Below are 56,416 nucleotides of genomic sequence, written 5' to 3' on the forward strand. Positions count from 1 at the left end.
TTCACGGGACAGGGCGTCCAGGGACTCGCCGCGCAGCAGGCGCAGCACGACGTCCTTCTTGCGGTTGGCCGACCACCGGATGACTGCGGCGGGCGCTGCGCCCGGCGCGCCTCCAGTCGCGCTACGCGCTCCTTCCGGCGCACCGGGCGCGGGTGGCGTGAACCTCTCGATGGGCATGCGGCTCTCCTCTCCTTGGACCATGAGATTTACCTCACTTTTGTGTCCAAGAAAACTGGGGGCGAGTCAAACTTTCCAGAGCGGGGACAAAACCCCGCTTCTTTCTTGCATCCCATGTCCTGGGCGGGGCGGGAATCGAACAACCCGGACACTGCCTGACTGTGAATTTTGAACATCCCATCATGCCAATGAAAAAAAGAGCTCTTGTGTGTGGAATCATGCACAAGGCCTGAATTTTGCTTGATAAGCTTCGCTCAACCGTAATGACCACATCAACTGTTGCCCGCCTTGCCTGATTCCCGGGCAGGGCGGCTCAATCAAGCCGGAGGAGAAATCCATGATCTGCGCAGGCATCGTATCCAGGGTCCGTCGGGTTGTGCCGCTGCTCCTGCTGATGGCCAGCCTGCAACCGGCCCTGGCCCAGGTCAGCGCCGGCGGCACACCGCCCAGTTTTCGTCACGCGCTGGCCGCTGTCGTGCCCACCGTCTCCCTGCCGGCGCCCGATGTGGGGCGTTTCCTGGCGGAAGACGAGGCGGCCGACAAGACGACCACCCCCTGGCGCTTCGGCGCCCCCATTCCCGTGGAATTGGATCTGCAGAACGCTGGGGTCTGGGCCGCCTTGCCCGACGGCGGCCGCGTCTGGCGCCTGCGCCTGGCCAGCCCTGGGGCCTACAGCCTCAACATCCAATACGATCGCTTCCACCTGCCTCCCGGAGCCGAGTTCTTCCTCAGCAGCGACGACCAAAGTCAGGTCATCGGCGCCTTCACCGAGTACAACAGCTCCTGTTCGGTGGACGGCAGCTTCGCCACCCAGCCCCTGCCCGGCGATGCCGTGGTCCTTGAGTACTACGAGCCGGCCTGGGCCGCCTTCACGGGGGAGATCCGCCTCTCCAGCGTCGTCCACGCCTACCGCAATGTGTTCGGGCGGGTGGAGGCGGACCGTGGATATGGCGATTCCGGCAGCTGCAACAACAACGTCAATTGTCCGGAGGGCGCCCCCTGGCAGACGGAGAAGCGCGCCGTGGTGATGATCCTCACCTCGGGCGGTTCCGCCCTCTGTTCGGGCTCGCTCGTCAACAACACGGCCCAGGATCTGCGCCAATACTTCCTGACCGCCAACCACTGCGGTGTGGGCACGGGCAGCAACATCTTCGTCTTCAACTACGAAAGCCCCGGTTGCGCCAACCAGAACGTGACCTACACCTCGGTCACAGGCTGCACCCTGCGGGCCACCAACACGGCCTCTGACTTCACGCTGGTCGAGTTGAACGAGAACATCCCCGCCAGCTACAACGCCCATTTCGCCGGCTGGTCCGCCATTGATACTCCCTCCACCAGCAACGTGGGCATACACCACCCATCGGGCGACATCAAGAAGATCTCCTTTGACTCACAGGCCGCCATCAGCGACCGCTATCTGGGAACTCAGGGAATCGCCAACAGCCATTGGAAGGTCGGGCAGTGGGAGGACGGCACGACCGAGGGCGGCAGCTCCGGCAGCCCCCTCTTCGACCAGAACCATCGCATCATCGGACAGCTGCACGGCGGCTACGCCAGTTGCTCCAGCATCACGTCGGACTGGTACGGCAAGTTCAGCATGAGCTGGAACTACGGCGGCAGCGCCTCCAGCCGCCTGATGGAGTGGCTGGACCCGCTCGGCCTCAATCCTGGCGTCCTGGACGGCGTCGACGACGCCCCGCCCACCGTGCCGCTGCTGGCCCTGGCCGGCGTCAGCGTGGTGGATGGCAACGACGGCGCCCTCGATCCGGGCGAGTCGCCGGTCATCATCATCACCCTGGCCAACAGCGGCGCCGCGGCCAGCGGGATCACGGCCGTGCTCAGCGAGAGCAGCCCCTATGTCACCGTCACGGACGCCAACGGCGCCTGGCCCGACATCCCCTTTGGCGGCAGCGCCGCCTCCACCAATTCCTTCTCCGTCCAGGTGGACCCCGCCACCCCGGTGGGTCACGTGGTTTCCTTCAGTCTGGCGGTGAGCGCCAACGGCGGTTATGCCACCACCCTCGCGTTCAACCTGGCGAGCGGCCTCACCGCCGAGTCCTTCGAGACGGGGGACTTCAGCGCCTGGAACTGGACCCAGGGCGGCAATCTGCCCTGGACCGTGGTGAGCGACGTGACCTATCAGGGCACGCGGGCCGCCCGCAGCGGCGCCATCACGCACAACCAGACCTCCTCCATGACCCTCGCCCTGCAGGTGGCCTCGGCCAGCACCATCTCCTTCGCCTACCGGGTTTCCTCCGAAGCCAACTACGATTACTTGCGCTTCTACATCGACGGGGTGCAGCAGGCGCAGTGGTCCGGATCGCTGGATTGGACTGTCGCCAGCTACCCGGTCGCGGCCGGGGCACGCACCTTCACCTGGACCTACTCCAAGGACGGCTCGGTGAACACCGGCAGCGACTGTGCCTGGGTGGACGAGATCATTCTGCCTGCCCTGGGCCAGCCCCTCTATCCCGACATCGCCGTCACGCCGACCAGCATCACAAAGCAGTTGGCTCCCGGCCAGACTGGCTCGGAGACCGTGAGCATCGCCAACACGGGCCAGGCGGAATTGTCATGGTCGGCCGCCATCACGACCAGCAGCCTTCAGAGTGGGATCCCCACCCTGAAGCTGGCCAAAGGCGAGGAGGATCCGCGCGTTGGCACCTTCGACCGCGCCGCCGGCGGCCCGGACGCTTATGGTTACCGCTGGAAGGACAGCAACGAGGCGGGCGGTCCGGCCTATGCCTGGGTGGACATCAGCGGCACCGGCGTCAACGCCGGAACAGGCGACGATGCCATGCTGGGCCCCTTCGGCCTGGGCTTCGACTTCGACTACTATGGCACGACCTACACTGCGGTGAGGATCTGCACCAACGGCTTCCTCAGTTTCACCAGCACCAGCACAGCCTACACCAATCAGGGCATCCCGCTCGCCGATGAACCCAACAACCTGATCGCCCCCTTCTGGGACGATATCAACGTGACCACGGCGGGCATGCTCAAGTACCGGGCCGATGCCGCCAACCAGCGCTTCATCGTCTCCTGGCTAGCCGCCCCGCGCTACAACACCAGCGAGTACCAGACCTTCCAGGTCATCCTCCACGCCGACGGCCGCATTGTCTACCAGTACCAGAGCATGAACGGCACCTTGAACAGCGCCACGGTGGGCATCGAGAACGCGGCTGGAACGGATGGCCTGCAGGTCGTCTTCAATGCGCCCTACGTCACCAATGGATTGGCAGTGGAGTTGGCGGTCGAAGAGACTTGGCTGGGGGTGACCCCGCTCTCCGGCACAGTGGTGCCGGGCGGCAGCGGCAACCTGACTCTTTCCTTCGATGCCAGTGCGCTGGAGGCGGGCACCTACGCCGGTCAGCTTTCCATCGCGAGCAACGACCCGGACGAGAATCCGGTCCTTGTGCCCGTGACCCTGATCGTGGGCGCGCCCGACAACGAGGCGCCGCACATCGTCCTGGACTGCCTGGAGGATACCTGGAGCGAAGAGCCGCGCCTCGTGACGGCGCTGATCACCGACGCCAGCGGCGTGGCGACGGCTAACATGAGGTTCACCGTCAACGGCGGCGGCGAGCAAAGCGTGTCCCTCTCCCCCGCCGGACCCGATCACTGGAGCGGACAGCTGCCCGGAGTGGCGGCACCGGGAGTCGTCAGCTATCGGGTGAGCGCGGTGGATGCCAGTCCCAACGCCAACAGCGCCGAGACAGCAACATGCAGCTATCTCGTCCATGCCCTGGACGTGCCGCAACTCGTCATCTCCACCATGGCTGGGGGCCAGATCCAGCTTGACTGGTCCGCTGTGGACGGGGCCGCCTCCTACCACGTCTATGTCAGCATCGGCCAGGGCGAAGCCTGGAACCTGGTCCTCAGCACGGCCGCGACCAGCGCCCAGATTCCCGCGGCGGCAAACCAACTGCGCCTTTTCCAGGTGCGCGCCGTCAACTGACACGTCGACCAGCAAGCTCAGCGGCGGCCCCCATCCGGGGGCCGCTTTGTTGTGTCCCTTAGTGTTCAGCACGACGGAAATCGTACGAGCCAGCGGAGGTTGATTCCAATTAACTCTGAACTTTAACTATGTAATTATTCACTCTGTACAACTTCATAAAAGCTGAAATCCCCATGAAGATCGTGGCATGGGGATTGCTTGTTTCGCTCGCAGCAAAATCGAATCGTGGTGATTTCAGCAGCATTCAGCGAGGAGGCTTCCCATGAGGACTCTGCGTCTGTCCTTTGTCATCTCCCTGTGCGCCCTCCAATTGGTTGCCGCCAGCACGGCCCTGCGGGATCCCGGGGTACGGACGCCATCCTTTCCGGGGAGCCATGGCGCCCTGCGCGGCGCGCAGGATGTGCTGGTCATCCGTGACTTCCTGCCCTGGGGCGGGAATGTGGTGCCCGCCTTCGAGGCGGCGGGCGCCAACGTCACCGTGATCCCGACAACCCAGATCACCTCCACCAATCTGAACGACTACTGTGTCGTCTTCGTCACGGCAGGTACCCTGGAGGCCTTCAACCCCACCGCCATCCGCTTGAACAACGCGGTGGGTCTGTTCAACAGTTATCTGGCCAACGGCGGACACCTGCTCTATGTGACCGGCACCTGGGGTGCGGCCATGCAGCTCCCCGGCGGCGTGCAAACCGTGGAGGGGGGCGAAGACTTCAATGTCTTCACCGACGCCAACGCCTTGTCGGTGGGCATGCCCTTCCCGGAGTTCGAGGGGAGCCTGGCCAGCCACGACCTCCTGGTCGGCCTGCCCGACGAGGCCCTGGTCCACATCACCAATCTGGCCGGAGCGCCCACGGCGGCGGAGTACGCGGTGGGCGGCGGCACCGCGCTGGCCATGACGCAGCCGCTGGAGTGCTACATCCCCTGGGGTGATTGCCATGGCAGCTACGTCCACATGACCACCCTGCTTGAGAACGCCATCGGCTACATGATGGAGGCCGGCAACTGCGTGGGCATTCCCGTGGCGGCCAACGATAAGCCCCTCGCCTTTGAATTGATGGGCAACCATCCGAATCCCTTCAATCCGGTTACAACCATTTCCTTCAGCCTGGCGGAGACGGGGCCGGTCCGCCTCCTGATCCACGACTTGGCGGGCGCTCGGGTGGCCACCCTGGCGGACGGCATGCTGGAGCGCGGCGCCCACAGCTTCACCTTCAACGGCAATGATCTTGGCAGCGGGCTCTACTTCTATCGCCTGGAGGCCGATGGCCAAGCGGGCAGTGGACGGATGCTCCTGGTCAAGTGACGCTGCTGGATCGGGTGTCCTGCCGGAGACATGACCAGCGTGAATGTCGTGGGCAAGTGGAACTTTGACAGAATCATGATTCAACGCATCGAATTGTTCAACATGACCATTCCAGATCACGTGTTATCCAGCAAACACATTGAATTGCAACAGGAGGCAAGATCCAATTTCGAACTGATCATAAATCGGCATTGTTTTCCAATTGGCATGACCCTTGCCAACTTGACAATGCCCTGAACTAGACAACACCAACACAACCATTTGGAGGACTCGATGAAGGCTCTTACCACAACCGTCGTGCTGCTTGCCCTCGGCCTCGGCCAGGTCACCTTTGCGGACACGGGTTCCCGCAACCAGAACGCCCAGGTTCCCTCCGTTCCTGGCACCTACGGCCCTCGCACGGGCGAGCCCGTCCTGCTCATTCGCGACTTCCTGCCCTGGGGCGGAGACATCGTTCCCTTCTTCACCGCGGCCGGCACGGTGGTGACGGTCATCACCAGCGACATGATCACCAGCGAAACCCTGTCCGACTACTGCATGGTGGCCGTCACGGCCGGCACCACCGGTTACTACGACACGATCTACCAGGACAACGTCAACGCGGCGGTGGGCCTCTTCACGACCTACGTGCAGGGCGGCGGTGTCATGCTTTACCAGACGGGCACCTGGGGCGGCAGCATCAACATGCCGGGTGGTGTCAGCACGGTGCTGAACTATGACAACTACAACTACTTCACCGGGCCGCACTACCTGGCGACGGGCATGCCCTACCCCATGTTCGACGGCAACTATGCCAGCCATGACGACCTGCTCAACCTGCCTGGCTCGGCCAACGTCATCGCCACGGGCACCTGGGGACAGGCCACCTGCGCCGAGTGGACCATCGGTTCCGGCGCCGTGCTGGCCATGACCCAGCCCACCGAGTGCTACATCCCGGGCGGCTACTGCTATGGCATCGCCCCCCACTTCAACCAGTTCCAAAGCAACTGCATCGAGTACGCCCGCTCCCTGGGCGACTGTGGTGACCCGCTGCCCGTGGATGCGCAGCTCTCCCCGACCGTGGCCGTCAACTGCCTGGGCGACCCGCACACCGTCACCGTGACCATCACCGACGACAACAACCAGGTTGTGGTTGGCCAGGACGTGGTGATCGATGTGGTGCTCGGTCCCAACAACGGCCTGAGCAGCGGCACCCTGACCACGGACAACTTCGGCCAGGCCTCCTTCACCTTCACCAGCTACGTGGCCGGCACCGACCTGCTCGTGGCCAGCTTCTACGACGCCGCGGGAGCGCAGCACCTCTCCAACACGGCGCGCAAGGTCTGGGAGGAGTGCAACGTCGACGCCAATGAGACGGCGCAGAGCTTCGTCCTCGGCCAGAACTACCCGAACCCCTTCAACCCAACCACGACCATCTCCTTCACCCTGCCCGAGACGGCCGTGGCGAAGCTGACGGTCCACAACCTGGCCGGCGACGTGGTGGCAACGCTGGTGAACGGCATGACCGAGCGCGGCGAGCACCAAGTCACCTTCAACGCGGAGAACCTGAGCAGCGGTCTCTACCTCTATCGCCTGGAGTCCATGGGCCAGGTGCAGAGTGGTCGCATGTTGCTGGTCAAGTAAGCTCCCCGACATCGTCCCGCAATGGAAGCCCCGGCCCCGGCCGGGGCTTCTTCATGTCTGGGCTGAGGCGGGAGTGTCTCACAAATTGTAAGCGGCCGCACAGGGCGGCCGCTTGATCACTGGGCTGCAGGGACTCGAACCCCAATTCACGGAACCAGAATCCGTTGTCCTGCCATTAGACGACAGCCCAACAGGTACGAAGGCTGGTAATATAGACCGGTGCGCGACAAAGTCAAGAGCCGCCCGCCGGCGCCCCCCTCCCACACCCGACGCACAAGGCGGCGGCAGGGTCGAAACCCCGACGCCATGCTATCATGGAGTGGTCAAGCGGGATCATCACATGAGCTTCACCATCGGCACCGATTTCGACCGAGCCACCAACTGGCAGGCCCGCCTCGACCGCGAGCTGCCCTTTCTGCGGGCCTGGCTGCGTAGCTGGAATGCCCGCGAGGCCCTTGACATGGCATGCGGCAGCGGCCGCCATTGCCTCGGCCTGGCGGCCATGGGCTTCCGCATGACCGGCGTGGATCGCGATCCCGCCATGCTGGAGACGGCCCATGCCCTGGCGGCGCCAGCCAGGGCGGGAGACGATGGATGGCTGTCCCTGGCGCCGGGAGCCTGCCGCTTTCTCCTGGGCGATCTGCTGGAGCCCCCGGACCTGGAGGCGCAGGACGGCGTGCTCTGCCTGGGCAACAGTCTGTGCCTTCTGGCCAGCCAGGAGGAGGCCGGTCGGGCGCTGGCCGCCTTCCGCGACCGCCTGGCGCGGCGCGGCGGGCTTCTCATCCACGTGCTCAACTACCAGCGCTTCCGCAACCCGGCCCAGGCCTTCTTTCCGCTCAAGACCGATTTCGTCGACGGCCGCCCCCTGCGCCACTTCCTCAAAATGATTGAAGTGAAGGACGCGGTGGCGCGCGTGCATCTGGTCCGGATCGAGGAGGACGGCCCCGGGCGTTGGATCCGCCAGGTGAAGAGCGATCGCCTGCTCGCCCTTGATGCCGGCCCATTGCAGGAGCTGGTGTTGGCCGCTGGTTTCGGGGAAGTCCAGGTCTACGGCTCGCTCAAAGGCGAGCTCTATCACGCGGACAGCCACGATCTGGTGCTCTGCGCCCGGCGGATGTGAATCCGCCCCGTTGCCGGGGCGGATTCGAGACTTCGGGAAACTCGGCGGTACAGGTTCCCGAAGGGCAGTGGGCATGCCGCACCGCCGCCAGAAAAGGAGGGAGTTGACGGGCTGCAATTCAACCGATGAGCGGGCCTGCTTCCCATGCTGATCCCTTTTTCCCCCTACTCGCCGGCGCTCCTGCCCTGGAATCGACGTCTGGCCGACGCCGCCAACAGCTCCTGCTCAACTCTCCCGGGTCCGCCTGACCTGGGCCGCATGCGCACCCTGCCGCTTCCTGTCCCCGCCGACCCCGGTTGCTGCCTGTCGGCGCCGGGTGGCGGTTGGTCCCTGGTGCAGGGGACGACCTTCGACCAGTGGGGGCCGGATGGCACGCACCAACGGCACGTCGAACTGGAAGCGGATAGCGCCCTCCACAAGGCGGACGAAGGGCACGGCTGGGGTCCCGGCCTGTGGCTGGCCGGCGGGCGCTGCGCCCTCGTCAATCCCCATGCCATCCAGGTCCTCGATCCGGATGGCGCCTTGCGCGTCCTGACCACCAGCCCGGACTCCTCCTTCCATGCCAGCGGTGGATTGGCCGCCTCCGCGGATGGCCGCCTCCTCGTCTTCTCCGGAGCCGGCGATCTGCAGGTCCACTTCCACCAGGACTTCCTGGCTCTGCGCCTCAGCTTCCGGCGGGACGGCATGCATGCGTCCTCCGGACCGCCCCTCCACCCGCCCACCCTCTACCGGGATGGTCGCATGGTGTTGCAGCACGAGCTGGGATGCCTCTGCTGCTCGGCCATGGGCGAAGTGGAGTGGTGGTTCCCCGGCGGGGATCTGGCCCACCCGCCGGTGCTCAACCGTGACGAGGAGTGTGGCTTCCTGGACGCCTCCGGCCGCACCGTCTTCGTGGACCGCCAGGGCACGCCCCTGAGCGAGATGCTGGAGCCGCTCCTGCTGGCGGCACGGCCCCGCGGCGGCTGGATCGGCTTGGGCGAAGAGGCCCTCTACGCCCTGGATCGCAACTATGACCTGCTCTGGCGACTACCCTTGGCCAGCGCGGGCCTGCCGCCCGTGGTGGACGGACGTGGCTGGATCTGGGTGGTGGACGGGCAGATGGTCTTGCATCAGATCTCGCCCCAGGGCGTCATGCGTGGCCAATTGACTCTGCCGCGCCGCCCGGGGCTGCTTGCCCTGCCCGCCCGCGGTCTGCTGGCCCTCTCCCTTGGCAATCAGGTGTGGGTGGTCGGCTGAACCGGCGCTTCCCGGCACCTACTTGTCCAGGGCTTCCTCACCCTTGCGGAGCAGTTCCCCCGACTTCTCGACCGCTTGCTGGGCCGTCTTGCCGGCTCTGCGCACCAGACCTTCCACCTCTGGCGGCAGGTGGTGGTCCGTCAGGCGCATCCAAAGCAACAGCCCCGCCAGGGCCAGCGCCAAGATGAGGGCCAGCTTGAGCAGCCGTTTGGCCACCGCGTAAACCAGCAGCGCCGCCAAGCCCAGCAGGAGGGCGGTCAGCCAGGGGTGGCGGCCAATCATGGGCAACAGATCCATCGCATCCTCCCCATTCCGGTTGAAGTGCCGGACCACAGCATGGAAAAAGGGGGCCGATCGGCCCCCTGGATGACGCTTGAATCAGGCGCGGATTAAGCTTCCTCCGCTCCGTACCCGGTCTCCGCCTCTGCTTCGACGGCCGGTTGGGCGGCCGGAACCTCGCCCCGGGCCAAGGCTTCGGCGGCGGCCACTTCCGCCTCGATGGCGGCCCGCACATGGGCATCAGCGTCGGCGACGACCACGCCGGCGGAGGCCGTGATCTCGCCGTAGAGCTTGATGGGCACCTTGAACTCGCCCAGGGCCTTGATCGGCTGCTCCAGCTTGATGCGGCGGCGGTCGATCTCGATCCCCGCCTCGTGCAGCAGGTCGGCGATGGTCTGGGCCGTCACACTGCCATAGAGGCGACCCTGCTCGCCCGTCTTCATGTCCACACGATAGCTGTGGCCCTCGATGCGGGCCTTGAGCGCCAGGGCCCGGCCCCGCTCACGCTCGGCGGCGCTCACCAACTGCAGCTTCTCCTCCTCGAATCGGCGCAGGGCGCCGGGAGTGGCCACATAGGCGAAACCCTGGGGCACCAGATAGTTGCGGGCATAGCCGGGCTTGACGTTGACCAGCTCGCCAATCTTGCCCAGGCTATCGATATCGGATCGCAGTATAACCTTCATGCTCCACCTCCTTAGGCCGGGTTGTCGGACACGAAGGGCAGCAAGGCCAGGATGCGCGCCCGCTTGATGGCCGTGGACAACATGCGCTGATGCTTGGCGCAGGTGCCCGACACCCGGCGGGGAATGATCTTGCCCCGCTCGGTCAGGAAACGGGAGACCCGCTTCTCGTCGCGATAGTCGACATACTTCACGCCCGCTTCACAGAAGCGGCAGATGCGCTTGCGCTGGTAGGCCATCAGTCTTCCCTCCGCTCCGGACGCCCGCCCTCGCGATACCCTTCGCGGCCACCCTCCCGGTAGCCTTCCCGGCCGCCGCCCTCACGGGCGCCCGGACGCGTGGCGGCATTGCGGCGGTCCATCTCCTTGCGGTAGTGGTCCGTGGTGAGGGCCTTGTGGCGCATGTCGCGCTCATCCATGCGCACGGCCAAGTGGCGGAAGACATCCTCGGACAAGGCGAACCAGCGCTTGAGCGGCGCCACCGCCTCGCCCGGCATCTTCACCTCGCTGTAGATGTAGTAGCCGTACTGGCGCTTCTCGACGGCGTAGGCAAGCCGCTTCTTGCCCATGCGTTCCACCTTCTCCACCGTGCCGCCATTCTTCTCGATGAACTCGGAGTACTTTCCCACCAGGGAATTGACCCGCTCATCGTCGAAGTTGGGCTCGGCAATGAAGGTGATCTCGTAGTTACGGAGTTCACTCATTGCATCTCCTTGTGGACTAAGGCCATCCAGCCCATCTGGATGGCAAGGATTCCACCTGCGTCAAGCAGGGGAAAAAGGAAGCAGTGAGTATAGCGGAGCAGGGGGGGAATCGCAAGGCGATCACCCGGAAGTCTTCACGGGGCAGGCGCTTCCGTCAAGGTGACTGCCTGTAGGCGGATGGCGCCTCGAGCAAACGGTCAAGCAGAGCGGCATACATGGCGAACCAATGGTCCTCCCCTTCACGGCGCAGGAAGACCAGATTCTCCTCACTGTCCAGGCGCGCCCATTGGAAGGTGTGCCGCCCGCCGTCCGCCAGCGTCAGGTGGTGGCTTAGCACCGCGGGAGCCGCGCGCAGGGCTTCACGCTGGGCAGGGGTGGGCAGATCGGACAGGCGCAGGTTGGACAAGGCGGCCAGCAGGCCGGGCAGAGTGGTCTCCGAGCCGCGCGCCCCATGCCAGCCTTGGCCCCGCAAGGGCTGCCAGGACACACTCCAGGCCGTGTCGCCACGGGCGAAGGCCAGGCGGCCGTCCGACCGCTCCAGCTCGATGGCGACCACGCTGTCCGAGCTGGCGCGAAAGGCGAGCTTGTCCAGCCAGCGCCCCGGCAAGACTGAAAGTCGACCGCCCACTTCACGGGTCAGGCGATAAATGGCCAGGTCCTCTTCCCGTCGGGCGAAGCTGCCCTGGTAGTCCTGGCTGGCCCTCCCCACCCGCGCCGCCAAGGCCAGGCGCTCCCCTTCCCAGATCTTGAGTCGGGTGGCGGCGGCATCGCCCAGGCCATAGCGGTCATCCGCCAGCAGATTGTCGTTGGCGTTGGCCAGGGCCGCCACATCCAGGTTGGCCAGGCTCGCCAGCATGGCTTGGACGGCGCGGTCGTCCGCCCGCCAGGCCTGATCCCCGCCCACCTGCCAGACCCCCTCGCGCCGCTCGAGCATGATCGAGTCCCGCCCCTGGGCAATCCACACCCGGCTGACGGCGGCCGTGTCCACCTCGCCCAACTGCGCGGGATAGTCCCGCCCTTCCGGAATCACCCTGGGCAGCAGGATGAGCAGGAGAAGGAGACCAAGCAGGCCCGTCAGGTAGAGGTTCTTGCGAGACATGGGCACCTCTCTCAAAGGGACTGGGCGCGGCGGCGACGGGCCGACCAGCGCAGCAGACCGAAGCCGATCACGAGGCCCGGCAGACCCAGGATGTTCAACCACTTGATCCACTTCTTCGCCGCGGCGGACAACTCCTTGAGCGGACGGGCGGCCAGGCTTTTGCCCCGGATGGAGATGAGGCCCTCGTCCAGGCTGAGCCAATCCGTGATGTTCTGCGCCAGGGCAAGGTTGCCGGCCTGGGCGTAGCCGTCCACCAGGAAATCGCCGTCCCCCACCAGGGCGATGCGACTGTCCGCGGCTGTGGAAAGATGCGGTGGCCCAGGCGCTCCGCCCTCGCCCTCCGCCATGATCGCCGGCTTGCCGGCGAAAGCGCTGGCCAGGGGGCCCGCCACGGTGGCCGCCAGCACCTGGGGACCGGCGTGGAAGCGTTCGTCCACCACGGCGCGATCGATGCGCTCCAGTGGTGCCAGGTTGTAGGGGGGCGCCTGGATTTCACTCTGCGGCGTGCTGCGGGCGATCACCGTCACCTCGGCGCCCATGGCGCGGGCGGCGGCAAAGGCGTTGGTGTCCAGGGGCGAGGGGAAGAAGAGGGCGGCGGCCGCCAAGTCGCGGCTGATGGCGTGGTCGGCGGCGAAGTCCTTCACCTGGACGAACAGTGGGTAGCGCAGGGTCACGGCGAAGAGGGACATCAAGCCGCCGCCGCCCTGGCGCACCTGCACGTTGCCGCAACTGAGGTCGGCCAGCAGTGCTTCCTGCAGGCGGAGCCCGTAGTGGGCCAGCCAGGAAGCCAGACCCAGGTCCACCGGTCGCGCCTGCTGGGTCTGCAGGTCGGCCTCCACCTGGTCCAGGAAGAGCCCCAGCTTGCCGCCCCGCATGAGAAACTGGTCGAGGTGGTAGAGGGTGGCCGTGTCCACGGGCTGGCTTGGCTTGACCCACAGCAGGGTGCCGATCTCGGGCGGGATGCCCGCGACGGACGGCAGGTGGACGGGCCGCACCTGGTAATCCTTGCGCAGCATCTCGGCCAGCAGGCCCAGTCCGGATTCCGGCGGCAGGCCGGGGCGGCCCGGCGCGGCCAGGGGCGGCTCGCCGTGCCCCTGCAGGATGCCCAGAGTGGGCAGCTGGGTGGTCGTCAAGCGGCGCAGGGTGCCGGTGATCGTGTACTCCAGGCCGCCCACATCGGTGAGGACCGGAATCGTCTCCGTCCGGTCGCCGGCGAGGAAGGCCAGTCCCATGTGCACCATGCGCGAGGTGAAGGCGTCATTCTCCAGCACCTGGGCCTGCAAGGGCTGGATCCGATACCGGCGCGCCTGCTCCTCGAAAGCCTCCTTGTCCTTGGGGTCCACCATCTCCACGCTGAGACGGCCGTGGCTGAAGGCCTTGTAGTCGTCCAGCATGTCCCGCAGGTAGGTGCGGTTCTGGTTGAATTGCGGCCCCACATCCTCGCTGAAAAAGACTTTGACGGTGACCGGCTCCTCCAGCTCCGCCACCAGGCGGCGGCTGTAGGCGGAGAGGGTGTAGATGTCTCCGTCGGTCAGATCCAGGCGGCCGAAATGGATCAGGCCGGCCACATTGAGGGCGGCCAGGACAGCCAGCACCAGCCAGAGGTTGCCGCGCCGACGGCCCGTGAAAAAGGTCCTCATCGCTCAGTTCCCCCTGCGGCGGCCCAGGCTGAGCCCCGCCAGATACAAGGCCAGCGCGATCAGCGTGCCATAGTAGACCAGATCGCGGCTGTCCACCACGCCCCGGATCATGCTGTGGTAGTGGGCGTCCACCGCCAGGTACTCGAACAGGCCCACCAGCCGGGCTGGAATGAAGAAGAGCACTTTGTCCAGCAGGAAGAGGACGAGGATCATGGCGATGCCCAGGATGAAGCCCACGATCTGGTTGGGCGTGAGACTGGAGGCGAGCAGGCCGATGGCCGTGTAGGCCGCCCCCATCAGCAGCATGCCCAGATAGCCGGTGAGCACCATGCCCGTGTCCAGGTCGCCCAGGGCGGATACGGTCAGGGTCCAGGCCAGGGTGCCGGCGATGGTGACGGCCAGCAGGCTGAGCGCCGCCAGGAACTTCCCCAGCACGATCTCGTGGTCGCGCACCGGGTAGGTCACCAGCAGCTCCAGCGTGCCCGAGCGCCATTCCTCGCTGATGAGACGCATGGTGAGGGCCGGCACGAAAAAGATGAAGAGGAGGGGGATCAGCTCCAGCAGACCGCGGATTTCCGCCTGTCCTCCGATGAAGAAGCCGCTGAAGAAGAACCAACCGGCCAGCAGCAGGAAGACCGTGACAAAAAGATAGGCGACGGCGCTGTTGAAATAGGCCAGCACTTCCCGCCGCCAGATGGCGAGCACCGCGTTCATGCCTCTCCTCCCGTCTGGCCCGTCGACAGCCTGTGGGTCCGATGCCGCGTCATGCCACTCATGCCGCCGCCTCCCGGGGCGCTTCGAGCGTGAGCTCGCGGAAGACGTCCTCCAGCGTGTTCTGTGAACGCGACAGTTCGAGCAGCACCCAGCCTTGTTCCACGGCCAGGCGGAAGAGCGGCTCGCGCAGATCCTCGCCGGCCGCCGGCGTCAGGGTGACGCGCAGGCCCTGGTCCGTGGCGCGGGCGTCCAGCTCCCCCAGGGGCAGCCGCTCGCGCAGCAGCCGCTCCACAGCCGCGGCCTCCCGGCCGCCGGTGGCCAGCTCGGCCGTCGTGCGCACGACGCCGGCCCGCTGGCGCAGCAGGTTCTCCGCCGTGTCGTCGGCCACGATGCGCCCGCGGTTGATGATGAGGACGCGGCTGCAGACCGCCTCCACCTCCTGCATGATGTGTGTGGAGAGGATCACGGTCTTGGCCCGGCCCAGCTCCTTGATGAGGTGGCGGATCTCGAGGATCTGGTTGGGGTCCAGCCCGGAGGTGGGCTCGTCCAGGATGAGCACCTCCGGGTCGTGGAGAATGGCCTGGGCCAGGCCGACCCTTTGGCGATAGCCCTTGGAGAGCTGGCCAATGAGCCGGTGGCGGTAGTCCCCCAATCCGCAGCGGCCCACGGCGCGTGTGATGGCGGCCGGTGCCCGGGAGGACGGCAGGCCGTGCAGGCGCGCGGCGAAGTCCAGATACTCGGCCACGCTCATGTCGTGGTAGAGGGGATTGTGCTCGGCCAGGTAGCCGATCCGCCGGCGGACTTCAAGAGCCTGTTCAATCGTGTCCAGGCCGTCCACGCTGACCCGGCCGGAACTGGGCGGCATGTAGCAGGTGACCACCTTCATGGCCGTTGTCTTGCCGGCGCCGTTGGGTCCCAGCAGGCCGACGATCTCGCCCGACTCCACGGTCAGGCTCACGTCCCGCAAGGCCTCCACGGGACCGTAGTTCTTGCTGAGCTGCTCGATCCGGATCATGTCCTTGTGCCTCTGCTTGTCTGCCGGGAATCAGCCATGTCCCGCCCTCCTTCCCACCTTGGGACTGTCCGCCTGGGTCAATGACAGGCCGATCCCCTGGCGCGACCGGCCGCTTTCGCTGGGCGGATGACGTGAAGAGCGGACGGTCAGGCCAAAGATAATTGGATTGGCCTTGGTCGCGAAAGGCGGGTCAACGCCGACGGCGGCGCCTGGGTTCCCGCCTGGTGGTCAAGCAAGGGTCGCCAGGGTGGCCCGGCTGTTCAAGCCCGAGCGACCCAGCGCGGCGCATCGTCCACCCGCTGCCGCAACAGCAGATTGAGCTGGGCCGCCCCATGCTGGACATGGCGCAGATTGTAGATGTGCAGTTCGAATCGGCTCATGCCGGGGCGCTGGTCGCAGAGACGGCCCGCCTCGCTCTCGGTCATGTCGGCCAACTCCGCGCGGCATCGGTCGCGGGCCGAGCCCAGCCAGTCAAGCAGGTCCTCTTGACGGGAGACCCGCGCTGGCAGGACGCCGGCGGGGTCAAGCTCCTCCAAGCCGAAGGGGGCAGGGGGCTGATAGCCCTCGCGGCTGGGAGCCAGATAGAAGTCCAGCCAGAAGACAGTGTGATGGGCCAGAACCCAGGGGGCGCTCCAGTCGCCGACCCGCCCCCAATGCTCGACCGGGCAGGCACGAATGGCGTTGCCCAGCATGTCGATGGCGGCACCGAACTGCCGCCACAAGGCCTCCCTCGCCACCTCAATCATGGAAGACTCCTCTCAGGTTTCGTTTGAGTCGCCGCCAGCCCTGCACCCAGGCGTTGCGCGCCTCGGCCAGGCGCCAGCCGGTGGTCCCGACCCCGGGCAACAAGGGCAGAATGGCCGGGGCGCAGTTGCGCAGAAGAACGAAGTCGTAGGCATCATCGGCGCACCAGCGGCGCAGTGGGCGCGGGGCCGGATCCAGCATCACAACATCGTCCCTGTCCGTGGCCAGCCAGTTGGCCAGGTGGGGATCGCCGTGACGCAGGCCCACCTGATGCAGGCGGCGCAAGGTCTCCACCACCCTGCTCCAATGCCGCTCCTCCACAGGCTGGCCGGTCACAAATTCGTAAGCCAGCCAGGACTCCACCAACACGCCCCGCCTCCGTCCCTCCAGGAGCAGCAAGGGCCGCGGCGTGGCGATGCCCAGGGACAAGAGACGAAGACCCGCCGCGAAAGAGCGTCGCATTTCGCCGGCGGCAAGCAGGGAGGCCAGGCGGTTCCACCAGCGTCCGTCCCGCCACACAGGACGTTTCATCACCCAGGGGCCGGCCGCCAGGGTGGCCAGTGGCGCGGGTGGGCTGGCCAGCAGCAGGACGCGGCTGCGCCGATCGTCGCGCAGCGTCCGGGCCGGCGACCCGGTGGCGGCGCGCAGCTCCAGGGAGAGGGCCAGGGGGTCCGCCACCAGCGGCCGTGCCCAGGCCGCCAGAAGGACCCGCCAGCGCAGGGAGGCGCCCATCAGGGGAGGTCGACCAGACCCTGGACGCGGAAGAATCCGCTGCCCTGATTGAGCTGGCTGGGGCCGCTCCAGCTGTTGCTTGTGGTCTGCCCCAGCAAGGTGAAGGGCCCCCAGGGATGGTCGGCCCGGTAGATGCGGTAGAGGGCATAGGCATCCTCGGGCCAACTGAGCTGGACCTGGTTGCCCACCACCGCGATGTTGACGGGACCCGGTTCGGGGAAGGCCTGGAGGGCGGCGGGCAGGTCGATGATGCCCCAGCCGTAGTCGTTGTCCGGCTGGGCGGCGCGATCCGCCGTGCTCATCAGCGCGGCCCGCACCTGGGCCGGTGTCCACAAGGGATGGGCTTCAAGCAGCAGCGCGGCGCACCCGGCGACGAGCGGGCAGGAGAGGCTGGTGCCGGCGAACCAGCGCAGGGAGCTGGGGTCCTCCCAGCCGGCCGCCGCCACATTCAGTCCCTGGGCAGACACTTCCGGCTTGATGCGGCCGTCATAGGTGGGACCAGGGCTGCTGAACCAGGTGAGCTGCCCCAGCTCGTCCACGGCGCCCACGCTGATCACGCCGAAGGCGTCCGCCGGCGTGCCGATGTGGCCCCACTCATCGTTGCGCGCGTTGCCGGCGCTCACCACCACGGTCATGCCCAGACCCACCGCCGCGTCCACGGCCAGGGTGACCAGGGCCGTCTGTCCGTCCAGATCGGGCCAGGTGTACCAGTCGGTGTAACCCAGCGAGGCCGAGGCGACATCGGCCCCCAGGTTCTCGCCCCATTCCAGGGCCGCCAGGTAGTAGTCCTCCTCGACGGGGGTCTCGCTGGAGGTGTCCTCCGTTTTGGCCAGGAGGAAGTGGCAGTTGTAGGCGGGTCCATAGAGCTGACCGGGCCAATGGCCGCCCAGGGCCGTGGCCGTGGCCGTGCCGTGGCGGTGCTGGGACTCCGGGTCGCCCGGCTGGTTCTGTGTCTGGCCATCCTGGTTGATGAAATCCCATTCCGCCATGATGCGTCCGGCGCCGAAGGCCACATGGTCCTTGTAGTAGCCGGTGTCGATCATCAGCACGCGGATGTCCGCCCCGCTCAGCCCGGCTTCGTGGGCGGCGGGCACGCCGATCATCTCGAGCTGGTTGAAGGAGCCGCCGTACTCCAGCCGCGGGGCGGGCCCGGGCCGGGCTCCCACCGGCCGCGGCTCAGGCTTCCGGCGCCCCAGCGCCACGGGGCGGATCTCCCGCACGAAAGGCAGCTGGCGGATCTGGTCAAGCTGGTCCGGCGTGGCCTGGACCGACACGGCATTGAACCAGCGGCTCTGGACCCGCACCCGGGCGCCGCTGGCCTGCAAGCTGCGCAGGTGGGAGCGGGAGATCTTGCGATCCGGTTCTGACAGGCGATTGCCGCGGCCGCGGACCTCGCGGCGCCAAGTGGCCCGCTCGTCGGCGGGCAGGACCTCGCGGTCGGCGGCAGGACCCCGCCCGGAGAGGAAGACCCACATCACCTGCCGGTCCGCCCGGGGGGCGCGCTCAGGGAGGGCGCCCAGGCCCGGCCAGCCGGACGCGTCACCGCGCTCAGCGGCCAGGACCAGGCCGCTGGACGGGGCCAGCGCCAGGAGGAGCATCAAGGGAACGGAATGGCGGCTGATCGTGATCATGTGATTCCCCGGCTTTGGGCGCCCACCGCCGGTGGGCACCTTTCCCAAGTGGTAAGTTCGCATTCGAGGCATCAACAAGCAGCGGAGAAATGATGAGCGGGCAGACGGACATCCTGGCCTTGTGGCCTGAGCTGGACTGGATCGAGAGCGACTCCCTGCGGGCCTCCACCGCCCGGGCCTGGGAATTCGCGCTGCAGCGCAGCCCCCTCACGGCGGAGGACCTGCAGACCATCCCCTTCACCCTTCTCCACCCCACCTCGGTCAGTTTCATGGCGCACAAGCGCTGCGTGGTGCACATCGCCCGGGAGGCCGCCCGGGCCATGCAGGCTTTCATGGGGGACCACCTGCCCATCGACCTCGACACCGTGGTGGCGGGCGCCATCCTGGCCGACGTGGGCAAACTGCTCGAGTACGAACCCGACCCCGCCGGCGGCAGCCGGCAGAGCGCCCGCGGCAAATACCTGCGCCATCCCTTCACCGGCGTGTCGCTCTGCATGGAAGCAGGCCTGCCCGACGCCGTGTCGCACATCGTGGCCACGCATGCCGGCGAGGGGAATCTGGTGGCGCGCACAACCGAGGCCTGGATCGTGCATCACGCCGACTTCATGAGCTATGAGCCGGTGGCCAAGCGCTTGCTGCTCTGAGTGCGCCGTCGCGAAGGGCAAGGGGTGGTCGCTGGATTGGACGAACAGCCGCCGTCGCCGCCTCGGCAAGCCGGCACCGTCCAGTTTGTGGTCGGGGGGACGAGAAAAAACCACAAATGGTGCTGGAATCACGGGAACCTGACCCGATGACTTTCCGTTTGGTCGCGCGCTCCCCAGGACGCCCCTTCGAAGGGCGGGCGGGGGGAGGTGGGAGGGCGCGGCTCTACAGATAATTGAAGCGGGACCCCTAGCAGCCTGTCGGGCTTGGGCCTTGGATGGGATTCGCGCCCAAATCGAGGCCGGTTTTTCGGAATTTTCGCAGGGCATACTGGTGGTCTGTTCAAGAAAATTGCGGAAAATCCGGGCCGATTGGGGCGATGAAGACCGCCAAGTGGCCAAGTCCGACGGGCTGCTAGTTCTCCTCAGCCCCTTCTTCGATCCAATGGCGGATGATCAGGATCTGCGCCGCCGCCAGTTGTCCTCCCAGTGGCATGCGCTGGGCCGCGTCCGTGGCCGAGATGCGCTGCACCAGGCGGCTGGCCTCCGGATCCCCGGCCACCACCGCCGGACCGCTTGCCCCTCCCGCCATCACTCCGGCATGGGTCGAGAGGTCAAGCCCGCCATAGCCTCCCGCTCCGTGGCAAGCCACGCAATTGCCGGTCAGAATGGGGGAGACATCGGCCAGGAAGCTCGTGAAGGTGCCCGCCGGAGGATCGGCCTCCTCCCCCAGATCCGTGCAGCCGGCCAAGCCGGCCAGCGCCGCGAGGAGCACCAGACCCCTCATGGCGCCACCGCCCAGAGGTCCACGGTCACCTCCATCGTCTCGGCCACCTTCATGAAGAGGAACTGGGGACGTGGGATCTGATGGTCCGCCAGAGCCACGACGAAGCGGCAGAGCAGGTGCAGGACCTCTCCCTTGTGCCTGGCCGGCGTGCCGCTCCCCTCGGCATGCCAGGTCACATCCACCGGCACGGTGCGCGGCTTGGTGACGCCATGAAGCGCGAAATCCCCGCTTGCCGTCAACCGCGCCGTGGTCCCCGCCTTCAGGGGTGGCACCTGTCCGGTGAGGCTCTTCATCTCAAAGCGGGTCACCGGATGTTTGTCCGTATGCAAATGGTTTTCGCGCATGTGGGTGTTGCGCAGCGAGAGACCCGTGTCCAGCGTGGTGAGGTCGACCTCGAACCAGGCGGCGGCCCCCTCGCCCGGATTGCCCGGATCCACCGTCACCTGACCCTTGACCTGGCGCGTGCTGCCGTCAAAGGATTCGATCGTCGCCTCCGAATGGAACGAGACCTTGGTGTGGGCGGCACCGGGCCTCACCTGGAAGGTGCGGGGCGCCGCCGCCAGGCCGCCGGCCAGCAGCAGCAGTGTCAGGACACGCATCATGCCCTTCATGGTTCGTCCTTTCTACATGAAAAGATGAAGCTGCAGTTCTCCCTGCAGCCATTCGTCCGCCTCCTCGAACTCCTCGTGCCGCAGGAGGGAAAGAGCCGGTTTGAGGCCGACCCCGGGCACGGGCATCCACTCCAGGCCGAGGCGGTGCCGCAGATCGATGCCGCGCTGGCGCTCCACATCCTCGTCGTGGAAATCATAGGCGTAGAGCAGGTCGAGGCCCGGGCGCAGCCGCCAGGCCAGCTCCTGCGAGAAGGCGATGCCGCTGATCCCATCGGCCGTGAAATGGTCGACCTGGCCTGTCCAGGTCAGGGGGCCGCGTGCGATGCCGGCCAGGAGCCCGGCCATCGTCCGCGATGGCGCCGGGGCGCGGTCCGAGACACGGGCGTTGGCCCCCAGGCTGAGGGCGCTGCCGCCGGCGCGTCCCTGCCACAAGGCGCGCAGGGTGAGGGCCTTGCCGCGATCGCCATCCATCAGGCCGGCGTTGTCGTTGCCCAGGGCCACGGACAGGCTGTAGTGGTCCGGATGGAATTCCAGCTCGACGCCGGTGTCGGCCTGGCCAGCTCCGTAGCCAAGGGCCCGGCGCACCGCCGTGTCGTGGTCGGCCCATCGCCAACCATAGGTGGGCAGGAAGCGCCCGGCCTTGACGCTGCCGTGCCAGGGCAGCACCTGCAGCAAGGCATAGCCCTCCCCCTCGCCGCGCAGGCTCTTCTCCAGCACGACCTGGGCCCGGTCGTGGATGCGCAGACCCAGATAGAGGTCGCCTTGCATGAGGAAGAAGGTGCTGCGCTCGTGCTCGGCCAGGCTGGTGGCGGGATCGCCGGACTGGGATTCGACCAGGGCCATGCCCCGCAGGTCCAGTCCGATCTCCACCCGCTCGGAGAGGCGCGGACTCAGGCGCTCCAGCTCCTCCATGGCCAGCCCTTTGGCGGCCAACTCCGTGCCCGTGAAAAACTGGCTGCCGAAGGTGGTCCGCATGCCCCCGCCACCCGGATTGTGGTGGCAGAGATGGCAGGACTGGGCGTATTGGGCCGAGTAGCGCGGCAGGGCCGTGGCCCGGCCGCTCAGGAGGCAAGCGATCAACAGCACCAGGCCGCCCACGTGTCGGGTCATGTCGGATCCCTCCCATGCAATGAAGTTCAGGGGAACGATAAGAAGTTCGGCTCGGCTAATCCTTAACAGGAAAGAGTAAACAAAGGCCCCGCTCCTGGGAACGGGGCCTTGCCCATCGGATACGGATGGATCAGAAGGAGAAGATGAAGGAGGTCTGGAAGCGGGTGGCCTCGCCGTCCTCGGCGCCCACTCCCACGTATTCGGTGGTGAGCAGGGCCACTTCATTGGCCCAGGTGAGGGCCTTGCCAAGCTTCCAGAAAGCGTTGACGCTGAGGGCCGTGTTCAACTGGCGGGCCGGGGCGACCAGCGGATAGTCGGTGGATTCCTCGTCCGGATCATCCACGCCGTACACCACGTGGAAATCCAGGGTTGGCGACGCGGCGAATCCAAAGTCGACCCAATAACCCACGCCCTCGGCCGCGGCCTGGCCGATGCAGCCCAGGTAGGGGGCCATGTTCTCACCGCTCCAGTACTCGCCCTTGACCGACAGCTTCGAGGTGAGCGGGAGACTGAACTCGACATTGATCGATTGGGTCTCGGACTCGGGCGTGACGGTGTCGTCCAGGGTCGCCATGTGGCCGGAGAAGCCCAGGGAGCTTGGCTTGTCGGTGAGCAGCTTGAAGTCGTAAGCCAGGCGATACTGGATGTTGGGCGTCCCCTTGCGCTCGCCGCCCAGGGTGCGCGCCAGCGCCACCTGCGTCTTCAGGCCGCCCCAGCCCTTGCTCACGCGGAACTGCGGCCGACGGTACCCGATGTTGCCCGCCCACCATTGCACGGCGTAGTTGACCGTGCGTGGGAAGAGGGGGGAGATCAGGTCGCTGGTCTGGCCGGCCAACACTTCGAGCCCCAGGTCCGGCCAGACGGCCGTGACGTAGGCCTGGCGCATCATGGGATTGGCCTTGTTCTCGTCACCCCCGCCGTAGAAGTCCACTTCCACCACCGCGCCGGTCTTGATGCCGTCCTCCTCGGGGCCGGCGAACTTGAGGCCCAGGCGTGTCTGGTTGGCGGTGAGAAAGATCTCATCCTCGGTGTCGTTGGCCGGATCGGGCGCGGGCACCCACTTGAAAAAGTTGCCGGTGTCGACCGGGTCCGTGTCGAAGGCGAGATCGCCTTTGACAAAACCATAGAGCGTGACGGGCAGGGAGGTGCCGATCGTCTGCGCCCCCGCGCCCAGTGACAGGACGGAGAGCATCGTGGCACCAATAACCATGCGGTTCCAGGAATTCACAGAATCCTCCTTGCTTGATTGTTTCAGGCTGTGGCGGTCGTCAGGATGGAGAAGAACAGGGTATGGCTCTCTGCGGCCGGGGAGGGCGCCTGCTCCCAATGGCCCTGGTGGAAGCGAATCCGTGAGGGGTCCGGATCGTGTCGCTGGCCGTCACTGAGGACCAGCCGGTCGGCCAGGGGGAGCACGGCACGGGCCGTCTCCTTGATCTGGGCGCATGTCGTGTGATGGATCATGAGAAAGAGGCCGGGCTTGAGGGCAAGGCGCAGGCTGTTGGACTCGCAGACGATGGGAAGGCCGGGGTCGACCACCTGCCGCAGGGCGTCGATTCCCTCCGCCAAGGCCTCTCGCCGGACCTTCAGCCACCAGACGCCCCGCGCCCCGGCCGCCAGCATGCGCCGAGTGTCCTTGTCACTTCCGGGCAGAACTTCCTTGGCCAGTTCGAAGGGCGCCGCAAGGGCGCCGCAGACGCCGCAGCCCACGCCTCCGCGCGGGCAGCAGCCCTCCTCGTCGCGGATGACCGTGACCTTCAGTCCCAGGATCGGCCCCTGCTCCGACAGGCGGCGGATGAGGGCGCAGGCGAAGCTGGTCTTGCCGGCGTTGCGGCCGGTGGCGCCCAGCAGCAGCATGGCGGGCCAATCCGTCATGATCCTTCTCCGATGAAGCGGCCGGCCGTGCTGCTGAGCGAGGTCCACACCTCCCGCCCCGCGGCCAGCCCCAACTGGCGGACGAGTCCTTCGTCGAGCAGGGCGTGGATGGCGATGCCGATGTCGATCTCCACCTCCACTCCGCCACGGGCGGGCACCAGGTCGCGGACGCGGCCGGGGTAGAGATTGGGCAGCTCGGCCCGGGGCCGTTCCACCGCCAGGTAGACATCCTCGCCCCGGAACATGAGACAGCCCCGCCCCCCCTCGTCCTCGGTCATGACGGAGAAGGTGAGACCCTCCACGTGGAAGCGGCCCATGGTCATGCCATCCTCGTCGCAGCTTTCCAGCCGACCGCGGAGGACGTTGCGGATGCCCGTGAAGCGGGCCACGAAGCGGCTGCGGGGATGGCGGAAGACTTCGGCGGGCGGCCCCGCCTGGACGATGCGGCCGTCCTCGAGCACGGCCACGCGCGTGGCCAGCGCCAGGGCCTCCTCGAAGTCGTGGGTGACGTGCAGGATGGTGTGGCCCGACCGGTGCAGATTTCGCAAGAGGGAACGCAAGCCGCTCCGCGCGTCGCAATCGAGGGAGGCGAGGGGTTCGTCCAGCAGCAGGTAGCGGGGATGGCGCGCCAGGGCCCGCGCCAGCGCCACACGTTGCGCCTCTCCTCCGGACAGCGTGGCCGGGCGGCGCCCCATCAGGTCCGCGATGCCCGTCACGGTAGCCAGCCCGCCCAGGATCTCCTCCCGCGCGGCGTGTCCCAGGCCCCGTCCGGCAAGGGAATAGGCCACGTTCTGGCGCACGGTCATATGGGGAAAGAGGGCTTGGTCCTGGTAGACCAGCGCCATGGACCGACTCTGGATCGGCTCCATCGTGATGTCCCGCCCATCCAGCCGGATGCAGCCGCCCGCGGGCCGGTGCAGGCCGGCCAGCGTCTCCAGGAGCACGGTCTTGCCCGTGCCGGAGGCTCCCAGCAGCACGAGGTACTCGCCTTCGTGCAGGTCGAGGTCGATGCCGCGCAGGGCAAAGCCGCCCAGGCGGATGTCCAATTGCTCAAGGCGCAACACGGCGGGAGTCTCCAGCCAGGGCCTTCAGCGCGACAAAAAGCGCGAGGCAGACCAGGATGAACAGGGCCGTGACGGGCAGGGCGTGGGCCAGGCCGAAGGTGCTGAAGCGTTCGTAGATCATCACCGGCGCGACGGTGGGATGGTAGGCCATGATGATGACGGCGCCAAACTCGCTCATGCCGCGCGCCCACATCAGCACCAGACCGGTCAGGATGGAGCGGCGGGCCAGGGGCATCGACACCGTGAGGAAGACGCGCAGGGGCGAGGCACCCAAATTGAGGGCGGCCTTCTCCAGACGCTCCGGCACCTCCTGGAATCCCGTGCGGGCGGCGTTGACCAGGAAGGGCAGGCTGACGAAGGCCATGGCCGCCATGATGCCGGCCGGCGTGGAGACGAAGGAGATGCCCAGCTTCCCCGCCAGCGTTCCCGCCGGGGTATGGCGCGCCAGCACGCCGAGCAGGGCGATGCCCGCCGCCGAATGGGGGATGATGATGGGCAGGTCGATGACGCCCATCACCAGGCCGCGCAGGGGAAATCGGCGGCGCGCCAGCAGCCAGGCCAGGGGAATGGCGGGGAGGGCGCAACAGAGGGTGGCGGCCATGGAGGTCCACAAGGTGAGCCCGATGCTGGCCCGCACCTCGGGATCGGCCGCGGCCAGGACCAGGCTGTGCTGGCCGCTACGCAGGAAGACGCCCACCAGCGGGGCCAGGATGAAGAGGAGGACGATGCCGCCCAGCGCGCTGAAGGCGAGTTGCAGTCCGTCGAGGCGTTTCATGGCGTCGCCTCGCGGTTCAGCGCCGGCCGGGCATAGGGCCGCAAGACGGCGGGCAGGGCCTCCCAGCAATCCGTGGGGGCCGGCGCCACGCCCGGCTGCCCCAGCCGCGCCAGGATGGCGCCGCCCTGCTCCTTCTCCAGCAGGAAGCGGACAAAGGCCAGGGCCGCCGTGGGATTGGGGCTGCTCGTGGGAATGGTCACGCCGTAAACCATGGACTCGCCATGGAGGCGCGTCGTCTCGCCCGGGCGCTTCCCCGCCACGTCCGCCCAGACCCGCCGGTAGGACTCGTCGAGGGCGGGGTCCCCCAGGTTGATCGCCGCCGGCAGCGCCACCATGTCCAGCCCGTGCTGGACCGCCACCGAGCGGTAGATGAAGAGGCAGTCGATCTCGCCCATTTCCAGGAGGGCGAGGAGGTCCACCTCCTTGGGACGCATGTGCCGGTGATGCAGGGCGAGGAGGGAATCGGCCATGCCCGGCCGGCCGGCCTCGAGGCCGGCCAGCCGGATGGCATGCACGGTGCGGTAGCCGCAGGGATCGCTGTCGGGGTCGGAGCGCCCGAAGACCAACTCGCCGCTCAGCATGCGATCGAAGACATTGTCCGCCGTCACGCGCCTGGATTGGACCCTTCCCTTGCCCATCGCCACCACCAGTTCATTGGAGGCGAAGCGCAGGTTCCAGGAGGCATGGCCGGGGATGAGCAGCTCATCAATCACCCGGTAGTCGGCCGAGGCCATCACATCGCAGGCACGGCCCAGTTCGCTGATCTTGCGTGCGCAGACGCGGCTGCCGTCCGCCTCGCGGCGGATCTCCAGCCCGGGGTGGAGGCGGTTGAACTCGCGACCCAGCTCGGCCATGGGCACGGCCAGGCTGCCGGCATGGAAGATCACCAGCGTGCCGACAGGCTCCCGACCGAAGACAAGGCCATGGAACAAGGCCAGGAGCAGGATCGCCGTGCCGCGCCTCATGCCCGTGGCGCCCGTGGATCGATTCTCGCGAGAGGACGGATGATGAATTGTCCACAATGACCAGGGCAAGGCGCAGCCGTGCCGGCGTTGCGGGGCTACGCCAAGGGGATGCAACGCAGCCATGGGCGGTGCGGGCACTTCCCGAAGGGTTCGCGATACGCGGCATGGATCTTGGAAGCGACCAGCATCCGCGAACAGCATCCGGCAGATCACGGGAACTGGTCCATTAGTCCGACCCGAGCGTGATCGCCGCCGAGAGGATCTCCTCGCTGTCGGTGCGGGTGATGGTCGAACCCGAGCTGTGGATCATGTGGTCGATCAGGCCATGGCGCTGGTAGGGCGACATGGCCAGGAACTCCTTGATGACAACGTCGTCATGGCAGCCCAGGCAGCGCTGCATGACCAGGGCCGCATGCAGGCGCTCCCATTGGGGGCGGCTGATCCCGACATCGGGATGCTGGTTCATCTGGGCGATGACCTGATCAACCTCCTCCCCGCTGAGTTGCTTGCCGCCATAGCGCCGCTCGGAGTGGCAGCGCGTGCAGGTTTCATCAAGCGGGTCGAATGGATCGGGCAGGCCCGCCACCTGCGCGGCGATGTCCACATGGGTGCTGCGCTCGATCTTGGCCACCAGCCGGTGGGTATCGACGCCCACCCGTAGTTGGAAGATCATGCCGATGCTGAGCACAACGACCATGAACACCAGGATCGCCCGCGAGTAGTCGCTTCGTCTACGTTCTTGCATGTCTCCTCCCCTTCAACTGGTTGCAGGGTCGGCGTGCCCGTGGATCGGCAGATACATCGAGATCACGCGGTAGGCCAGGATGCCCAGGGAGATCAGCCCCAGGGTGATGAGAATCTCCGCCCAATAGGGGTGGTACACCGAGCCGTCCGGATCGATCATCCCCACCACCGTCACATTGATGCGGTTCCAGAGCAACCCGATCACGACCAGCGCGGCCGACGTGAGCAGGCCGCCACGTTTCTCGCGCACATCGCGCGAGAGGAAGAGGGCGAAGGGCAGCACGACCCCCACCAGCAGCTCGCCCCACCAGGACCAGGACTGCCAGCTGATCGCCAGGGCGTCGTAGACCGCCCCGCGCAGCACGAGGTCGACGATCTTGACCAGCAAGTAGGTGCCCAGCAGCCAGGGCATGGCCCGTGCGAACGAGGTCAGCGGCCGAATGTCCAGTTTGTGCCCCAGGCCCTTCTCGCTGGCGAAACACTCGACGATCACCATCGCCGGCGCCACCATGATCGCGGACAGGAGGAAGAGCACGGGCAGCATGGGTGAGTACCAGAGCGCATGCAGCCGGTGCGGCACCAAGGTGAAGAGAGTTCCCAGCGAAGACTGGTGCATGGTGGAGAACATCACGCCGGCCATGATCATCAGCAGGGGCATCTGGATGCTGCGTGAACTCAACTTGAGGCGGAAGAGCAGCTCCCAGCCCATCAGGATGGCCAGCATGACGACGGCCCAGACGACGGAGTCGGTCATGGCGAAGGTGAACAAGGTCAGGATGAACACGATGAACCATGGGGCCAGCCGTTTCCAGTGCTCATGCAGGGCGGACAGTCGGAAACGCTCGAAAACGGGGGGCAGGAATTCCAGCAAGAGGACGCTGGTGTAGAGCATGACGCACCAGGCGACCTCGAACATGGGGGAGCTGTGGTTCCAGTTGAAGATGGCGCGCCAGAGATTCCAGGGCCGCCCCAGGTCGACGATCAATCCAAAGATGAAGATGAGATAACCCAGAAAGGCCGTTGCGATGGCGGGCCGGGTCAGGGAGTGGAATCGCGTCAATCCGAAGAGGTGAACCGAGCCGGCCACGACGAAGCCCCCGGCGGCCAGGGCGATGCCGGCCAGCACGTCCACGCCGATCCACAGGCCCCAGGGATAGGAATCGCTCAGGTTGGTGACAGCGCCCAGCCCCATCACAAAGCGGTAGCCGATGAGAAGCAGGCCCACGGCGGCGAGGATGTAGAGCGCAAGCAGCCCGGGACTGGTGCGCTTGAGGAAATCGATCATTGCCCTGTTCCTCCCTGCTCTGGATCCTTCGTGTGTCCCAAATCCTCCTCCTGGGCGGCCAGCTGCTGCCGGCGGTTGACGATCCAGGACACGGCGCCCAGACCCAGGCCCAATCCAGTCAGGACATAGGGGATGGTGGCCATGGCCGGCTTGGAATAGGCCGAGTAAGGCTCAGTGGACAGGCCCTTGACATGACCCAGTTGTTCCTGAGGCACGTCGGAGATGTGGAAGACACAGGTGCCACCCACTTCCGTCTCGCCGTAGACGTGGTGCACATAGTTGCGCGGGTTGCTTTCAATGCGCCGGTGGGCCTCCTCCAGCATGTGCCCGCGCTCCCCGAAGACGATGGCGTCGGTGGGGCAGACCTTGGAACAGGCCGGTTCCTGACCCTCGGCCACCCGGTCCGCGCAGAGCGTGCACTTGGTGATTTTGGTCAGCACCCTGTCCCACTCGAAGCGCGGCACGTCGAAGGGGCAAGCCAGCTGGCAGTAGCGGCAGCCCAGGCAGAGCGAGGCGTCGTAGGTGACCGGTCCCTCCTCGGATTTCTTGAGGGCATGGACCGGACACGCGGTGGCGCAGGCCGGCATCATGCAGTGCATGCACTGCCGCTTGCCGAAGACCCAGTCGAAGCGGCCGCGCCGTTTCGTCTCGTTGTAGGTGATGAGCGTCCAGGTGGAAGCCGAGAGGTCGCCCGGATTCTGGTAGCCCTTGCCGGCGAAAAAGGTGGTGGACTCGCTGGGCAACTCGTTCCAGCTCTTGCAGGCGATCTGGCAGGCCCGGCAACCCACACAGCGGGTGGAATCGATCAGCATCGCCTTCATGCCACACCTCCCGAGACCTTGCGCACATCGCAGAGGAAGGCCTTGTACTCCGGGATCATGGTGTTGGCGTCGCCCACATGCGAGGTGAGCACATTGGCGCTGTCACCCTTGGCGATGCCCTCCCAGCCGAAGTGCCAGACCACCCCCACCTCGTGCATCATCCTGCCGTCCACCCGGAAGGGCTGGAAACGGTTGGTGACGAGGGCGTAAGCCTCCATGGCGCCCCGCGCCGTCATGATCTGCACGCGGTCGCCGTTCTTGATGCCACGCAGGTCGGCCAGGGCCGTGCTCATCTCCACGAAGACATCAGGCACCAGCTCCGTCAGCCAGGACAGGTTGCGCGTCATCGCCCCCGCCTGCCAGTGCTCGCTGACGCGGTAGGTGGTTCCAATGATGGGATAATGCTCGTGCTCGCCCACCGGGTTGAGCTCGGGCCTGACCTGGGACCAGAGCTTGATCGCCGGATTCACCTGCACGCTGGACATCAGGTTGCGCTGCGGACTCTCGAGCGGTTCGTAGGCCTCGGGCAGCGGTCCGTCGTTGAGCGTGGCGGCCCACAGGGCGGCGTGCCCGTCCGGCCGCATGATGAAAGGATGCTTCTCCCCCGGCGGCCAGGGGCCGTCCGGCACGTCCCCCTCCCATTTCTTGTCGGCGGCGTTCCAACGGATGACCCAGTTACGCGCATTCCAGGGCTGGCCCGCGGGATCCACCGAGGCGCGGTTGTAGAGAATGCGCCGGTTGACGGGCCAGGACCACGCCCAGTTCGGGTAGAGACCGATGCCGTTGGGTGCGTCCGTGCCGTCCCGCCGCGCCATTTTGTTGTCCTTGGGTTCCGGCCCCGTGTAGCTGTTGCAGTAGAGCCAGTTGCCCGACGCGGTGGATCCGTCCGCCTGCAGCAGGGCGAAGCCGGGAACCTGGCTCCCCTTCTTGTGGGTCTTGGGCGTGCCCTTGTCGTCCAGGGTTGTGTCGCGGGTGAAGTAACCGTTGATCTCGCGCGCGACCCGGTGCACGTCCGGCTCGATATGGTGGTCCGGCACGTCGGGCGTGCCGTAGTCCCAGTTCATCCTGGTGATCGCCTCGGGCAGAGCCCCGCCTTCGGCATAGAGGGCGCGCAGCTTCTTGTGGAGCGAGTCGAGGATCCACAGGTCGGAGGCGGACACACCCACCGGATCCACCGCCTTGTAGCGCCACTGGGCCCAGCGGCCGCTGTTGATGATGCTGCCCTCCTTCTCGATGGACGAGCAGGCGGGCAGCAGGAAGACCTCGGTCTGGATCGAGGCGGGATTCGTCCCGGGCCGCTGCCAGAAGGTGGAGGTCTCCGTCTGCCAGAGGTCCACGGCCACCATCCACTCCAGTTTCTCGAGGGCGGCGCGCTCCTTCAAGGAATTGGGGCCGCCCACCGCCGGGTTCTGGCCCAGCAGGACGAGACCCTTGATCCTCCCCTCGTACATGGCCTCGAAGAGGGAGATGTGCGAGTGGTCCTCGCTCCGCTTGGGCAGGTAGTCGTAACAGAAGTCGTTGGCCGGCGTGGCGTGGTCCCCGTACCAGGCCTTGAGCATGGAGATGACGTACTTGGGCCGGTTGCCCCACCAGTTGGCTGACTTGGGATCCACCGTCTTGGGCGTGTTGGCCTCCAGGTAGGCGTCCAACCCCTGGTTCGCCACGACCGGCGTGGGGTTGTAGCCAGGCAGGATGTGGAAGAGCAGGCCGAAGTCCGTTGATCCCTGCACGTTGGACTCGCCGCGCAGAGCGTTGACGCCGCCCCCCGCCAGCCCCACGTTGCCCAGCAGCAGCTGGAGGATGGCATAGGTGCGGATGTTCTGCGTACCGTTGGTGTGCTGGGTGGTGCCCATGGCGTAGAGCCAGGTGCCCACCCGGTCCGGCGCCCAGGTGGAGGTGTAGTTGCGGCAGATCTTGATGTAGTCCTCCCGCGGCGCACCGGTGATGGAGCAGACCGTGTCCACGTTGTAGCGGGAGAAGTGGCGCTTCATCAGCTGGAAGACGCAGCGGGGGTGCTGGAGGGTCATGTCGCGCAAGGGCATGCCATCTGGCCCCGTCTCATACTGCCAGGTGGACTTGTCGTAGCTGCGCTTGGCCTCGTCGTAGCCGCTGAACAGGCCGTCGTGGAAACCCACGTCCTTGTGGATGATGAAGGAGGCGTTGGTGTAGTTGAGCACGTACTCCCGCTGGATGTAGCCATTCTCGAGGGCGTAGTTGATCATGCCGTTGACGAAGGCGATGTCCGTGCCGCTGCGGAACTGGCAGTAATGGTCGGCGAAGGAGGAGGTGCGCGTGTAACGCGGGTCGGCGTTGAGGATGATGGCGCCGCGATCCTTGGCCCTGCTCAGCCATTTGGCGGCGATGGGGTGGTTCTCCACCACGTTCGATCCCATCACCATCGCCACGTCGGCGTGGATCATGTCGATCCAGTGGCTGGTCATGGCTCCGCGTCCATAGGTGGCCGCCAGACTGGCGACCGTGGAGCTGTGTCATATGCGGGCCTGGTGTTCCAGCCAGACCACCCCCAGGGATCTCGCGAGCTTCGAATACAGGTAGCATTCCTCGTTGTCCAGGGCGGCGCCGCCCAGACAGGCAAGGCCCTCCGTGCGGTTGACCAGCTTGTCCCCGTCCTTGGCGACGAAGGTGGCGTCGCGCGTGGTCTTGATGCGCTTGGCGATCTCCGTCAGCGCCCAATCCCAGGATTTCTCCTCCCACTTGGCGCTGCCCGGGGCGCGGTAGCGCACCTTCTGCAGCCGGCGATCGTTCTTCGCCACCTGGAAGAGGGACATGCCCTTGGAGCAGAGGGCCCCTTCGTTGATGGGATGGTCCGGATCGCCCTCGATGCTGATCAGCTTGCCTTCGCGGGTGGAGACGATCAGGCCGCAGCCGACCCCGCAATAGGGGCAGATGGTGGTGCTCTCCTTGGTCTCCGCCGTTTTGAAGCGCTTGCGTCGTTTGGCTTGGGCCGGCTTGGCCAGGCCCAGCACGCCCACTGCCGTGCCGAAGACGCCCGCGCCGGCCGCGCCCAGGAAACTGCGACGAGTGAGATTCATCGGCCTCTCTCCGGATTGGGTGACATGTGATGGTCTTCGATCTGGGCCGCCGCGAGGGGCGACGGCCGATGCGGCCGCTGCGACACGAGCGGGGATTCCCGCATCAGGTCGTGCTGGACGGCCGCCAGGTCCAGCTCCGTCGAACCGAGCAGGAGCGCATCCCAGGGGAGGCTGCCCAGCTCCTCCTCGCTGCGGAACTCCTTCACGTAGCGCTTGCAGTCCCGGCAACCCTGGAGGCGCCAATTCTCCTCGCCTTCCAGGTGGATGTGCCGCAGGCGGCTCTGGTCGCTGCATCCGCAGAAAGCACATTGCAGGCGGGGGTGGCGCCAGGCCGTGCCGCAGTGCAGGCACCAGAGATGCCGGCGGCCCTCGGCCTTGGTGTCGATCATGGAAAGGGCCGGCCAGTGTCCGCACACCGGGCAACTGCCGCCGGTCCAGGAGTTTAGTCCCGCCTGTCCCACCGCTCGCCAGGCGAACCAGGCACGGAAGGGGCGGGCCAGCCAAATGGCATGGAAGACGGCGAGGTCCTCGGCCAGTCCGGCGAACTGGAAGGCCGCCATCAGCTCATGGCCGCGGTCGCCAAGCACCTTGTCGAGGTGACCCGCGGCGTCCTCCTCGACGTAGGCGCGAATCCGGGCCAGATCCTCCGCCCGCTGCGGGAGAGCCTCTTCCAGCAAGCCGCCCAAGAGGTGCGCGGCCAGGACCGCCACCGCCGGCCGGGGACGGGGCGCGTCGGTCAGCAGACACCGTCCCTGCCGCAGATGGGCCGCCCCCTCCTCCAACCAAGAGTCGGCTTTCCCGCCATAGGGTTCCGCCTCGTCAATCGCCCGGCAGTAGTCGTCAAGACGACTCTGCAACACTTCCAGGAGCTTCACCTGCGCCGGCAGATCGGTCGGTGAATGGTTCATGGGGCCGCTCCTCGCATGGAAATCGAACAAGGTTCACGACATGGCCGTCGCGGGCACCAGGGGTGCCCGACTGATCAAATTCTTCCGAACAACACTCGCCAGCCCTGTCCTCCAGCAAGGCCTGGAGGCTGTCACCTGTGAAACTGATAACAAAAATAAGGGCATGCAAGAAAAATGTGAGGTCCGTGGAAGGAATCTATCTTCACGTTCATGTCAATAATGCCGGACAATTTCTTGTTCTTCAGCATTTCTGAACCTGTTAAGACGTTGCGTCCTTAATAGATTCAATTATAGGGTCGATTGATTTTCGTATCTGGATCCCGTTGATCATCTGGCTGTTGAGGCTGATTGAATTCAAAATCGACTGCCGCCAGTCCGATCGTGAATTGGAGTTTGTCCGGCGGACTGGATTCAGCCGCCGATGCGGACCATGGGTTGGCCGATGTGGGAGGGACGGGATTGGGGTTTCCAGGCCAGGACCTGGCGCAGGACCGCGGGCCAGTCCCCGTCCGCCAGTCCGCGCAGGCAAATTCCCTCTTCCCGCATCAGGCAGGCCCGCAACACGCCGGCGGCGGAGAGCCGCAGTCGGGAGCAGGCGGCACAGAAGGGTCTCGTTTCGGAGGCGATGAAGCCCAATCGGCCGCCATCGGCTGTGCGATACTCCAGGGCGGTGGCGTCGGCCGGAGCACGCCGGCGCCTCAGCCGGAAGCCCTCGCGCCGCAGCAGGGAAAGGGTTTCCGCCGCCGACACGAAGTAGCGGCGGTTGGTTGCCTGGTCCGGCCCGATGCGCATCAGTTCCAGGAAGCGCACGGCGACGCCGCGCTCCTCGGCGAAACGGACGAGGGCGGGCGCCTCGTGGTCGTTGAGGCCGCGGAAGAGGACGACGTTGAGCTTGGTCTCCAGGCCCAGGGCGATGGCTTGGTCCAAGGTGCGCAGGACCAGGGCGTGGTCCGGCGAACCGGAGATCCGGGCGAAGGTGGCGGCGTCCAGGCTGTCCAGGCTGAGATTGAGGTTGCCCAATCCGGCGGCCTGCAGCTCGGGCAGGAGGGGCGCCAGGAGGACGCCGTTGCTGGTGATGCCCAGCCGGCGCAGCGGGAGCCGGCCCAACCGCGCCACGATCTCCCGCAATTCCGGCCGCAAGGTGGGCTCGCCCCCGGTCAGGCGCACCTGGTCGATGCCCAGGGCCGCCAGGCGCGCCACGATCCCCTCCAGCTCATCGGGAGGGAGCCAGGCGAAGGGCGGCGCGACAGGCAGGTCCTCCTTCATGCAATGGAAGCAACGGAGGTTGCAGCTCTCGGTGAGGGAGACGCGCAGTTTGCGCAGACGCCGTCCGTGGGAGTCCACCAGCCGGTTCATGACGCGCTCCACGGCCGGAAGGGAACCAGCTCGCCCGCCTCCCAACGCCCTCCCTCCTCCTCCAGGCAGAGAAAGCCCCGGCTGGCAGCCAGGGTGGACAGGTCGCCCGAACCGCCCCCGGGCAGGGGGTGCGCCAGCGATGGTCCGTCCGCTGATGAATCCAGCGTGGCCGCCAGGAAGAGCGCCAGGGGCCGGCCCCAGGGCAGGGTGTCCGCCAGCCGGACCGTGGCGACCCGATCGGGACGACCCTCCTTGAGCCGAAGCAAGGGCAGCAGATAGCGGTGCAGGCCGATCACGGCCGTGACCGGGTTGCCGGGCAGGGCCGTCACCAGTTGTCCATCGGGACCCAGGGCCGCCAGCAGGGGCCGTCCCGGTCGTTGGCGCACGCCGTGGAAGAGGATGCGGCAGCCCAACTCCGCCAGGAGTCCGGGCACATGGTCGCAGCGCCCCATGGAGACGCCGCCGCTCAGGACCAGGACCTCATGTCTCGCCAGCAGGTCCCTGATGGTGCCGCCCAGCCGGTCGCGCTCGTCACCGCAGCGTCCGCTCCAGGCGGGGAGATGGCCGTCCAGTTGCAGGCCGGCGCACAGGGCCGTGACGTTTGAGACGCGGATCTGGTGCGGGGCCGGCTGCTCGCCCACATCCACCAGTTCACTGCCCGTGGCCAGCACGGCGATGCGCGGCCGTCGCCTCACCCAAAGCGAGGCGGCGCCCACCGAGGCGGCCACCGCCAGGGCCGGTCCGTGCAGGAAGGCGCCGGGGCCCAGGAGCAGGGCGCCGGCCTGGGCGTCGCTGCCGGCGGTGTGGATGTTCTGCCCCGGCCGCGGCCGCGCTCCCGCCCGCAACCGGATGCCGTCTGCCACCTGCTCCAGCTCCTCCACCGGGATGACCGTGTCCGCACCCGACGGCAGCACGGCGCCCGTCATCACCTCGATCGCATCGCCGCGATCGCCCAGTGTGAGGGGCGGGTCGCCGGCGGCCTGGATGCCGGCCGCGTGGAAAACACAGTCTCCCTTGTCCAGGGAGACGCCCATGATGGCGATGCCGTCCATGGCCACGCGATGAAAAGGGGGAAAACTGCGGTCGGCGCGCAGGTCCTGGGCCAGGATCCGTCCCGCCGCATGCTCCAGCGCGACCTCTTCCACGCCCCAGTCCAGCGGCAGCTCCGCCAGGCGTTGCCAGGCTTGGGCCATGGGGATGGGGGCGTCGCGCAAAGTCATCCGGTCTCGCCTGCTTGGGTGCCTGGCCAGGAGTCTTTCGACCTGGTCGCTGCGGATGATAGTGCTTGCTGACTGGATGGGGAACACCGGGTTGGTCGGACCACCGCGTCGATTGGCCGGCCGTCCTCAGCCTTGTGCGCAGCCGGCATGGCATCCCCAACGGATCGCAGCGCCAGCCGACGCCGGATCGGGGGCAGCCCCCTCTCCCCGCGAAGGTCAAGTTGCCCTGGCCCGGCGCTGGACCTGTGGAGGCCTCCGCCCGATCAGGCCAAAGGGGCGCCCGCTTCCATCCAGGCGCTCCGCTCCTCGTCGCTGAGCAGGTAGCGCTCCTGCCAGCGTTCCGGACTGTGCCGGCTGATCGCCGCCACCAGCCGGCTCCGTGTGGCGGGACTCATGGCCATGCCCAGAAGCCGCTGCACCAGGGCGCGGCTGAAGTCTCCGGCCTGGCCCAGGGCGAGCAGGCCCATCTCCCGCCGGTCGGGCGCACCCAGCCACTCCTCCACCTGCGCCTGCACGGCGGCGTGGCCGCCCAGCCAGTCGAGCAGGGCCGCGCCGGCGGGACTGTCCGGCCGGGCGGCGCCTTCGGCGAACAACTCAAGAGCCAGCTGCGGTCCGGGAACGGGCCGTCCGTCCGCAGGCAGGGCGGCCAGGAGCGAGATGAGGCGCGTCCGGGCCTCCCCCGCCGCGCCCTGGCGCAGCAGGTCAAGGGCGGCGGCGCCGTTCAGCTCGCCACGCGCCAGCAGGCGGGAGCGCGCTTCGTCACCCCAGCGCGGATCGGCGGCCAGGGCGCTGAGCACGTCCCGCATGTCACCGTCCAGGCCGGCGAAGGGATCCTCCGGCAGCGCGGCGCGGGCGGGATCCTGAAAGGCCGCCGCCAGCAGGCGCCGACGCGTGGCCGGGTCCAGGTGGCGCCGCCAGGCCGCCGCCTCGGGGGGAGGGAGCAGGTCCTCATGGAATACGCCGGCCTGCAGCAGGGGCAGGGCGGCGGTGGCGGGGATTTCCTCCGCCGGCACTTGCAGCAGCCAACGCCGTTCCCCCGTCCCCTTCCACCAGCGCAACACCCGCTCGCGCCGCCCCTCGGCCGGCAACTGGAGCGGATCCAGCAGCCAGTCGGCATGGTCCCGCACCACCCGTGCGACAAGGGACTCCTCCCCCTTGGGCGGCACTCCGGCCAACAGCAGGGCCGCCTCGCGCGGATGCTTGAGCGGACCGGCCAACAGGCGTCGCGCCGCCCGTCCGGCCAGGGGGGCGATGGCCAGCGCCGCCAGCAGGAGCGTGCGGGGCAGGGGGAAGGTCTCCTCCTCCAACAGCTGCTGCTTGAGCCTGACGCTGGTGGTGGGTCCGAAGACCTGACGGATCCGCTCCGGTTCGCGGGCCACGGCCCGCATCACCCACTGCAGGCCCTCCGGCGAGAGGCCGCGCCCTTCGTCCAGGGCCAGCACCTGCTCCAGATTCGGCCTGAAGTTGAAGACGGTGTCCACGCCGTTCAGGCGGCCGCCTCCGCCGGCGGCCCGCTTCAGCCCATACTCCAGGATCTGTCCGGGATTGGCCTGCCAGGGGCTGCGCAGGCGCACCTGCACTTCACGTCCCAGGGGGCGGAAATCGGCCACCCAGGCCACGGCGTCCGGTTGGATGCGCCGCACCAGGCCGAAGGAACGACGCTCGGGCTCCACGACCGGCCTGGCACCTTCCCTCCCCCGCGGCCCGGGACGCCTGTTGTCCGCCCCGCCTTCGCCAAGCGGCGGGGCTTCCTCCGCCGCAACCGGCTCCCCGTCAATTCCGATCCCGGCCGGCTCCTCCCCCTCCTCCCCGGGCGCGGCATCGCCGCCGGCATCCTGCGGCGTGTCGTCGCCGGCCAACAGGGCTTCTGTTTGGGCGGAATCGGGCAGGGCCTCACCCTCCGGGAGGGGGTCCAGGATCGGCTCGTCAGACATGGCATCCTCGCGTTGCTGGGCCTCGTGTGGGATCAATATGGCAAGTGGCCTCCTTCCCCCTGCCAGGGGGAAGGCCGGGATGGGGGTTCGCCTCAAGACCCTCTTTTTGGCCTCGTCGCGCGTCACCACGTTGGGTCTTGCGGCGCAAGCGCCGCGCCACCTTGCCACCTTTCGTCTCGTGAGAAGAAAGGTGGCGCCAAAGAAGCGCTCTCCAAGACACTCAGGGCCTAACTAGGCGGCCTCACGGCCACCGTCGAACAGAGGGCCCTATCACCTGATGCGAGTGCCATGGCACTTGGTTCAGCCTTCGGCTTCACCATCAAACGGTCCAAACGTCCTAGGCGAAGCGACCTCTCGCAGTCTGATTCCCTGATTTCGGCCTCGTCGCGCGTCGCGACTGACCGCCGCAGCGAAGCGAAGGCGGGAAGTATGCGCGCGCAGAGGCCGAAGAGATGGAGACCAGGAGGTGCCGATACGCGCGACCCCGCGCGTGTCACATACACCGCCGGGCAGGGTCTGCCAGCCTTTTCTTTGCCCCGCTTTCTTTTCGAGAAAAGAAAGCGGGAATCACCGCGCTTCAGCGCGGACAGGCCCGCCCCGCCGCTGCATTGCTACTTTCCCCTCCGACGCCACCGGGTCCCCCGGCGCGGCGGCCAGGCCAGGCGACCACTTGCGGAAGGCGGCGAGCCACATGGACCTTTCCCTCATCCAGCGCGCCGGCTGCGTCGGCATGGGCGGCGCCGGATTCCCCGCCCACGTCAAGCTGCAGGCCCGGGTCGACACCCTGCTCATCAACGCCGCCGAGTGCGAACCCCTGCTGCGCAAGGACAACATGGTCATGCAGCACTTCGCCGAGGGCGTGGCCCAGGGCACGCGCCTGGCGGCGGAGGCCACCGGCGCCGGGCGGGTCATCGTGGGGATCAAGGGCAAGAACAAGGCCTCGATCGAGGCCATGCGCGCCACCAGCCTGGGTCCGGCCGGCAGCGGCCTTTACGAGCTGGGCATCCTGGGGGATTTCTACCCCGCCGGCGACGAGGTGACCCTCGTCTACGAGCTGACCGGCCGCGTCGTCCCCCCCGCCGGCCTGCCCCTCGATGTGGGCGTGGTGGTGCTCAACAACGAGACGGCCCTCACCCTCCACGAGGCGGCCCAGGGCCGGCCCGTCACCCACTCCTTCCTCACCGTCTCCGGCGAGGTGCGCCGGCCCATGACCGTGCGCGCCCCGGTGGGCACGCCCTTCCGCGACCTGATCGAGGCGGCGGGCGGCACGCGGCTGAAGGACTGGGTCATCCTCGACGGCGGACCGATGATGGGCCGCATCGTGGAGGATCCGTCCACGCCGGTGGTGAAGACGACCAGCGGCGTCATCGTCCTGCCCCGCGACCATCCCTATGTGGGGCAGGAGCTGCGCAGCCGCGAGGCCAAGTACCGCATCGGAAAGTCCGTGTGCGACCAGTGCAGCCTCTGCACCCAGCTCTGCCCGCGCTACCTGCTGGGCCACCCGCTGGAGCCTCACCAGGCCATGCGCCAGCAGTTCGTGGTGGACTTCCCCGCCCACAGCCGCTGGGGCCAGATCTGCTGCGAGTGCGGCATCTGCACGCTTTTCGCCTGTCCGGAGGGTCTCTTCCCCCGCGAGGCCTGCCAGGACTCCAAGCGCAGCCTGGCCGCCCTGGGCGAGCGCTTCAACGGCCCCAAGACCGTCACGCCGCACCCCATGTACGAGCACCGGCGCCTCCCCACCAAGAAGCTGCTCGCCCGCCTGGGCCTGACGCGCTTCGAGCACGACGCGCCCTGGACGGACTGGCCCGGCTCGGCCAGCCCGCTGCGCCTGCTCATGCGCCAGCACATCGGCGTCCCGGCCGAAACCCTCGTGCGCGAGGGCGACACGGTGGCCGCCGGCCAGCTGGTGGCGGCGCCGCCCGAAGGCAAGTTGGGCGCCCCCGTCCACACGCCCCGCGCCGGCCGCGTGGCCAGCGTCACCCAAGCGGAGATCGTCGTCCAATGATGCGCAACCAGCCCAGCCAGTTCACGCCGGAGCGCCCCACCAGCGCCGTGGGCATCATCGAGTTCAGCAGCATCGCGCGCGGCATCGAGGCGGCCGATCACATGCTGAAGACGGCGGAGATCCGCCTGCTTGTGTCACGGACCATCTGCCCGGGCAAGCACATGAGCCTGATCGCCGGCGACACGGCGGCGGTGCGCAGCGCCATCGACGCCGCCGAGGTGCTGGGCGAGCGGGAGGTGGTGGACACCTTCGTCATTCCCAACCTCCATCCCGACGTCATCCCGGCGGTGGAGGGCACCGTCATGTACGGCGCCATGGAGGCGCTGGGCATCATCGAGAGCTTCTCGGTGGCCAGCCTGATCGAGGCCGCCGACCAGGCCGCCAAGACAGCCCAGGTCAAGCTGCTGGAGATCCGTCTGGCCATGGCCATCGGCGGCAAGGCCTTCGTCACGCTGACTGGGGAGGTGGCGGCGGTGCGCGCCGCGGTGGAGGCGGGCGCGGCCAAAGTGAGCGCCAAGGGCCTGCTCGTGAACAAGGTGGTGATCGCCAATCCGCGGCCGGAAGTGATGCGCGACCTGATTTGATCCATGCCCGGTTTGATTCGCCAATCCGCCCACGGAGGTGATGCGGGACCTGATCTGATTTATTGAGTTTTTCCCCATCCGCACCAACGGATGACCACGGTGCGACCTCGTGCAGTGAGTTGGAGTGCATCATGGCCCTCTCCCACAGCGACTTGCGGAAGGCGTTGGAGCTTCTGGACCAGTACCAAAAGGCAGTGGCCCAAGCCGGACCCGACACGGATCCCATCTTATTGGAAGCGGCCCGAGCCGGCGTGGTGCAGCATTTCGAGATCGCGTACGAATCCAGTTGGAAGCTCATCCAGCGCTGGCTGCAAGAGAACGGCAAGCGGGAACAGGCGGAAACACCCCGTTCCCGCGCGGACTTGTTCCGGGAAGCTGCCCGTTCGGGATTGATTGACAACCCCTTGCAGTGGATCGACTACGCCAAGGCGCGCAATCTCACGTCGCACACCTACGATAAGCGGGACGCCCAGGTGGCCTTCGATCTTGCCGAGCCGTTTGTGAAGGACGCCACGCGCCTGTTGGATAACCTGGCCGCCCGTCATGATTGACCTGCCCATTGAGCAGCTTGAGGAGGTGCGCCGCATCCTCAAATTTGTCGTGCCCGGGTACAAGGCCCTGGTGTTCGGGTCGCGGGTTAGCGGCAAGGCGGAGCGCTTCTCAGACTTGGATCTGGTGGTCGTGGGGCCGGAACGGCTTGACTTCCGCCTCCTGGAACGCCTGCGCAACACCTTCTCCATCAGCGACCTGCCCATCACCGTGGACGTGTCGGACTGGCACCGACTCTCCCCAGAGTTTCGCTCCCTGGTCGAGGCTCAATGCGAGGAGTTGCCGTTGGACTGAGGTGCGCGCCGCGGTGGAGGCGGGGGCGGCCAAGGTCTCGGCCAAGGGCCTGCTCGTGAACAAAGTGGTGATCGCCAATCCGCGGCCGGAAGTGATGCGCGACCTGATCTGGGATTTCTGTTGGCTGGATGTCCTTTGTTGTTGTGGATGTAGATTGCAGTGTGACACAATTCACATCGGTTACAAGCAAGCCGGCCATGGGGTGGGACCATGACACGATCGACCTGGCCTTATCCTGGCTCCCGCTGGTGGAAGATTGATCTCCATACGCACACTCCAGCCTCACTGGACACCGCCGCCTGGCAGGCCGCTGTTGGAACAACAAATGAAATCACTCCGGAGAAGTGGCTGATTCGCTGGATGTTGGCAGGGCTCGATGCTGTCGCAATCACTGATCACAACACAGGCGCTTGGATCGACCCGCTGAAGTCAGCCTACTCCGCGATGAAAGCGTCGGCCGACGCAGGATCGCCGCCCGACGGCTTCCGCGAGCTGACGCTCTTTCCCGGTGTCGAGATCAGCGTGCAGGGTGGCTGGCACCTGCTGGCGATCTTCGGTCCCGAAGCGACGACGGAGACGGTCACGCGCCTGCTGGGTCTTGTGGACTATGGCGGACAGTCCGGGGACAGCGATGGCGTGACTCGCACCGGAGCAGCGGAAGTCGTGCGTGCCGTGCACGAGGCCCGTGGGCTGGCAATTCCCGCCCATGCGGATCAGGGCAAGGGGCTTCTGCAATGCGAGCCTGGCACTCGCAGCTCACGGCTCGATCCTAACACGATCCGCGCCGTACTCGCCGAGAGTGACCTGCTGGCAATGGAGTGGGTCGATCCCGATCTACAAGCGCCGGCGTTATACGATGAGGGAGGTCATCGACACGCCCGTGTGCTGGGCAGTGACAGCCACAGCTTCCAGGGCAGCGCCGTGCCAGGCTCGCGCTTCACCTGGTTCAAGGCGGGAGCGCTCACGCTCGAAGGGCTGCGCCTTGCCCTGTTGGACGGCGATGGCGTGTCGGTTCGGCGCAGCGACGAGGAGCGCTTCGAAGCCTACCGCACACCGGGCCACTTCCTCAAGCGGCTGGAGATCCACGAGGCACGCGTGATGGGCCGTGGAGCCGCACAGGTGCTCGACTTCTCGCCCTACTGCAACGCGCTCATCGGCGGTCGCGGCACGGGCAAGTCGACAGTGGTGCATGCGCTGAGGCTGGCGCTCCATCGGGATGGCGAAGTGCTCGATGGCCTGAGCGAGGAGTCCTCGCCCCATCGCGACTTCCGGCGCTTCAAGCAGACCGCGCAGGGACGCAGTGGCGAGGGCGCGCTGCGCGATGATACCGAGATTCGGCTGGTCTACTCCCGCGATGGCCTCGATCACCGTCTGACCTACATGGCCGCCGATCACTCGGTGCGGATCGAAGACTTCGACGAAGCCACTGGCGACTGGCGCCTCGCGGGCAGTCAAGCCTTTGCCGCCGGCCGCTTTCCGGTGCGTCTGTTCTCGCAGGGGCAGATCGCCGCCATGGCCAGCGACGGCCGCCAGGCCCTGCTGACCGTGATCGACGAGGCTGAACCCAAGCTGCCCGCGCTCAAGCAGGGCTTCGAGGAGGCCAAGCGCAGCTACCTGGCCCTGCGCGCTCAGCAGCGGGAGCTGCAGGGGCGCCTGGCCGAAACGCCCGAACTCGAGCGCCGGCGGGACGAGCTGCAGCGCAAGCTGGCCGCTTTCGAACAGTCCCATCATGCCGAAGTGCTGATGGCCTTCCAGCAAGCCCAGCGCCAAGGGCGGGAGATCGAGGGTCTGCTGGAAGCCCTGAGCGATTATGCCCGGAGAATCGACGGACTCGATCAGGCACTGCTGCTGGATGACTGGCCGGAGGGCGTCTTCGATGCCACGACCGACGCGGACGCCTTGGCCTGGCGCGGCGAGGCGCAGGGTTCCCTCGACGAGACCAGACGCACGCTCCAGAGAGCGCGCGAAACGCTCCGCACCGCGATCGTAAATTTGCAACGCGACGAGCGCCTCGAAGCCTGGCGCGCCAGAGCGGGGGCCGCGGGCCAGGCCTATGAGGCCTTGAAGATGGCCTTGGCCGCTCAAGGCGTGGAAGACCCACAGGAATTCGGCCGGCTGGTGCAGGAACGCCAGCAGCTGGATGTGCAGCACAGGCAGTTCCAGGATCTAGAGCAGCGCCTCGAAGACCTGCGTAAGAAAATGGAAACTCAATGGACCCTGGTTCTTGACCGACGCGCGCAGATTTCTACCCAGCGCGAGGCCTTTCTCTCGACGAAGCTCGCGGCTAACGAATTTGTCCGCATGGAAGTTGTTCGATTCGGTTACGATGAGCGCATGCTTGAGAAGAGCCTGCGCGACCTGCTCGACGCATCGTCGCACTTCGCTTCCGACATCTGGAACGGGCAGGCAGGAAGGTCCGGTGCCGGACTGGTCTCCATACTCGCGCAAGGCACCGACCGTGATGCAGCGCTCGCCGACATCAAGCAGCGCTTGATTGGAGTCGATGCTGGCTTCGGCGGCCACTTCCACAATCATCTGCAAAAGAAGCTGAGCAGCCAGCCAGAATTCGCAGATCGGATCCAATGCTGGTTTCCCGAAGACGACCTGAAGATCGAGTACAGTCGGGGTGGGGGCGCTGGGTTTTCGCCCATCGGACAAGGCTCGGCCGGCCAGCGCGCGGCGGCTCTGCTGGCCTTTCTGCTGTCCTTTGGCGTGGAGCCGCTGATCCTGGACCAGCCCGAAGACGACCTCGACAATCAGATGATCTACGATCTCGTCGTGAGACAGATTCGCGAGAACAAGCTCAGGCGCCAGCTGCTGACTGTCACGCACAATCCCAACATCGTGGTCAACGGCGATGCGGAACTCGTGCTCGCCTTCGAGTACAGCCGCGGACAGTGCCTTGTCAGGCGGGACCACTCGGGCTCGCTTCAGAACACCTCTGTGCGGAAGACAGTCTGCGATGTGATGGAAGGCGGACATGAGGCCTTCGCCCGACGCTGGGCGAGACTGGGACGGGAGATATGACATGCGTCTGACAAAATCCGAGCTGCTCGAGAAGGTCCGTCTCGGCGAAGACTCGTACTTCGAGCTGAAAGAGGTGCGGTTTGCCGGCTCGAGGATCACGGGGCCCGACCAGAAGCCGCTGGCTGACGAACTCGCCGCCTTCGCGAATCTCCAAGGGGGCGTGCTCCTGCTGGGCGCGGACGACAAGACCCGGGAAGTCGTGGGCATTCCGCTGGACAAGCTCGACGCGGTCGAAGACTTGCTTCGTCAGGCGTGCCACGATTCCATCACGCCCCCCCTCAATGCGCTGATCGAGCGCACGACGCTGCCCGACAGCGCCGGTCGGGATCAACCTGTGATCGTGGTCGAGATTCTCCGCAGCCTGTTCGTCCACCAGAGCCCCTCTGGCTACCTGTGGCGGGCGGGCAGCAGCAAGCGGCCGATCCCTCCTGACAATTTGGCCAGTCTGTTCCAGCAACGCAGTCAGACCCGGCTCATCCGCTTCGACGAGCAAGTGGTGGCCGGCGCGAGTCTCGAAGAGCTGGAGCCATCGCTCTGCGATCGCTTCGCCAGTGACCTTTCCCGGGACGAGCGCCCCGATCTGCTGAGAAAGCTGGCCATGGCGCGGGAAGACGATGACGGCGTGCTCAGGCCGACCGTGGCGGGCCTGCTGATGGGCAGCCGGGATTCCATCCGGCACCTGCCGAACGCGTTCATCCAAGCCGTCGCCTATCGTGGAACGAGCGTCGCCCAAGCGGGCTCCGCCTACCAGCTGGACGCGCGCGACATCACCGGCCCCTTGGACGAGCAGATTTTCGCCACCTGCGGGTTCGTGGACAAGAACATGAGCATAGGGGCGGTCAAGCGGAACGGGGGGCGGGAGGATCGACCCCAGTTCGATGCGCTGGCCGTCTTCGAAGCCGTGACCAATGCCGTCGCCCATCGGGATTATTCGATGGCGGGCAGCAAGATCCGACTGCGCCTGTTCGCGGACCGGCTGGAGATCTACTCCCCAGGTGCAATCCCCAACACGATGACGGTCGACAGTCTCCCCTATCGACAGGCGGCCCGCAATGAGGCACTGACCTCCTTGTTGGCCCGGTGTCCGGTGAGACCGCTCGGCGCTGGCGCCACCCAACCGCGCTCGCATATCATGGACAAGCGCGGCGAAGGAGTGCCGATTCTCTTGGCACGCAGCCAGGAGCTCTCAGGCCGCCGACCTGAATACCGAATGATCGACGATAGCGAGCTGCTATTGACGATTTTTGGTACTCCCACTGAGGATCCGCATACCTGATCATTTGCTCCCGTCCTCAGGCGGGTGTGATGGCCAACCTCTCCCGCAGCAGATCGGCGTAGGCGCGCGGCTCGGCGGGCAGGCCGAAGAGGCCCAGACCGCGCACCAGATGCTCCAGCTCGCCCTGCGCCGCCTGGGGATCCTCCCCCTCGCGCAGCACCAGCTCAAGCTCCACGTAGGTGCCCAGCCCGGCCACCGTGTCCAGGTGCAGGCGTGTGCGACCCAGGAGGACCACTTCGCGACCCTTGCGCACCAGCACGTCCAGCCCGTGCTCGCGGACGAGGCGCTCGTGCAGGGCGTCGGGATCGCCCACTTGCTCCAGCTCATAGGCGGAGAGGCGCGGCCCCCCCTCGTCGGCCCGCGTGTAGCGGATCAGCTCGGCGTGGTTGTGGGCCTGGCCGTCGGGCAGGTGGCGCGTCTCGCGGCGCAGCTTGAGCCGCTCCCCGCCGCCCACGGCGTAGAACTGGTCGTCTTGGCTGAGGCGGCCGTGCAGCTTGCCGCCCAGGGTCCCGGCGCGCCGCTTGATCTCGTCCAGGGCGCGGTGGGGGAACTTCAGCTCCAGGTTGCGCCCGCACTGCGGGGCGCTGGACAGATCCAGGGTGGGGGTGTCCATGGGGGCACTCCTCGTCGTTGGCCTTTTGCCTTTGTCGCCACGTGGCGGGAGGGCGGGCGCCTCCCGCTCCCCGCCATCCGGTCCCCGCCGCTCCTCCGTGTCGCCGCGCCGCGCCCGCTCGGCGGCGGCCACGGCCAAGCGGTCGCAGCGCTCGTTGTCGGCGTGGCCGGCGTGGCCCCGCACCCAGCGCCACTGGATGTCGTGCAGACCCGCCTGCTCCCAGAGGGCGCGCCACAGGTCCTCGTTCTTCACCGGGCCGCCCGTCGAGGTGCGCCAGCCCTTGCGCATCCAGCCGTGGATCCAGCTGGTGATGCCGTTCCGAAGGTACTGGCTGTCGGTGGTCAATTCCACGCGGCTGGGTTCTTCCAGGTCCTCGAGCGCGCGCAGGGCGGCCATCATCTCCATGCGGTTGTTGGTGGTGGCCGTCTCGCCGCCGGACAGCTCGCGCAGGCCCCGCGGGCCACGGATGAGGGCGGCCCAGCCCCCCGGCCCGGGGTTGCCCTGGCAGGCGCCATCGGTGACGATGACGACGGCGGGACGCTCAGCGGCGCTCATGCTCGACCTGCAGGAGGAATCCCTTGAGGTAGCCCGTCTCCGGCACCTGGGGCAGTTGGGGGTGGTCCTGGCCCTGTCCCAGCTGGGCCAGGATGCGCAGGCGGCAGGCGGCGCGTCGGGCGGCCAGGCGCAGCACCTCGCGGAAGGCGTCCACCCCCAGATGGTGGCTGCAGGAGCAGGTGGCGAGGAAGCCGCCCTCCTCCACCAGGGCCATCGCCTGGCGGTTGAGATCGATGTAGCCCTGGCGGCCCTCGGCGTAGTGGCGCTTCGATTTGACGAAGGCGGGCGGGTCGGCGATGACCAGCCGGTAGCGGCGTCCGCCGCGTTGCAGCTCGCGCAGGCCCTCCAGGACCGGGGCGTTGATGCGCTCGCCGGGCAGGGCGTCCAGGCCGTTCAAGGCCAGGTTGCGTGTCACGCGCTCGAGGGCGGCCTCGCTGCGGTCCAGGAAGTCCACGCGCGCGGCCCCGGCCCGCGCCGCCTGCAGGCCCCAGCCCCCGTGGTAGCAGCAGAGGTCGAGCACGGCGCCGCCCCGCCCCAATGCGGCGGCCCGGCTCCAGTTCTCCACCTGGTCGAGGAAGAGGCCGCCCTTCTGCACGGCGCGGAAATCCAGCTCCAGGCGCAGGCCATCCACCTCCACCGTCTGCCGCGCCTCCTCGCCCAGTTGGTCGGCGGAGCGCCTGTCCCAACCGTCCGCCACGGGCCGACACCAGTGGCGCTCGCGGGGCAGGCCCTCCAGTTCGCGGAAGGCGGAGGAGCCGTCGAAGATGAGGGCGCGCAGCGGCAGGAGCCTGCGCAGCGCGGCGGCCAGCTCCTCCCGCCGGGACTCCATGCCCTGGGTGAGGCACTGCGCCACCAGCACGGCGCCATCGCCCTCGCCGTAGCGGTCCACGATGAGGCCGGGCAGGTCGTCGGATTCGGCGTGGACCAGGCGGCAGGTGGCGCGGTCCAGGTGGGCGCGGCGGGCGATGGCCCGGGCCAGGCCTCCCTCGAACCAGTCCGTCCCGCCCGGCACGCCGCCGTCGCGGGTGAGGAGGCGCACGGCGATGAGGCTGCCCCGGCTCCAGAAACCCATCCCCAGTTCGCGGCCGCGATGGTCGGCCACGCGCACCAGCGCCCCCGCCGCCAGGCCGGCGGGGAGGGGGGCCAGCTCGTTGGAGAAGACCCAGGGGTGGCCGCCGCGCAGGCGGCGGTCCATGTCGCGCTTCAGCGCCAGGATGGGAGGCATGCCGCTCACTTGAGGTAGATCAGGCGGCGCGTGTCCACCGCCCCCTCCGATTCCAGGCGCGCCAGATAGATGCCGCTGGCCAGGGGGCCCGGACGGAAGACGGCGCGATGCTCCCCGGCGCGGCGGAAGGGCTCGTCGACGAGGACGGCCACCCGCTGTCCCGCCAGGTTGTAGACCTCCAGGCGCAGGGCGCCACTGCGCCGCAAGCGGAAGGGGATGACCGTCTCCGGGTTGAAGGGGTTGGGATGGATGCGCCCCAGCTCGGCGGCCTTGACGGCCGGACCGTCCCAGGGGTCGTTCGCCACCCCGCCGCCGGCCGGATCGACGCGCACGCTGTCGATCGCCCAGCCGGTGCCAAAACTGCCCTGGTAGTTGAAGGCGAGCTGGATCTCCCCCGCCTCGCCGGCCGGGGCCAGGCTGGCGGAAACGCGGCTCCAGTTGGGATGCCGGCCGCCGCAGGAGGGGTCCAGGGTGGAGTCGCCCAGGGCCAGCATCTCCTCCATGGCCAGCACCTGCTGCCAATCCTCGGCCACGCCGCCCGTGCGACGGCGGGCCAGCACCTGGCTGAGCAGGTCGAATCCGCTGTTGCCCATGCAGGAGGAGAAGGAGAGGAGCGCCCCCTCGTCGAAGCGCAGCCAGGGCGTGACGAGGGTGTCGTTCTGCGAGGCGCTCTCCTGGGCGTCGGAATTGATGAAGAGGAAGGAGCCGCTGCGCAGATCGTCGGGATCGAAAAAGGCGTTGCCCGGCTGGTAGCAGAAGGAGGCGCTGGCGCCCTGGGCGCTGCTGGTCCAGCCCAGGGAGCCGGCCGGGTGGCTTTCCTGCCAGCATTCAAGCCCGGCGAAGGTGGCGTCGAAGTCGGCCAGGAAGGGCACTTGGAAATCGCAGCTCTCCGCTTCGATGAGCGCCTCGATGAGCAGCGTGCCGGCGGGCAGGGCATGCCAGTCGTTCTCGAGCGGCGTCCAGCTCCAGGAGTGGAGCAGGCTGTCGGGCGGCGGACCGCCGGGGGGGTGGCTCTCCAGCAGCGGCGCCGGCGCCGCCGTGGCATGGGAGGGCAGGGAGTAGTCCAGCAGCAGCCAGGCCTGGCTGCCCTGGGACACCCCCTCCACCGGATTGGCGAAGCGGCCCGCCACGGGGCCGGGACAAGTGCCGTCCACCACGAGGCGCAGGCTGTCGGCCAGCTGCACCCAGCGGTTGTCCTCGCGGGCGGGGCGGCCCTGGGCATCCTGCACCAGGCGCAGCAGCAGCTCCCCGCCCCCGCGCGCCTCCAGCCGGACACCCGCCACCACGGCGCTGATCAGGTTGTGCTCGCTGCGCAGGCGGCCCAGGGGCACGCGCTGGGCCAGGACGGTGCCGGGCACCAGCGGGGCGCCCGGGCGCCAAGCCTGGTCCGCCCGGCCGCTGGCGCCCATCCAGTGCAGCTCCGGGTCGATGCGGGTGGGCAGGCTCTGCCCGCCCTCGTTGCCTGCGCCGTCGCGGGCGACGAGGCGCAGGTCCAGCATCGTCTCGCCCGCCTCGACCAGGGCGGCGGGCCGGAGCAGGGCGCCCCACTCCTCCCAGGCGGGGTCGGCCGCCCAGGGGCCCAGCCGGGCCAGGCCCCGCGACCACGTGCCATCCTGGCTTTCCACCCACACGCTGTCCACGCCGCTCTCGTCGCGCAGGCGCACGCGCAGCGGAAGATCCCCCAGCTGCAGGTTCCAGGCGGGCTCCGCCGCCGCCCGCAGGAGGGGCGGCTGCTGATCGCCCTCGGCCCAGCGTCCCAGGGCGCGCAGGGAGAGATCGCGGTCCAGGACCTGGAAGGCGTCGCCCAGCGCGGGCACGCGGATCCAGGAGCGGTTGCCGGCGTGGCAGTCGTCGTCGGCCGTGATCCAGGGCGGGCGGGCGGGGTTGTGGCTGGTGATCTCCATGCGCAGGCGCTCGCCGCCTTCCAGCGTGACGCTGCGGCGCAGCAGGATCTCCTCCGGCAGGCCGTGGCCATGGAGCACGAGGGTGGTGTCCAACAGCGCCGCATCGAAGCCGTCGCGCAGGGTGAGGCGCACCGTGTCGGCGTTGGCCGCCGGGCCGATGGAGCCCATCAGCAGCCCGTCCACCACGAAGCGGCGGGGAATCTCCACTTCGCTGCGGTAGGTGGCCTGGTTGCCGGGCAGGGCCGGCCAGTGCCAGGCCGGCAGGCCGTCGTCGCCCAGCTGCGCCAGGCTGTCCAGCGAGGAGTGCAAGGGAGTGCGCGCCGGTCCGGAGGAAGGCCCCGGCCAGGGCGAGGCGCAGGCATCGAGCGCGCCGCCCGCCGCCAGGGCGGTCCGGATCAGCAGCAGCGCCGCTCCCGCGGCGGTGATGGCGGCCATGCATCTCACCGGTAAAGGCGCTCCTTCTTCACATAGTCCCAGACCCCCGGCGGCAGCAGGTGCCGGCACCGCAGTCCGTGGGCGATGCGCTCCCGCAGCCAGGCGGCGGACAGCTCCATCCCCGGCCAAAGCAGCAGACGGTGTGGCACCGCGTCGGGCGGGGCGCTCCAGGACGGACGGTTGACCACCAACAGGCAGGCCAGGGCGAGGATGCGCTCCCAGCGATGCCAGTGACGGAACTGCGCCAGCTGGTCGCCGCCCACCAGCAGGAAGATCCCGTCCGACTCCGCGGCCAGCTCCTCCAGCGTGTCCACCGTGTAGCTGGGACCGGGCCGCCCGCCCTCCCGCTCGTCCACTTCGAAACCGGTTCCCGCCACGGCAATCCGCAGCATGGCCACGCGGTGCTCGAAGGAGGCCCCCGCTTCGCCGCGCAGCGGATTGCGTCGGGCCGGCACCAGCAGGAGGCGGCTGGCGCCGGTCTCCTCGCGCGCGAACTCGGCCAGGGCAAGGTGCCCGACGTGGACCGGGTCGAAGGTGCCGCCGTAGACGATGCAGCCGGGCACGGGATTTCCTAGTTGAGACCGGCCAGCAGACGGCGCACCTCGGCCACCCGCGCCCCGTCGGGCCAGGTCAGCAGGTACTCCTCCAGGCTGGCGCGGGAGTCGGCCGTCCGCTTCATCTTGACCTGACAGACCGCCTTGAGGTAGAGGGCCGTCTCCATGATGGCGGCCTGGTCGTACCAGGTCTCCAGGATGTCATCCAGGTAGATGAGCGCCGCCGGCCAGTACTCCATCTTCACATAGAGCTCGGCCGCCTTCAGGTCCTTGGTGGCCAGCTTGAGCCGGCAGGCGGAGATGCGCTCCTCCGCCAGGGGACGGTGCGGGCTGTCCGCGTAGTCGTCCAGCAGGGTCTGGTAGGCGTCGATGGCGCGCAGGGTGTAGGTCTGGTCCAGGGCGTAGCCCGGCGACAACTCGTACCAGCAGTCCGCCGTGCGGAGGCGGGCGTCGTCCACCAGGGGACTGGTGGGATAGCGGCGGATCAGCTCCTCGTAGAGGTCGGCCGCCAGCAGGTGCTCGCGCAGGCGGTACTGGCACTCCGCCTCCATGTAGCGGATGGAGTCCATCAGGCTGCTGCCCGCGTAGTCCAGGCTCATTTTGGAGAAGCGGTCGAGGGCGTCGGCATGGCGCCCCCGCTCGAATTGCCGCATGGCGCGCGCCATGGCCTGGTTCACGGGAATCAACTCCCGCGGCTTCTGGCTGCAGGCGGAGAGCAGCAGGATGCCAAGGAAGAGGAGAACGAGTTGGCGCGGCGCGCGAATCATGCGAGTCCCTTCACGATGACCTGCCATGGAAGAGCAGGAGCAGCAAAGCGATGGTGCCCACCACCATCAGCAGGGCGGGCCAGGCGGCTGTTTCCGGCACGGCGGTCAGAGTGTCCACGGCCGCCAGCAGGCTGTCCCCTCCCAGGGGCGGAAGGGGCGAAGCGAGCAGGTCCGGGCTTTGGCTCTCCGCCGCGGCATGCGACAGGCCCAATCCGCTGACGACCAAGGTAGCAATCCGGCCCAGGCGGCCGGGACCGGGCCGGCCACCCGGCCGCATCACAGGCTCCAGCCCAGGCTGGCCATCGCCAGGCGGCCCTTGGCGTCGAGGGGATCCTGGACCAGTCCCAGGTCCAGACGCAAGATGCCCCAGGGCAGGCGGCCGCGCCATCCCGCCCCGGCGGAGGGGGCGGGGCGTCCGTTGCTCCACGAACTGGTCTCGGGCCAATGGATTCCTCCCCGCAGTTGAAGTCCTCCGCGCAGCTGCAGCTCCGATCCCAGGTGCAGCTCCTGGGAACCCGCCAGACCGCCCTCCTGCGTCACGTTGCGCACATCCAGCGCCATCATGAGCGTGGTGCCGCGCACCTCGCCGGCGCGGCCGAAGGGGTGCCAGGCGATCCCCACGTTGATGGTGCCGTCGCCGATCTGATCCAGGGGCCGCCTCAGCTCAAGGGCTCCGGCGGGAAAGTAGGCGGCGTGCCCGCCCACATCCATGCGGCGGTTGGCGCGGACCAGAACGCCGTAGGCCACGCCCAGGCGCCGCCGCCGGGTCTCTTCGTCGAAGCAGGCGATGGCGGCCAGTCCCAGCCGCACGCGGTGGTCCAAGGCCAGGCCCAGGGCGAGGGCGGGGGCCAGCTCGGCGCTGGGGGGGCGCGCCGTCTCCCCCGGCGCGGGCAGGGCGGCCGTGCCGGCCGGATGCCACTCCACGGGGTGGAGGGCCAGGGCGAGGCGGCGGCCACGCCAGGCCACGCGGCGCACGGTGCTAAGGGCGGGCAGGATCTCCGCCCAGTCCCAGTCCCCTTCGCTCTGGACGGGTCGGAAGGCGGGGGCGGCCAGGGCTTCCAGGTCCAGGTCGAAGCCGCCACGACGGGTGAGGGCGGCCAAGCCGGCCGGGTTGTAGAGGGCGGCCTCCGCCGCTCCCGTCGACGCGGCGAAACAGCCGCCCATGCCGCGCACCCGCACCCCGCCGCTCAATCCGCCCAGCCAGCCCACCTCCCCGGCGGCGGGTCGGGGGGCCGCCAGCGCAAGCAACAGGGCGCCCAAGGAGAGCCAGGTCCGGGCGCGCCGTCCACCGGGCCGGCTCATCCTCGTCTCCGGCGCCCCTGGACGACGGCCATGAGCGTGCCCCAGGTGAGCAGCAATAGACAGAGGCGCGGCAGGAGATCGCCCGCCCAGGTATAAAAGGTCTCGCCAGTGCGTAGCGGCACTTGCAGGGACAGTGTCCCGGCCACTCCCTTGGGCAGGACCTGGCTGACGCGACCATCCGGCGCCACGGCGCCACTGTAGCCGTTGTTGCCGGCCCGCACCAGCCAGCGACCCGTCTCCACGGCACGCAGGCGGGCCACGGCCAGGTGCTGGTCCAGCTCCCGGCTGGTGCCGAACCAGGCGTCATTGGTCTGGTTGGTGAGCAGCTCCGCCCCGCTCTTCACCATGTCCCGCGCCAGGGTGGCGAAGTTCCCCTCGAAACAGATGCTCCAGCCAAAGCGCAGGGTGTCGCCCGCCGCCAGGGGCAGGCGGCCCGCCGTGCGGCGCTTCCCGGGGGCGAATTCCGCCTGGCCCATGTTGATGCGTCCCAGGGCCGGGATCCAGCGCTGGCCGGGCACGCGCTCGCCGAAGGGGACGAGCTGCACCTTGTGGTAGGCCTCCCCGAGGCCGGCGGCCGTGACCAGGAAGCTGCCGTTGTAGGGTCTCTCTTCCCCCATGCCGTCCACTTCCTCGTCGCTGGCGCCGGCCAGCAGCGCCGTGCCGTGCTGCCGGCAGAAGTCCGCCAGTTGGGCGACCAGGCGCGGCCGGTGGCGCAGGCGGGTGGGAATGGCCGTCTCGGGCCAGATGACGAGGTCCGGGCGGGCGCCGGCGGCCAGGCCTTCGCGGGTCAGCTCCACGTGGCGCTCCACCGTGGCCGTCCACGGATTGCTCCATTTGGCCACGGGATCGATGTCCGCCTGCACCAGCAGCACCTCCACCACCCGCCCTGTGTCCCGCGTGTCGCCGCGACCCAGCCAGCCCAGGAGCGGGATGGCCAGCAGCCAGAGGGCCGCCCCGATCCAGAGCGGCCTCCGCCGCCCGATGGGCCGCCATAGGCGCAGCAGGAGAACGGCGCCCAGCAGCAGGGCAAGGGTCATGGCATGCATCCCGCCCAGGGCGGCGAGGGGCCGCAGGAGGGGGTTGTCCACCTGGGTGGCTCCCAGCAGGGCCCAGGGAAAGCCCATCTCGGTGCCTTCCACCAGCCAGTCCAGGCTGACCACGAGAGGTGGAAGCAGCCACAGGGCGACGGGACCAAGGCGGCGGCGCAGCCAGGCATGCCCGGCGCCGGCCAGACCCCAGAGAAAGGCCAGCCACGTCACGGCGCCGGCGGCGCTGAGGGCCGCCAGCAGCGGTGGTGGATCGCTGTTCAGCCCGATCCACGAGACGACGACGAGATGATAGGCGAGGCCGGCGAGAAAGGCGGCGCCGAAGGCCCGGCCCCGATCCAGCTCCCGTAGAAGCAGGGCCAGCGCGGGAAAGGCAAGGGGCCAGAGGGGGGAGGGCGGAAAGGAGAAGCCCGCCAGCAGGCCGGCCAGGAGGGGAACCCCGGCGCGCCGGAGGAAAGGTCCGCCCTTCGGGACGTGGTCGCCGCTCATGGACGATCCCCTCCGCCGTCCTCCGCCGCTTGTCCGGCGTGATGATCCAGGTAATCCTGCAGCAACACCGCCGCGGCGCCGCGGTCCCGCTCCCCCTCCCGTCGCCGGCGCCGGACTTGGACGGGGGTGGCGGCGCCCCGCCGCCCGGAGGCCTGGCGCATCAGCTCATCCGCCCGCAGACTGCTGCCGCCTTCGTCCCACAGCACCACTTCGAGCCCCAGGCCGCGCAGCACCTCGGCGAAATGCAGGATGGCCCCATCCAGGGTGCCGGGCTCGCCGCGGCTGCGCAGCGGCCTCCCCAGCACCACGCGCCGCACCCCATGCTCGGCGGCCAGGACCCGCAGGCGCTCCACCAGGCCGGCACGGGCGTCCAGCGTGAGCAGGGGCCGCGCCAGCTGCCCGGATTCGTCGCTGAGGGCGACCCCCACCCGCACCGTGCCGTAGTCCAGGCCCAGCACCCGGCTCATGGGCCGTCCTCCGGACTGTCCCAGAGGCTGTCGCCCGGGCTGTCCGCCTCCGGCAGGAATCGCAAGCGTTCCATCCAACCCTCGTAGGCGGCCAGTGCCGCCTGGTCCTCCGGCGCCTGCTGCCAGGAGAAGCCGTAGCACCAGGACCCCACGAGATAGGCGCGGACATCGAAGAGCAGAACCAGGGTGGAATCGAAATCGGGGAATGGCCGCACCACCTGGCGCAGCCCCAGCCCGGTGGCGTTGACCGCCGTCACGGGGAAGGGGTCGCCGCGGTCCAGCAGTTCGACCTGTTCGCCCAGGTCGATCTCCTCCTCGAGGAACTCCTCCAGGGAAAGGCCCAGGGCCCGCCGCCGCACCACCAGCCGGGGGTCGTCGGGCTCGTCGCTGCGCAGGAAGTAGAGGGTGCCCTCTCCATTGGGACGCAGCCCCCCCGAGAGGATGAACTCCGGCCCCAGGGGCAGGTGAAAGCCCATGGGCCAGTCATTGCTTCGCTCTTCTTTGCGTGTGCAGCCGCCCGTCAGCAAGGCCGCCAGGAGCAGGCCCGCCGCGGACAGGACAGCGATCCGGAAGCGGAGCTTGATGGAAGGATCCGGCACGGGACACCTCATGAAAAGGCCGGCATCCCGGATGCCGGCCCTGGAAATCGGCTCATGCCCGGCTGCTAGAACAGCGTGCGAAAGTAGCGAACCATGTGAATCACATCTATTGCCTTAAACCAGATTCTTGTACCATATATACGACAATTATAATTCTTTCTCCGACTCTACAAGGCTTAATATTATAACTAGAATCGCCTGCATAACCATAATAATCGCCAGGGCTGATGCCTCCAGATGCATCTAAATCAATCCATGCCTCACAATAATAGTCTACTCCACTATTAAGACCAGACAAATCGAAACGTGTTGATTGAAACTCTTCTCTGCACATTGAAGAAGAAATTATTGTTCCATCTATTCCCGACATATACGGCTTAGCGCGAACCACCGCGCCACTAAGATCTATGTTTTCATCAGAAACAACAACTCCTTCAATAGATTTGATCGCAAAGGTTTTTGAAACTGCAATGTTACACTCGCTTGCTATATCAAAGTTATTGGCAACCAAAGAGATAAATCCTGTAGTTGCGTTAGAAGGGCAAGCGAATCTATAAATACCGCCTGAAATGTTTTCATAGACCAGATTTGTAACGATATCAATATCGAATCTTGGATCGAAATCGCCATTTGTCGCAGATACCGCGAGAGACCAGACATTTAAATAAAACTCACCATTTACGGCATATGATTCATCCAAGCCATCCAATGGATTTGAAACTACGCTCATAGTAAGATCGAAGTCGACCGACTCCACCTCTATCGTTACACTGAACTCCCTAATCATTCCTCCATCATTGAGACGACAAGGAATTGAGTAGGTTCCAGGAACGAGACATGTAACATCAATGTGATTTGAGTTACGTACGGATACAGCGCCAACAAGTGCGCTCGGTAGGTTATAGGTGCTAAGTTGCAGATTCGT

51 protein-coding genes, 1 tRNA gene and 1 pseudogene (1 of these 53 cut by a window edge) are annotated in these 56,416 nt (G+C 67.4%); 13 read left to right on the top strand and 40 right to left on the bottom strand.

Annotated elements, in window-relative coordinates; translation table 11 throughout:
* The first annotated feature begins 514 nt into the window (after positions 1-514).
* From Q8O14_13980 to Q8O14_13990, 3 genes are all read left to right on the top strand, one after another.
* On the top strand, positions 515-4,135 hold the full coding sequence (locus Q8O14_13980; GenBank protein MDP2361836.1) for a hypothetical protein: 3,621 nt from the start codon (positions 515-517) through the stop codon (positions 4,133-4,135).
* 262 nt (positions 4,136-4,397) lie between these two features.
* Positions 4,398-5,438 carry a hypothetical protein gene (locus tag Q8O14_13985; GenBank protein MDP2361837.1) on the top strand — a complete coding sequence of 347 codons (1,041 nt, stop codon included), beginning with the start codon at positions 4,398-4,400 and terminating at the stop codon, positions 5,436-5,438.
* Between the two features lie 273 nt (positions 5,439-5,711).
* Positions 5,712-7,061, top strand: a complete 1,350-nt coding sequence (locus Q8O14_13990) for an Ig-like domain-containing protein (protein MDP2361838.1) — start codon at positions 5,712-5,714, stop codon at positions 7,059-7,061.
* Positions 7,062-7,180: 119 nt separating this feature from the next.
* Here Q8O14_13990 and Q8O14_13995 read toward each other — a convergent pair.
* Positions 7,181-7,251: transfer RNA gene (locus Q8O14_13995), tRNA-Gln, on the bottom strand.
* 150 nt (positions 7,252-7,401) lie between these two features.
* On the opposite strand from Q8O14_13995, the gene Q8O14_14000 reads away from it, so the two are divergent.
* Both Q8O14_14000 and Q8O14_14005 read left to right on the top strand, forming a co-directional pair.
* Complete coding sequence (locus tag Q8O14_14000; protein ID MDP2361839.1) at positions 7,402-8,181, top strand: class I SAM-dependent methyltransferase; 780 nt, start codon at positions 7,402-7,404, stop codon at positions 8,179-8,181.
* A gap of 144 nt (positions 8,182-8,325) precedes the next feature.
* Positions 8,326-9,417, top strand: a complete 1,092-nt coding sequence (locus Q8O14_14005) for a hypothetical protein (GenBank protein ID MDP2361840.1) — start codon at positions 8,326-8,328, stop codon at positions 9,415-9,417.
* A gap of 18 nt (positions 9,418-9,435) precedes the next feature.
* Here Q8O14_14005 and Q8O14_14010 read toward each other — a convergent pair whose 3' ends face one another.
* The 11 genes from Q8O14_14010 to Q8O14_14060 form a co-directional block, all read right to left on the bottom strand.
* Positions 9,436-9,714 carry a hypothetical protein gene (locus Q8O14_14010; GenBank protein MDP2361841.1) on the bottom strand — a complete coding sequence of 93 codons (279 nt, stop codon included), beginning with the start codon at positions 9,712-9,714 and terminating at the stop codon, positions 9,436-9,438.
* 92 nt (positions 9,715-9,806) lie between these two features.
* Positions 9,807-10,379, bottom strand: coding sequence for a 50S ribosomal protein L9 (gene rplI / locus Q8O14_14015; protein ID MDP2361842.1), 573 nt, complete (start codon positions 10,377-10,379; stop codon positions 9,807-9,809).
* Between the two features lie 11 nt (positions 10,380-10,390).
* Positions 10,391-10,615, bottom strand: a complete 225-nt coding sequence (gene rpsR / locus Q8O14_14020) for a 30S ribosomal protein S18 (protein ID MDP2361843.1) — start codon at positions 10,613-10,615, stop codon at positions 10,391-10,393.
* Positions 10,615-11,079 carry a 30S ribosomal protein S6 gene (rpsF, locus tag Q8O14_14025; GenBank protein MDP2361844.1) on the bottom strand — a complete coding sequence of 155 codons (465 nt, stop codon included), beginning with the start codon at positions 11,077-11,079 and terminating at the stop codon, positions 10,615-10,617. The genes rpsR and rpsF overlap by 1 nt, the downstream gene beginning before the upstream one ends.
* A 154-nt stretch (positions 11,080-11,233) precedes the next feature.
* Positions 11,234-12,178, bottom strand: a complete 945-nt coding sequence (locus Q8O14_14030; GenBank protein MDP2361845.1) for a DUF4340 domain-containing protein — start codon at positions 12,176-12,178, stop codon at positions 11,234-11,236.
* A gap of 11 nt (positions 12,179-12,189) precedes the next feature.
* On the bottom strand, positions 12,190-13,818 hold the full coding sequence (locus Q8O14_14035) for a GldG family protein (protein ID MDP2361846.1): 1,629 nt from the start codon (positions 13,816-13,818) through the stop codon (positions 12,190-12,192).
* Between the two features lie 3 nt (positions 13,819-13,821).
* Positions 13,822-14,532 (bottom strand): ABC transporter permease, encoded by a 711-nt coding sequence (locus Q8O14_14040; protein ID MDP2361847.1) that lies wholly within the window; start codon positions 14,530-14,532, stop codon positions 13,822-13,824.
* A gap of 58 nt (positions 14,533-14,590) precedes the next feature.
* On the bottom strand, positions 14,591-15,547 hold the full coding sequence (locus Q8O14_14045) for an ATP-binding cassette domain-containing protein (GenBank protein ID MDP2361848.1): 957 nt from the start codon (positions 15,545-15,547) through the stop codon (positions 14,591-14,593).
* Between the two features lie 260 nt (positions 15,548-15,807).
* A complete protein-coding gene (locus Q8O14_14050) occupies positions 15,808-16,293 on the bottom strand; it encodes a DinB family protein (protein MDP2361849.1) in 486 nt (161 codons plus the stop codon).
* A complete protein-coding gene (locus tag Q8O14_14055; protein MDP2361850.1) occupies positions 16,286-17,023 on the bottom strand; it encodes a hypothetical protein in 738 nt (245 codons plus the stop codon). The genes Q8O14_14050 and Q8O14_14055 overlap by 8 nt, the downstream gene beginning before the upstream one ends.
* Entirely contained in the window at positions 17,023-18,654 is a 1,632-nt protein-coding gene (locus Q8O14_14060; GenBank protein ID MDP2361851.1) for a S8 family serine peptidase, read from the bottom strand. The genes Q8O14_14055 and Q8O14_14060 overlap by 1 nt, the downstream gene beginning before the upstream one ends.
* Before the next feature lie 92 nt (positions 18,655-18,746).
* Here Q8O14_14060 and Q8O14_14065 point away from each other — a divergent pair, with 92 nt between their 5' ends.
* A complete protein-coding gene (locus Q8O14_14065) occupies positions 18,747-19,298 on the top strand; it encodes an HDIG domain-containing protein (GenBank protein MDP2361852.1) in 552 nt (183 codons plus the stop codon).
* A 412-nt stretch (positions 19,299-19,710) separates the two neighbouring features.
* On the opposite strand, the gene Q8O14_14070 is transcribed toward Q8O14_14065, so the two are convergent.
* The 16 genes from Q8O14_14070 to Q8O14_14145 form a co-directional block, all read right to left on the bottom strand.
* The gene (locus tag Q8O14_14070) at positions 19,711-20,082 is read right to left on the bottom strand and encodes a c-type cytochrome domain-containing protein (GenBank protein ID MDP2361853.1); all 372 of its coding nucleotides are present in this window, start codon (positions 20,080-20,082) and stop codon (positions 19,711-19,713) included.
* Entirely contained in the window at positions 20,079-20,693 is a 615-nt protein-coding gene (locus tag Q8O14_14075) for a YceI family protein (GenBank protein ID MDP2361854.1), read from the bottom strand. The genes Q8O14_14070 and Q8O14_14075 overlap by 4 nt, the downstream gene beginning before the upstream one ends.
* 12 nt (positions 20,694-20,705) lie before the next feature.
* Positions 20,706-21,803 carry a hypothetical protein gene (locus tag Q8O14_14080; GenBank protein MDP2361855.1) on the bottom strand — a complete coding sequence of 366 codons (1,098 nt, stop codon included), beginning with the start codon at positions 21,801-21,803 and terminating at the stop codon, positions 20,706-20,708.
* Between the two features lie 130 nt (positions 21,804-21,933).
* Positions 21,934-23,031, bottom strand: coding sequence for a hypothetical protein (locus Q8O14_14085; GenBank protein ID MDP2361856.1), 1,098 nt, complete (start codon positions 23,029-23,031; stop codon positions 21,934-21,936).
* 23 nt (positions 23,032-23,054) lie between these two features.
* On the bottom strand, positions 23,055-23,675 hold the full coding sequence (locus Q8O14_14090) for a hypothetical protein (protein ID MDP2361857.1): 621 nt from the start codon (positions 23,673-23,675) through the stop codon (positions 23,055-23,057).
* The gene (locus tag Q8O14_14095; GenBank protein MDP2361858.1) at positions 23,672-24,739 is read right to left on the bottom strand and encodes an ABC transporter ATP-binding protein; all 1,068 of its coding nucleotides are present in this window, start codon (positions 24,737-24,739) and stop codon (positions 23,672-23,674) included. Before Q8O14_14095 ends, Q8O14_14090 begins: the two co-directional genes overlap by 4 nt.
* Positions 24,726-25,514: an ABC transporter permease gene (locus Q8O14_14100; protein ID MDP2361859.1), complete on the bottom strand. Its 789-nt coding sequence runs from the start codon at positions 25,512-25,514 to the stop codon at positions 24,726-24,728. The genes Q8O14_14095 and Q8O14_14100 overlap by 14 nt, the downstream gene beginning before the upstream one ends.
* Positions 25,511-26,479, bottom strand: coding sequence for an extracellular solute-binding protein (locus Q8O14_14105; protein ID MDP2361860.1), 969 nt, complete (start codon positions 26,477-26,479; stop codon positions 25,511-25,513). The genes Q8O14_14100 and Q8O14_14105 overlap by 4 nt, the downstream gene beginning before the upstream one ends.
* A gap of 226 nt (positions 26,480-26,705) precedes the next feature.
* Positions 26,706-27,224 (bottom strand): hypothetical protein, encoded by a 519-nt coding sequence (locus Q8O14_14110; protein ID MDP2361861.1) that lies wholly within the window; start codon positions 27,222-27,224, stop codon positions 26,706-26,708.
* 12 nt (positions 27,225-27,236) lie between these two features.
* Positions 27,237-28,508, bottom strand: coding sequence for a Ni/Fe-hydrogenase cytochrome b subunit (gene hybB, locus Q8O14_14115; GenBank protein ID MDP2361862.1), 1,272 nt, complete (start codon positions 28,506-28,508; stop codon positions 27,237-27,239).
* Positions 28,505-29,329: a 4Fe-4S dicluster domain-containing protein gene (locus tag Q8O14_14120; protein MDP2361863.1), complete on the bottom strand. Its 825-nt coding sequence runs from the start codon at positions 29,327-29,329 to the stop codon at positions 28,505-28,507. Before Q8O14_14120 ends, hybB begins: the two co-directional genes overlap by 4 nt.
* Positions 29,326-32,382 carry a formate dehydrogenase-N subunit alpha gene (gene fdnG, locus Q8O14_14125; protein MDP2361864.1) on the bottom strand — a complete coding sequence of 1,019 codons (3,057 nt, stop codon included), beginning with the start codon at positions 32,380-32,382 and terminating at the stop codon, positions 29,326-29,328. Before fdnG ends, Q8O14_14120 begins: the two co-directional genes overlap by 4 nt.
* Positions 32,379-33,290 carry a formate dehydrogenase accessory protein FdhE gene (locus Q8O14_14130; GenBank protein MDP2361865.1) on the bottom strand — a complete coding sequence of 304 codons (912 nt, stop codon included), beginning with the start codon at positions 33,288-33,290 and terminating at the stop codon, positions 32,379-32,381. The genes fdnG and Q8O14_14130 overlap by 4 nt, the downstream gene beginning before the upstream one ends.
* A gap of 411 nt (positions 33,291-33,701) precedes the next feature.
* On the bottom strand, positions 33,702-34,646 hold the full coding sequence (locus Q8O14_14135; protein MDP2361866.1) for a radical SAM protein: 945 nt from the start codon (positions 34,644-34,646) through the stop codon (positions 33,702-33,704).
* Positions 34,643-35,866: a molybdopterin molybdotransferase MoeA gene (locus tag Q8O14_14140; protein MDP2361867.1), complete on the bottom strand. Its 1,224-nt coding sequence runs from the start codon at positions 35,864-35,866 to the stop codon at positions 34,643-34,645. Before Q8O14_14140 ends, Q8O14_14135 begins: the two co-directional genes overlap by 4 nt.
* A 263-nt stretch (positions 35,867-36,129) precedes the next feature.
* Positions 36,130-37,800, bottom strand: a complete 1,671-nt coding sequence (locus Q8O14_14145; protein MDP2361868.1) for a hypothetical protein — start codon at positions 37,798-37,800, stop codon at positions 36,130-36,132.
* Between the two features lie 691 nt (positions 37,801-38,491).
* Here Q8O14_14145 and Q8O14_14150 point away from each other — a divergent pair.
* The 7 genes from Q8O14_14150 (at position 38,492) to Q8O14_14180 (ending at position 45,535) form a co-directional block, all read left to right on the top strand.
* On the top strand, positions 38,492-39,805 hold the full coding sequence (locus Q8O14_14150; protein MDP2361869.1) for an SLBB domain-containing protein: 1,314 nt from the start codon (positions 38,492-38,494) through the stop codon (positions 39,803-39,805).
* The gene (locus Q8O14_14155) at positions 39,802-40,389 is read left to right on the top strand and encodes a BMC domain-containing protein (protein ID MDP2361870.1); all 588 of its coding nucleotides are present in this window, start codon (positions 39,802-39,804) and stop codon (positions 40,387-40,389) included. The genes Q8O14_14150 and Q8O14_14155 overlap by 4 nt, the downstream gene beginning before the upstream one ends.
* Before the next feature lie 131 nt (positions 40,390-40,520).
* Positions 40,521-40,940 carry an HI0074 family nucleotidyltransferase substrate-binding subunit gene (locus Q8O14_14160; protein MDP2361871.1) on the top strand — a complete coding sequence of 140 codons (420 nt, stop codon included), beginning with the start codon at positions 40,521-40,523 and terminating at the stop codon, positions 40,938-40,940.
* Positions 40,933-41,232 carry a nucleotidyltransferase domain-containing protein gene (locus tag Q8O14_14165; protein MDP2361872.1) on the top strand — a complete coding sequence of 100 codons (300 nt, stop codon included), beginning with the start codon at positions 40,933-40,935 and terminating at the stop codon, positions 41,230-41,232. The genes Q8O14_14160 and Q8O14_14165 overlap by 8 nt, the downstream gene beginning before the upstream one ends.
* Before the next feature lies 1 nt (position 41,233).
* Entirely contained in the window at positions 41,234-41,446 is a 213-nt protein-coding gene (locus Q8O14_14170; GenBank protein MDP2361873.1) for a hypothetical protein, read from the top strand.
* The gene (locus Q8O14_14175) at positions 41,443-44,259 is read left to right on the top strand and encodes an AAA family ATPase (protein MDP2361874.1); all 2,817 of its coding nucleotides are present in this window, start codon (positions 41,443-41,445) and stop codon (positions 44,257-44,259) included. The genes Q8O14_14170 and Q8O14_14175 overlap by 4 nt, the downstream gene beginning before the upstream one ends.
* Position 44,260: 1 nt before the next feature.
* Complete coding sequence (locus tag Q8O14_14180; GenBank protein ID MDP2361875.1) at positions 44,261-45,535, top strand: ATP-binding protein; 1,275 nt, start codon at positions 44,261-44,263, stop codon at positions 45,533-45,535.
* Between the two features lie 16 nt (positions 45,536-45,551).
* Here Q8O14_14180 and Q8O14_14185 read toward each other — a convergent pair whose 3' ends face one another.
* The 12 genes and pseudogenes from Q8O14_14185 to Q8O14_14240 all read right to left on the bottom strand — a co-directional run.
* Positions 45,552-46,148 (bottom strand): class IV adenylate cyclase, encoded by a 597-nt coding sequence (locus Q8O14_14185; GenBank protein MDP2361876.1) that lies wholly within the window; start codon positions 46,146-46,148, stop codon positions 45,552-45,554.
* A 108-nt stretch (positions 46,149-46,256) separates the two neighbouring features.
* Positions 46,257-46,703: pseudogene (gene rnhA / locus Q8O14_14190) on the bottom strand (ribonuclease HI).
* On the bottom strand, positions 46,690-47,928 hold the full coding sequence (locus tag Q8O14_14195) for a class I SAM-dependent rRNA methyltransferase (GenBank protein ID MDP2361877.1): 1,239 nt from the start codon (positions 47,926-47,928) through the stop codon (positions 46,690-46,692). The pseudogene rnhA and the gene Q8O14_14195 overlap by 14 nt, the downstream one beginning before the upstream one ends.
* 5 nt (positions 47,929-47,933) lie before the next feature.
* The gene (locus Q8O14_14200; protein ID MDP2361878.1) at positions 47,934-50,267 is read right to left on the bottom strand and encodes a choice-of-anchor J domain-containing protein; all 2,334 of its coding nucleotides are present in this window, start codon (positions 50,265-50,267) and stop codon (positions 47,934-47,936) included.
* Positions 50,268-50,272: 5 nt separating this feature from the next.
* Positions 50,273-50,830 carry a nicotinate (nicotinamide) nucleotide adenylyltransferase gene (nadD, locus tag Q8O14_14205; protein MDP2361879.1) on the bottom strand — a complete coding sequence of 186 codons (558 nt, stop codon included), beginning with the start codon at positions 50,828-50,830 and terminating at the stop codon, positions 50,273-50,275.
* 8 nt (positions 50,831-50,838) lie between these two features.
* On the bottom strand, positions 50,839-51,588 hold the full coding sequence (gene bamD, locus Q8O14_14210) for an outer membrane protein assembly factor BamD (protein ID MDP2361880.1): 750 nt from the start codon (positions 51,586-51,588) through the stop codon (positions 50,839-50,841).
* Between the two features lie 10 nt (positions 51,589-51,598).
* Entirely contained in the window at positions 51,599-51,865 is a 267-nt protein-coding gene (locus Q8O14_14215; protein ID MDP2361881.1) for a hypothetical protein, read from the bottom strand.
* The gene (locus tag Q8O14_14220) at positions 51,865-52,890 is read right to left on the bottom strand and encodes a hypothetical protein (protein ID MDP2361882.1); all 1,026 of its coding nucleotides are present in this window, start codon (positions 52,888-52,890) and stop codon (positions 51,865-51,867) included. The genes Q8O14_14215 and Q8O14_14220 overlap by 1 nt, the downstream gene beginning before the upstream one ends.
* Positions 52,887-54,425 (bottom strand): apolipoprotein N-acyltransferase, encoded by a 1,539-nt coding sequence (gene lnt / locus Q8O14_14225; protein MDP2361883.1) that lies wholly within the window; start codon positions 54,423-54,425, stop codon positions 52,887-52,889. Before lnt ends, Q8O14_14220 begins: the two co-directional genes overlap by 4 nt.
* On the bottom strand, positions 54,422-54,892 hold the full coding sequence (gene ruvX / locus Q8O14_14230; protein MDP2361884.1) for a Holliday junction resolvase RuvX: 471 nt from the start codon (positions 54,890-54,892) through the stop codon (positions 54,422-54,424). Before ruvX ends, lnt begins: the two co-directional genes overlap by 4 nt.
* Positions 54,889-55,491, bottom strand: a complete 603-nt coding sequence (locus tag Q8O14_14235) for a hypothetical protein (protein ID MDP2361885.1) — start codon at positions 55,489-55,491, stop codon at positions 54,889-54,891. The genes ruvX and Q8O14_14235 overlap by 4 nt, the downstream gene beginning before the upstream one ends.
* A gap of 106 nt (positions 55,492-55,597) precedes the next feature.
* On the bottom strand, positions 55,598-56,416 hold the 3' portion of the coding sequence (locus Q8O14_14240) for a hypothetical protein (protein ID MDP2361886.1). 213 nt of this gene lie beyond the right edge of the window; the window shows 819 of its 1,032 coding nt (coding positions 214-1,032); its start codon lies beyond the right edge, outside the window; the stop codon is at positions 55,598-55,600.

This window comes from bacterium (assembly GCA_030685015.1).
In the GTDB taxonomy this organism is placed as follows: Bacteria; CAIWAD01; CAIWAD01; order CAIWAD01; family CAIWAD01; genus CAIWAD01.

Excerpts from the sequence above, each read along its gene's own strand:
- Q8O14_13980 (MDP2361836.1), top strand. The coding sequence starts at position 515 with ATGATCTGCGCAGGCATCGTATCCAGGGTCCGTCGGGTTGTGCCGCTG.
- Q8O14_13985 (MDP2361837.1), top strand. The coding sequence starts at position 4,398 with ATGAGGACTCTGCGTCTGTCCTTTGTCATCTCCCTGTGCGCCCTCCAA.
- Q8O14_13990 (MDP2361838.1), top strand. The coding sequence starts at position 5,712 with ATGAAGGCTCTTACCACAACCGTCGTGCTGCTTGCCCTCGGCCTCGGC.
- Q8O14_14000 (MDP2361839.1), top strand. The coding sequence starts at position 7,402 with ATGAGCTTCACCATCGGCACCGATTTCGACCGAGCCACCAACTGGCAG.
- Q8O14_14005 (MDP2361840.1), top strand. The coding sequence starts at position 8,326 with ATGCTGATCCCTTTTTCCCCCTACTCGCCGGCGCTCCTGCCCTGGAAT.
- Q8O14_14010 (MDP2361841.1), bottom strand. The coding sequence starts at position 9,714 with ATGGATCTGTTGCCCATGATTGGCCGCCACCCCTGGCTGACCGCCCTC.
- rplI (MDP2361842.1), bottom strand. The coding sequence starts at position 10,379 with ATGAAGGTTATACTGCGATCCGATATCGATAGCCTGGGCAAGATTGGC.
- rpsR (MDP2361843.1), bottom strand. The coding sequence starts at position 10,615 with ATGGCCTACCAGCGCAAGCGCATCTGCCGCTTCTGTGAAGCGGGCGTG.
- rpsF (MDP2361844.1), bottom strand. The coding sequence starts at position 11,079 with ATGAGTGAACTCCGTAACTACGAGATCACCTTCATTGCCGAGCCCAAC.
- Q8O14_14030 (MDP2361845.1), bottom strand. The coding sequence starts at position 12,178 with ATGTCTCGCAAGAACCTCTACCTGACGGGCCTGCTTGGTCTCCTTCTC.
- Q8O14_14035 (MDP2361846.1), bottom strand. The coding sequence starts at position 13,818 with ATGAGGACCTTTTTCACGGGCCGTCGGCGCGGCAACCTCTGGCTGGTG.
- Q8O14_14040 (MDP2361847.1), bottom strand. The coding sequence starts at position 14,532 with ATGAACGCGGTGCTCGCCATCTGGCGGCGGGAAGTGCTGGCCTATTTC.
- Q8O14_14045 (MDP2361848.1), bottom strand. The coding sequence starts at position 15,547 with ATGATCCGGATCGAGCAGCTCAGCAAGAACTACGGTCCCGTGGAGGCC.
- Q8O14_14050 (MDP2361849.1), bottom strand. The coding sequence starts at position 16,293 with ATGATTGAGGTGGCGAGGGAGGCCTTGTGGCGGCAGTTCGGTGCCGCC.
- Q8O14_14055 (MDP2361850.1), bottom strand. The coding sequence starts at position 17,023 with ATGGGCGCCTCCCTGCGCTGGCGGGTCCTTCTGGCGGCCTGGGCACGG.
- Q8O14_14060 (MDP2361851.1), bottom strand. The coding sequence starts at position 18,654 with ATGATCACGATCAGCCGCCATTCCGTTCCCTTGATGCTCCTCCTGGCG.
- Q8O14_14065 (MDP2361852.1), top strand. The coding sequence starts at position 18,747 with ATGAGCGGGCAGACGGACATCCTGGCCTTGTGGCCTGAGCTGGACTGG.
- Q8O14_14070 (MDP2361853.1), bottom strand. The coding sequence starts at position 20,082 with ATGAGGGGTCTGGTGCTCCTCGCGGCGCTGGCCGGCTTGGCCGGCTGC.
- Q8O14_14075 (MDP2361854.1), bottom strand. The coding sequence starts at position 20,693 with ATGAAGGGCATGATGCGTGTCCTGACACTGCTGCTGCTGGCCGGCGGC.
- Q8O14_14080 (MDP2361855.1), bottom strand. The coding sequence starts at position 21,803 with ATGACCCGACACGTGGGCGGCCTGGTGCTGTTGATCGCTTGCCTCCTG.
- Q8O14_14090 (MDP2361857.1), bottom strand. The coding sequence starts at position 23,675 with ATGACGGATTGGCCCGCCATGCTGCTGCTGGGCGCCACCGGCCGCAAC.
- Q8O14_14100 (MDP2361859.1), bottom strand. The coding sequence starts at position 25,514 with ATGAAACGCCTCGACGGACTGCAACTCGCCTTCAGCGCGCTGGGCGGC.
- Q8O14_14105 (MDP2361860.1), bottom strand. The coding sequence starts at position 26,479 with ATGAGGCGCGGCACGGCGATCCTGCTCCTGGCCTTGTTCCATGGCCTT.
- Q8O14_14110 (MDP2361861.1), bottom strand. The coding sequence starts at position 27,224 with ATGCAAGAACGTAGACGAAGCGACTACTCGCGGGCGATCCTGGTGTTC.
- hybB (MDP2361862.1), bottom strand. The coding sequence starts at position 28,508 with ATGATCGATTTCCTCAAGCGCACCAGTCCCGGGCTGCTTGCGCTCTAC.
- Q8O14_14120 (MDP2361863.1), bottom strand. The coding sequence starts at position 29,329 with ATGAAGGCGATGCTGATCGATTCCACCCGCTGTGTGGGTTGCCGGGCC.
- Q8O14_14130 (MDP2361865.1), bottom strand. The coding sequence starts at position 33,290 with ATGAACCATTCACCGACCGATCTGCCGGCGCAGGTGAAGCTCCTGGAA.
- Q8O14_14135 (MDP2361866.1), bottom strand. The coding sequence starts at position 34,646 with ATGAACCGGCTGGTGGACTCCCACGGACGGCGTCTGCGCAAACTGCGC.
- Q8O14_14140 (MDP2361867.1), bottom strand. The coding sequence starts at position 35,866 with ATGACTTTGCGCGACGCCCCCATCCCCATGGCCCAAGCCTGGCAACGC.
- Q8O14_14145 (MDP2361868.1), bottom strand. The coding sequence starts at position 37,800 with ATGTCTGACGAGCCGATCCTGGACCCCCTCCCGGAGGGTGAGGCCCTG.
- Q8O14_14150 (MDP2361869.1), top strand. The coding sequence starts at position 38,492 with ATGGACCTTTCCCTCATCCAGCGCGCCGGCTGCGTCGGCATGGGCGGC.
- Q8O14_14155 (MDP2361870.1), top strand. The coding sequence starts at position 39,802 with ATGATGCGCAACCAGCCCAGCCAGTTCACGCCGGAGCGCCCCACCAGC.
- Q8O14_14160 (MDP2361871.1), top strand. The coding sequence starts at position 40,521 with ATGGCCCTCTCCCACAGCGACTTGCGGAAGGCGTTGGAGCTTCTGGAC.
- Q8O14_14165 (MDP2361872.1), top strand. The coding sequence starts at position 40,933 with ATGATTGACCTGCCCATTGAGCAGCTTGAGGAGGTGCGCCGCATCCTC.
- Q8O14_14175 (MDP2361874.1), top strand. The coding sequence starts at position 41,443 with ATGACACGATCGACCTGGCCTTATCCTGGCTCCCGCTGGTGGAAGATT.
- Q8O14_14180 (MDP2361875.1), top strand. The coding sequence starts at position 44,261 with ATGCGTCTGACAAAATCCGAGCTGCTCGAGAAGGTCCGTCTCGGCGAA.
- Q8O14_14185 (MDP2361876.1), bottom strand. The coding sequence starts at position 46,148 with ATGGACACCCCCACCCTGGATCTGTCCAGCGCCCCGCAGTGCGGGCGC.
- Q8O14_14195 (MDP2361877.1), bottom strand. The coding sequence starts at position 47,928 with ATGCCTCCCATCCTGGCGCTGAAGCGCGACATGGACCGCCGCCTGCGC.
- Q8O14_14200 (MDP2361878.1), bottom strand. The coding sequence starts at position 50,267 with ATGGCCGCCATCACCGCCGCGGGAGCGGCGCTGCTGCTGATCCGGACC.
- bamD (MDP2361880.1), bottom strand. The coding sequence starts at position 51,588 with ATGATTCGCGCGCCGCGCCAACTCGTTCTCCTCTTCCTTGGCATCCTG.
- Q8O14_14215 (MDP2361881.1), bottom strand. The coding sequence starts at position 51,865 with ATGCGGCCGGGTGGCCGGCCCGGTCCCGGCCGCCTGGGCCGGATTGCT.
- Q8O14_14220 (MDP2361882.1), bottom strand. The coding sequence starts at position 52,890 with ATGAGCCGGCCCGGTGGACGGCGCGCCCGGACCTGGCTCTCCTTGGGC.
- lnt (MDP2361883.1), bottom strand. The coding sequence starts at position 54,425 with ATGAGCGGCGACCACGTCCCGAAGGGCGGACCTTTCCTCCGGCGCGCC.
- ruvX (MDP2361884.1), bottom strand. The coding sequence starts at position 54,892 with ATGAGCCGGGTGCTGGGCCTGGACTACGGCACGGTGCGGGTGGGGGTC.